Source organism: Marinomonas sp. UCMA 3892, from assembly GCF_012726345.1.
In the GTDB taxonomy this organism is placed as follows: domain Bacteria; phylum Pseudomonadota; class Gammaproteobacteria; order Pseudomonadales; family Marinomonadaceae; genus Marinomonas.
This window is the reverse complement of the sequence record NZ_PTXN01000022.1, coordinates 1-57,671: the sequence shown is the minus strand read 5'-3', so window position 1 is coordinate 57,671 and position 57,671 is coordinate 1. Positions and strand designations below refer to the sequence as shown.

At 42.2% G+C, this 57,671-nt stretch carries 43 protein-coding genes, 8 tRNA genes and 1 pseudogene (1 of these 52 running past the window's edge); 26 read left to right on the top strand and 26 right to left on the bottom strand.

Features of this window, described 5'->3' with window-relative positions; genetic code table 11:
• From B6N13_RS21400 to nadC, 11 genes are all read right to left on the bottom strand, one after another.
• Positions 1–1,116: the 5' portion of a response regulator gene (locus B6N13_RS21400; protein WP_169460547.1), read on the bottom strand. Its footprint begins 96 nt before the window's first position; only the first 1,116 of its 1,212 coding nucleotides appear in the window; its start codon is at positions 1,114–1,116; the stop codon falls past the left edge of the window.
• A 26-nt stretch (positions 1,117–1,142) separates the two neighbouring features.
• Positions 1,143–1,367: a DNA gyrase inhibitor YacG gene (gene yacG / locus B6N13_RS21395; protein WP_012070018.1), complete on the bottom strand. Its 225-nt coding sequence runs from the start codon at positions 1,365–1,367 to the stop codon at positions 1,143–1,145.
• On the bottom strand, positions 1,361–1,972 hold the full coding sequence (gene coaE, locus B6N13_RS21390) for a dephospho-CoA kinase (protein WP_169460546.1): 612 nt from the start codon (positions 1,970–1,972) through the stop codon (positions 1,361–1,363). Before coaE ends, yacG begins: the two co-directional genes overlap by 7 nt.
• A gap of 3 nt (positions 1,973–1,975) precedes the next feature.
• On the bottom strand, positions 1,976–2,761 hold the full coding sequence (locus B6N13_RS21385) for an A24 family peptidase (RefSeq protein ID WP_012070016.1): 786 nt from the start codon (positions 2,759–2,761) through the stop codon (positions 1,976–1,978).
• Positions 2,762–3,826 (bottom strand): type II secretion system F family protein, encoded by a 1,065-nt coding sequence (locus tag B6N13_RS21380; protein ID WP_169460545.1) that lies wholly within the window; start codon positions 3,824–3,826, stop codon positions 2,762–2,764.
• Entirely contained in the window at positions 3,813–4,763 is a 951-nt protein-coding gene (locus B6N13_RS21375) for an ATPase, T2SS/T4P/T4SS family (RefSeq protein WP_169460544.1), read from the bottom strand. The genes B6N13_RS21380 and B6N13_RS21375 overlap by 14 nt, the downstream gene beginning before the upstream one ends.
• On the bottom strand, positions 4,760–5,212 hold the full coding sequence (locus tag B6N13_RS21370; protein WP_012070013.1) for a pilin: 453 nt from the start codon (positions 5,210–5,212) through the stop codon (positions 4,760–4,762). Before B6N13_RS21370 ends, B6N13_RS21375 begins: the two co-directional genes overlap by 4 nt.
• A 71-nt stretch (positions 5,213–5,283) precedes the next feature.
• Positions 5,284–5,658, bottom strand: a complete 375-nt coding sequence (locus B6N13_RS21365; protein WP_169460543.1) for a hypothetical protein — start codon at positions 5,656–5,658, stop codon at positions 5,284–5,286.
• 162 nt (positions 5,659–5,820) lie between these two features.
• On the bottom strand, positions 5,821–7,920 hold the full coding sequence (gene pta / locus B6N13_RS21360; RefSeq protein WP_012070011.1) for a phosphate acetyltransferase: 2,100 nt from the start codon (positions 7,918–7,920) through the stop codon (positions 5,821–5,823).
• Between the two features lie 46 nt (positions 7,921–7,966).
• Positions 7,967–9,157: an acetate kinase gene (locus B6N13_RS21355; RefSeq protein ID WP_169460542.1), complete on the bottom strand. Its 1,191-nt coding sequence runs from the start codon at positions 9,155–9,157 to the stop codon at positions 7,967–7,969.
• A 2-nt stretch (positions 9,158–9,159) separates the two neighbouring features.
• Entirely contained in the window at positions 9,160–10,008 is an 849-nt protein-coding gene (nadC, locus tag B6N13_RS21350; protein ID WP_012070009.1) for a carboxylating nicotinate-nucleotide diphosphorylase, read from the bottom strand.
• Positions 10,009–10,989: 981 nt separating this feature from the next.
• On the opposite strand from nadC, the gene aceE reads away from it, so the two are divergent.
• Together aceE and aceF are read left to right on the top strand one after the other, a co-directional pair.
• Positions 10,990–13,656: a pyruvate dehydrogenase (acetyl-transferring), homodimeric type gene (gene aceE / locus B6N13_RS21345; protein WP_012070008.1), complete on the top strand. Its 2,667-nt coding sequence runs from the start codon at positions 10,990–10,992 to the stop codon at positions 13,654–13,656.
• Between the two features lie 96 nt (positions 13,657–13,752).
• Complete coding sequence (gene aceF, locus B6N13_RS21340; RefSeq protein WP_169460541.1) at positions 13,753–15,681, top strand: dihydrolipoyllysine-residue acetyltransferase; 1,929 nt, start codon at positions 13,753–13,755, stop codon at positions 15,679–15,681.
• 84 nt (positions 15,682–15,765) lie between these two features.
• On the opposite strand, the gene B6N13_RS21335 is transcribed toward aceF, so the two are convergent.
• Together B6N13_RS21335 and rne are read right to left on the bottom strand one after the other, a co-directional pair.
• The gene (locus B6N13_RS21335) at positions 15,766–17,415 is read right to left on the bottom strand and encodes a SulP family inorganic anion transporter (protein WP_169460540.1); all 1,650 of its coding nucleotides are present in this window, start codon (positions 17,413–17,415) and stop codon (positions 15,766–15,768) included.
• Between the two features lie 125 nt (positions 17,416–17,540).
• Positions 17,541–20,783, bottom strand: coding sequence for a ribonuclease E (gene rne, locus B6N13_RS21330; protein WP_169460539.1), 3,243 nt, complete (start codon positions 20,781–20,783; stop codon positions 17,541–17,543).
• A gap of 473 nt (positions 20,784–21,256) precedes the next feature.
• On the opposite strand from rne, the gene rluC reads away from it, so the two are divergent.
• Both rluC and B6N13_RS21320 read left to right on the top strand, forming a co-directional pair.
• Positions 21,257–22,228, top strand: a complete 972-nt coding sequence (rluC, locus tag B6N13_RS21325; protein WP_169460538.1) for a 23S rRNA pseudouridine(955/2504/2580) synthase RluC — start codon at positions 21,257–21,259, stop codon at positions 22,226–22,228.
• Between the two features lie 190 nt (positions 22,229–22,418).
• Complete coding sequence (locus B6N13_RS21320; RefSeq protein ID WP_169460537.1) at positions 22,419–23,885, top strand: anion permease; 1,467 nt, start codon at positions 22,419–22,421, stop codon at positions 23,883–23,885.
• Between the two features lie 90 nt (positions 23,886–23,975).
• On the opposite strand, the gene B6N13_RS21315 is transcribed toward B6N13_RS21320, so the two are convergent.
• Together B6N13_RS21315 and B6N13_RS21310 are read right to left on the bottom strand one after the other, a co-directional pair.
• Complete coding sequence (locus B6N13_RS21315) at positions 23,976–25,874, bottom strand: methyl-accepting chemotaxis protein (RefSeq protein WP_169460536.1); 1,899 nt, start codon at positions 25,872–25,874, stop codon at positions 23,976–23,978.
• 176 nt (positions 25,875–26,050) lie between these two features.
• On the bottom strand, positions 26,051–26,905 hold the full coding sequence (locus tag B6N13_RS21310; RefSeq protein WP_211172968.1) for an AraC family transcriptional regulator: 855 nt from the start codon (positions 26,903–26,905) through the stop codon (positions 26,051–26,053).
• 73 nt (positions 26,906–26,978) lie between these two features.
• On the opposite strand from B6N13_RS21310, the gene B6N13_RS21305 reads away from it, so the two are divergent.
• Together B6N13_RS21305 and B6N13_RS21300 are read left to right on the top strand one after the other, a co-directional pair.
• The gene (locus B6N13_RS21305; protein ID WP_169460534.1) at positions 26,979–27,599 is read left to right on the top strand and encodes a LysE family translocator; all 621 of its coding nucleotides are present in this window, start codon (positions 26,979–26,981) and stop codon (positions 27,597–27,599) included.
• A gap of 59 nt (positions 27,600–27,658) precedes the next feature.
• Complete coding sequence (locus tag B6N13_RS21300; RefSeq protein WP_169460533.1) at positions 27,659–28,297, top strand: alanyl-tRNA editing protein; 639 nt, start codon at positions 27,659–27,661, stop codon at positions 28,295–28,297.
• A 97-nt stretch (positions 28,298–28,394) separates the two neighbouring features.
• Here B6N13_RS21300 and B6N13_RS21295 read toward each other — a convergent pair whose 3' ends face one another.
• On the bottom strand, positions 28,395–30,290 hold the full coding sequence (locus B6N13_RS21295; protein WP_169460532.1) for an alkaline phosphatase PhoX: 1,896 nt from the start codon (positions 30,288–30,290) through the stop codon (positions 28,395–28,397).
• 350 nt (positions 30,291–30,640) lie between these two features.
• On the opposite strand from B6N13_RS21295, the gene B6N13_RS21290 reads away from it, so the two are divergent.
• The 3 genes and pseudogenes from B6N13_RS21290 to B6N13_RS23475 form a co-directional block, all read left to right on the top strand.
• Positions 30,641–31,147 (top strand): hypothetical protein, encoded by a 507-nt coding sequence (locus B6N13_RS21290; protein WP_211172967.1) that lies wholly within the window; start codon positions 30,641–30,643, stop codon positions 31,145–31,147.
• A 45-nt stretch (positions 31,148–31,192) separates the two neighbouring features.
• The gene (locus B6N13_RS21285; protein ID WP_169460530.1) at positions 31,193–31,942 is read left to right on the top strand and encodes a CLCA_X family protein; all 750 of its coding nucleotides are present in this window, start codon (positions 31,193–31,195) and stop codon (positions 31,940–31,942) included.
• Positions 31,943–31,966: 24 nt separating this feature from the next.
• Positions 31,967–32,140, top strand: a pseudogene (locus B6N13_RS23475) (aldehyde dehydrogenase (NADP(+))); the annotation flags it as partial.
• Between the two features lie 90 nt (positions 32,141–32,230).
• On the opposite strand, the gene B6N13_RS21275 reads toward B6N13_RS23475, so the two are convergent.
• Together B6N13_RS21275 and B6N13_RS21270 are read right to left on the bottom strand one after the other, a co-directional pair.
• A complete protein-coding gene (locus tag B6N13_RS21275) occupies positions 32,231–33,280 on the bottom strand; it encodes a GGDEF domain-containing protein (RefSeq protein WP_169460529.1) in 1,050 nt (349 codons plus the stop codon).
• A 166-nt stretch (positions 33,281–33,446) separates the two neighbouring features.
• A complete protein-coding gene (locus B6N13_RS21270) occupies positions 33,447–34,556 on the bottom strand; it encodes an MFS transporter (protein ID WP_282434094.1) in 1,110 nt (369 codons plus the stop codon).
• Between the two features lie 147 nt (positions 34,557–34,703).
• Between B6N13_RS21270 and B6N13_RS21265 the strand changes: the two genes are divergently transcribed.
• On the top strand, positions 34,704–35,603 hold the full coding sequence (locus B6N13_RS21265; protein ID WP_248280407.1) for a LysR family transcriptional regulator: 900 nt from the start codon (positions 34,704–34,706) through the stop codon (positions 35,601–35,603).
• Between the two features lie 167 nt (positions 35,604–35,770).
• On the opposite strand, the gene gcvP is transcribed toward B6N13_RS21265, so the two are convergent.
• The 3 genes from gcvP to glyA form a co-directional block, all read right to left on the bottom strand.
• Entirely contained in the window at positions 35,771–38,635 is a 2,865-nt protein-coding gene (gene gcvP / locus B6N13_RS21260) for an aminomethyl-transferring glycine dehydrogenase (RefSeq protein ID WP_169460526.1), read from the bottom strand.
• Between the two features lie 76 nt (positions 38,636–38,711).
• Complete coding sequence (gcvH, locus tag B6N13_RS21255) at positions 38,712–39,095, bottom strand: glycine cleavage system protein GcvH (RefSeq protein WP_012069985.1); 384 nt, start codon at positions 39,093–39,095, stop codon at positions 38,712–38,714.
• A 57-nt stretch (positions 39,096–39,152) separates the two neighbouring features.
• Entirely contained in the window at positions 39,153–40,430 is a 1,278-nt protein-coding gene (glyA, locus tag B6N13_RS21250) for a serine hydroxymethyltransferase (protein WP_012069984.1), read from the bottom strand.
• A gap of 369 nt (positions 40,431–40,799) precedes the next feature.
• On the opposite strand from glyA, the gene gcvT reads away from it, so the two are divergent.
• From gcvT to B6N13_RS21230, 4 genes are all read left to right on the top strand, one after another.
• Positions 40,800–41,900 carry a glycine cleavage system aminomethyltransferase GcvT gene (gene gcvT, locus B6N13_RS21245; RefSeq protein ID WP_169460525.1) on the top strand — a complete coding sequence of 367 codons (1,101 nt, stop codon included), beginning with the start codon at positions 40,800–40,802 and terminating at the stop codon, positions 41,898–41,900.
• A 150-nt stretch (positions 41,901–42,050) separates the two neighbouring features.
• Positions 42,051–42,590: an elongation factor P hydroxylase gene (locus tag B6N13_RS21240; protein ID WP_169460524.1), complete on the top strand. Its 540-nt coding sequence runs from the start codon at positions 42,051–42,053 to the stop codon at positions 42,588–42,590.
• Positions 42,571–43,713, top strand: a complete 1,143-nt coding sequence (locus B6N13_RS21235) for a 4-phosphoerythronate dehydrogenase (protein ID WP_169460523.1) — start codon at positions 42,571–42,573, stop codon at positions 43,711–43,713. Before B6N13_RS21240 ends, B6N13_RS21235 begins: the two co-directional genes overlap by 20 nt.
• A gap of 16 nt (positions 43,714–43,729) precedes the next feature.
• Complete coding sequence (locus B6N13_RS21230) at positions 43,730–44,452, top strand: flagellar brake protein (protein ID WP_012069980.1); 723 nt, start codon at positions 43,730–43,732, stop codon at positions 44,450–44,452.
• A 69-nt stretch (positions 44,453–44,521) separates the two neighbouring features.
• Here B6N13_RS21230 and B6N13_RS21225 read toward each other — a convergent pair whose 3' ends face one another.
• Both B6N13_RS21225 and B6N13_RS21220 read right to left on the bottom strand, forming a co-directional pair.
• On the bottom strand, positions 44,522–45,922 hold the full coding sequence (locus B6N13_RS21225) for an NAD(P)(+) transhydrogenase (Re/Si-specific) subunit beta (RefSeq protein ID WP_012069979.1): 1,401 nt from the start codon (positions 45,920–45,922) through the stop codon (positions 44,522–44,524).
• A 10-nt stretch (positions 45,923–45,932) separates the two neighbouring features.
• A complete protein-coding gene (locus tag B6N13_RS21220; RefSeq protein WP_048814002.1) occupies positions 45,933–47,501 on the bottom strand; it encodes a Re/Si-specific NAD(P)(+) transhydrogenase subunit alpha in 1,569 nt (522 codons plus the stop codon).
• A gap of 531 nt (positions 47,502–48,032) precedes the next feature.
• On the opposite strand from B6N13_RS21220, the gene B6N13_RS21215 reads away from it, so the two are divergent.
• From B6N13_RS21215 to B6N13_RS21200, 4 genes are all read left to right on the top strand, one after another.
• A complete protein-coding gene (locus tag B6N13_RS21215) occupies positions 48,033–48,530 on the top strand; it encodes a formate dehydrogenase subunit gamma (RefSeq protein WP_012069977.1) in 498 nt (165 codons plus the stop codon).
• Positions 48,530–50,098: an NADH-quinone oxidoreductase subunit NuoF gene (locus B6N13_RS21210; RefSeq protein WP_169460522.1), complete on the top strand. Its 1,569-nt coding sequence runs from the start codon at positions 48,530–48,532 to the stop codon at positions 50,096–50,098. The genes B6N13_RS21215 and B6N13_RS21210 overlap by 1 nt, the downstream gene beginning before the upstream one ends.
• Before the next feature lie 2 nt (positions 50,099–50,100).
• A complete protein-coding gene (gene fdhF / locus B6N13_RS21205) occupies positions 50,101–52,971 on the top strand; it encodes a formate dehydrogenase subunit alpha (protein WP_169460521.1) in 2,871 nt (956 codons plus the stop codon).
• An 82-nt stretch (positions 52,972–53,053) separates the two neighbouring features.
• Positions 53,054–53,284, top strand: a complete 231-nt coding sequence (locus B6N13_RS21200) for a formate dehydrogenase subunit delta (protein WP_012069974.1) — start codon at positions 53,054–53,056, stop codon at positions 53,282–53,284.
• A gap of 105 nt (positions 53,285–53,389) precedes the next feature.
• On the opposite strand, the gene htpX is transcribed toward B6N13_RS21200, so the two are convergent.
• The 3 genes from htpX to B6N13_RS21185 all read right to left on the bottom strand — a co-directional run bounded on the left by htpX (position 53,390) and on the right by B6N13_RS21185 (position 56,362).
• A complete protein-coding gene (htpX, locus tag B6N13_RS21195; protein ID WP_169460520.1) occupies positions 53,390–54,271 on the bottom strand; it encodes a protease HtpX in 882 nt (293 codons plus the stop codon).
• 63 nt (positions 54,272–54,334) lie between these two features.
• Positions 54,335–55,552, bottom strand: a complete 1,218-nt coding sequence (locus tag B6N13_RS21190) for an aminotransferase class I/II-fold pyridoxal phosphate-dependent enzyme (RefSeq protein ID WP_083766335.1) — start codon at positions 55,550–55,552, stop codon at positions 54,335–54,337.
• Positions 55,553–55,792: 240 nt separating this feature from the next.
• Positions 55,793–56,362: a YajG family lipoprotein gene (locus B6N13_RS21185; protein ID WP_012069971.1), complete on the bottom strand. Its 570-nt coding sequence runs from the start codon at positions 56,360–56,362 to the stop codon at positions 55,793–55,795.
• A gap of 131 nt (positions 56,363–56,493) precedes the next feature.
• On the opposite strand from B6N13_RS21185, the gene B6N13_RS21180 reads away from it, so the two are divergent.
• From B6N13_RS21180 to B6N13_RS21145, 8 genes are all read left to right on the top strand, one after another.
• A tRNA-Glu gene (locus B6N13_RS21180) sits at positions 56,494–56,569 on the top strand.
• 60 nt (positions 56,570–56,629) lie between these two features.
• Positions 56,630–56,704: transfer RNA gene (locus tag B6N13_RS21175), tRNA-Gly, on the top strand.
• A 60-nt stretch (positions 56,705–56,764) separates the two neighbouring features.
• A tRNA-Glu gene (locus B6N13_RS21170) sits at positions 56,765–56,840 on the top strand.
• Between the two features lie 83 nt (positions 56,841–56,923).
• Positions 56,924–56,998: transfer RNA gene (locus tag B6N13_RS21165), tRNA-Gly, on the top strand.
• Positions 56,999–57,058: 60 nt separating this feature from the next.
• Positions 57,059–57,134: transfer RNA gene (locus tag B6N13_RS21160), tRNA-Glu, on the top strand.
• Between the two features lie 83 nt (positions 57,135–57,217).
• Positions 57,218–57,292: transfer RNA gene (locus tag B6N13_RS21155), tRNA-Gly, on the top strand.
• 60 nt (positions 57,293–57,352) lie between these two features.
• Positions 57,353–57,428, top strand: a tRNA-Glu gene (locus B6N13_RS21150).
• Positions 57,429–57,511: 83 nt separating this feature from the next.
• Positions 57,512–57,586 (top strand) — tRNA-Gly (locus B6N13_RS21145).
• The last annotated feature ends 85 nt before the right edge of the window (positions 57,587–57,671 follow it).

Here is a 57,671-nt window from a genome sequence, read left to right as displayed (position 1 = left end):
TTGCTTGGCAGTTGATATATCGTTATCTGCTAGATAAATGTCTATTTCGTAGCTATAGGCTTTTGCTTTATTGTTTTGGTCATCAAAAAAAGATTCGTGTACTTTTTTAAGCGTGCTATTGAAGTTATCTTTTTGACGCGGTAACAGAGGACCACTGTCCGATATTCTAGCAAGAGATTCTAAATGTTTTAAATAAACATCAGCTGTGTTGTAACAGGAGTATTTGGCTAAAAATACAGCTCTTCTAAATGACATTTCTGCAGTCGTACTATCGTTGAGAGATAGGCTAATATTTCCTAACTCCATCTGACGTAAGATATTTTTAGGCGATCGACCGATAGCTTCAATTAATGTTGCTTGGGCTTCTTCACACTTTCCTTGAATGACTTGAATTTTAGCAAGCCAATCGTAAGCACTAACAAAAAAGCGATTATCAAGCATCAATTGTCTAAAGTTTTGTTCTGCTTTGTCTAGCTCACCCATCAAAAAATAGGACTTTGCTTTGCCAAATAATGCCCAAGGCATTTTCCTGCTTTTTAGGGTTTTCTTGAATAGTGATAGTGCTTTTTTGTATTCTTTAATTTCTAATAGGCTCTCGCCTATTATTCTTTCGCATTTGCCTATTAGAGACGGGTATTTCTCCATCACTTGTTTAGCTGCAATAATGGCTTCTTCAAAGTTGTTTGCATCAAGTGCGACGTTTACTTTGTAAAGCCTTTCTTTTGTTTCTAATAGTTTGCTGAGCCGTCTTTGCAAAACAGCCTGAGAAAAGGGCTTTGTAATGTAGCCATCTGGTTGATATTCAATAGCCCCCATTACCATTTCAATGGATGTTTCCGCTGTTACCATCAAATAAGTAGCGGTATTCGGAATGAGTTTAGAATGTCTTACTTCTTCTAATAATTGCTGTCCATCCTTGCCATTGCCGAGATTGTAATCGGACAAAATGACATCAAAGGATTTATTTCTTAGAAGTTCAATGGCAGTTTCAGCTTTCATAGCAATGTCGATAGACGTAAAGCCAAAATCTGTCAGCATTTTTCGCTGCATAATTCTGGCTTCGGCCATATCCTCTATGAGAAGCGCTTTTTTCTTTGAAAAGTCTTGTTGTGCCATAAATAATTACATTCCGTGTCTAGCAATTATAAAAAAGATTTATTTGGGTCAGTCACGAGATCTTCTGAAAAAATTTCATCCTCTTCTGAGGTTTGCTGTGGAATAGCGTAGGATTCACTTGCCCATGCTCCCAAGTCAATCAGCTTGCATCTAGGGCTGCAAAAAGGGCGGTCTGGATTTTCTTTGGACCAGGGCGATTTTTTTTGGCAGGTAGGGCAGGCAACCAAGGTTGCAGTATTATTATTCAACATGATTGTGACTCTAAAATTTTTTTGTGTAATTTTAAGACTTTAGCATTCATTTCAGCAATATTACCAGAATTTTCCAAGACTAGATCCGCTCTCTCAAGACGTTCGCTATTGCTTAATTGTGCTGCCATGATTTTTTCTGCGCTTTCTCTACTTATATTGTCTCTGCTCATGACCCGTTGAAGTTGTATATTTTCAGGTACATCGATTGCTATGACTAATTTACATATAGCATCTTGTTTTGTTTCAAATAGTAGCGGATGGACAAGCAAGGCGTACGATGAGGTAATTGCATGCAGCTTAGCTGATATCTCTTCTCGAATTGCTGGGTGTGTTAGTGCTTCAAGCCAGATTCTTTCTTCGGGGTTATCAAAAATAATATCACGTAGGGATTTACGGTTTAAAGTGCCGTCATTTAACAATATATTGTCACCGTAGCGCTGATGGATTTTATTTAAACAATCTGATCCCGGCGCAACAACAAGTCTTGCGACATCATCAGCATCAACACTTTGAATGCCCATATCATTGAAATATTTTGTTATTGTGCTTTTACCGGAGCCAATGCCGCCAGCAAGACCGATTATTGTAGGGGGATGGGTTGTCATAGGCTAAAAATAAAACACCAACATGGCTGAAAATATTAAAAATGGACCAAATGCCATGTACTTAGCTCCACTTCTATTGGTTAATACAGTGTATAGGATTCCGCTTAAACTTGCACAAAGTAACAAGGGGGGTAAGCCTAAAAGTCCTAACCATGCACCGAGCACTGCAATAATTTTTGCGTCACCTAATCCTATACCTTCTTGACCTTTGAATGTTAAATAAAACCAGCGCAGCGTATAAATAAGTCCATAACCAACTATCATACCTAAAACGCTGGTTTCTAAGGTATTGTTTGATAGATTAATTAGCAGCGCACAAGCTAATGCAATGATGCTGCATTCATCCGGTATTAATTGATATTCTAGGTCAATTACTGTTGCTGTTAACAAAGCGCTAATCAAAAGTGTGTGTAGTGCAAGTTGATATATATCGCTAAATATCCAAGGCAAGGGGAGGCAGAAAGCAAGATGAAGAAATTCGACTGAGGGATAGCGATATGAAATGGCGGCTTTGCAATAACGGCATTTCCCTTTAAGTAGTAAGTAACTTAATAGAGGAATAAGATCTTGCCATGTCAGAGGATGATGACATTGGAAACAGTGAGAGCGCTTAACACTTATTTTATTTGGCGGCTGTTTGTTAAAGGGAAGTAAAAGTAATGCGTGCGCTTCTTTTTCCCATAAATAAATGTTTTTAATCGGCCACCTAGCTGTAAATGCTGCAGCATAACTGCCCATGCTCAGGACAACTGATAGATATAAAACCCAGTTTATTGTTATCAGATTCATTTATGACATCTCAATAAGTGGTGCGTATAAGGCGATCAATGCTGAGGCGACAAACCCTCCAGCGATCAAGAGGCAAACTGCGGGGATCAATTTTTCAAGTAGGGATATACTTTTTTGCCAACGTTTTTCGTGCTCTTTTGTTGCAAGAATAAGTGCTCTCTCTATGTCACCATCTTGTTCTGCTGAATGAAGCGCAATAGACGATTCATTAGAAAACCAATGAGCAGGAAAGCAGGCAGCATAATTTTTACCGAGACGAAGAGTATAATAGACTTGGTAAATCTCTTCTTTTATGAGCGTATATTGGAAGTACTCGGGCATGCTCATCAAGGCCTGCTGCAAAGTTATGCCGGTTTTTCTTGTTGTGCTTAACAACGAAAAGAGTTTGGTTAGCCGAAAATTGCCACTGTATTTTTCAAGCCAGTAACAAGCGTGACCTTTATATAGGCTCCGTATGACGATGAATTGAATGGCACTACAGACGAGATAAATGCTCACATTACTGGCTAATTCCAAAAAATAGCTCTCTCCTATTTTTTGCTGTATTGCTCTGTTCGCGATAAGAATAATCAGAGCAATCTGAATAATACTAAAGGGATAAATAATGGATTTTAATAAGCGTTGAGACCAATCGAGTAAGGATTTAAGCTGGATAATCGACACGGCGATGCTTTTTTCACAGTCTTCTCTTGAGCCTTGTGAATTGAGGAGTTGGCAGTATGGTATAGCGGAGGCTTGTGTCAGTTTGCTTAATGCTTCGTTGAAAGTTGTACCATTTTCTAGCTCGCTTAATATCGCTTTACTTGTATTTGCGATTTGGGGGTGAGTTGATGAAAGAGCAAAATGTGAAATCGCTTGATTTAATTGAAGCCCAGAGTGTAGAGCGCTCTGTATCTCTTCATAAAAAATTTGCAGTGACTTGTAATCTAGCTTTTTGGGGTTCCACTCTGAGATTGATATTTGCCAATATCCGCGGCGTATATAATCAAAGACAACGTTGCTTTCGGATAATTCGTGTCGGTAATCCACCTCTCCATTTAGGTGCTGAATTTTATACCAAGGCATTTTGCACCTCACCACTCAGATAGGGAAAAGCCTCCCATAGGGACGGGGATGAAATAAGTGTGTCATAATCTTTCGGTAGCAATTCATTCCACAAGGGCCTTAAACCGTTGAACATTGGTTGTTGTGAAGACGCTTTGTAGAGCATGGATTGATGGATAATAAGTTTTAATGAACTCACTAAAGAGAAAAAATCAACTTGCCAACCATGGCAGCGGTGCATGGCGTCGAGTGCAGAGTTTGTATGCAATGTAGCTAGTACGAGGTGTCCGGTCAATGCCGCATTTACTGCTAGATTGGCAGTAACGGCATCACGCACTTCTCCGACCATAATCACATCCGGATCTTGTCTTAAGAAGGATTTCAAAAGAGCGGCAGAGTCTAAACCGATAGCTGGATTGGGCTCACATTGAAATAAGCCCGGAATTTCATATTCGACAGGGTCTTCTATCGTAAAAATAGTCTTCTTTCCTGTGTTTAAGGTATCAAGGCACGAATAGAGGGTTGTGCTTTTACCAGCACCTGTTGCGCCACAGACTAAAATTAAACCACTAGAGCTATTTAAGATAGTGCTTAGGCTGGTAAGTAAAGATGTCTGTATGCCGATATTTTCAAGCTCTAAACGGTTTTTTTCAGGGAGTAGGCGCAAAGCTACTTTTTCGCCTTTAACCGTGGCAATAATACTGACCCGAATAAAGGTGCTTCGACTTCTTTCCTCAAAGAGAAATTGACCTTCTTGTGTTCGCCTTGTTTCTGATAAGTCTAAATTAGCGCGCATTTTTATGCGGTTAATTAAGCTTGTTCCTTGAGCTAGATTGGCTACTTTATGAAGTGATCCATAGCAGCGTTGATAAATTTGAATGCCAATATTTGAATGTTCTATGTGAATATCGGTTGCATGATTACTCACGGCGTTAGATATTATTTCTTCTAAAGTCATTCGTCTGCTCCAGTCGCACTGTCACATTGAAGTGGAAGAATGTTGCTTTCTAAATCCGAGAGACATTTCCAATTTCTATCGGCTCCGCGAGAGTATTTTAGATATTGGTTTTCAGTTATGCCGGTACTGTCATTTAGTGTGATAACAATGTTCCCCATACCCTTGTTTTGGCTGTCTACGGAAATGGATTTGGTAATTGAACCTTCTGTTAAGGATTGTTTTATGAGATTGAACTCTGCTTCGCTAGGAAAGGCCCCATGTAAAAGAATAAATTCTTCAACCAGAGATTGATGTTGAGTAGCAAGGTTTTGTACTTCTATTAGCTTTGCTTTAGCAATTTGACGAGTAAATGTGGGGGCTGAAAGGCTGGCTATTATAGAAATAATGGCAATAACAACCATTAACTCTAATAGTGTAAAACCACGTGTGGATAGACGAGAAAATAACATTCTTCACTCCTTGAAGATTCTGTAGTCATTGGCATCCTGCCGAAAAACTCAACTAATTGAGTTTTTATAGACTAAACAATTTGATCGAGAAAGTCTCCTGTTGGTGTTTTTTCTTGATAGCTATTGGTTTTGTTCTCCTTAGTTAATGCGGGAATGGTTGGTTCAAGATCATCTTCGATGAATTCTTCTTCTAGTTCTAACAAGACATCGTTGTTTTTTCTAGCTTCGATTTCTTCGAATTTTTTTCTATTTCGCTGGGATAATGCTTGGCCTTGTTCTGAAATAGTGACAACAAGATCACTCGATGCCTTGGCGTTGCGAGCGTTAAGCGCAGCCATGTTGGTATCTTCATCAGAGCGTAAGTCAAATGTCGTGTAGCCAGGTGTCGTCGTACTTGTGAAAGTATGATTTGAAAGCGCTATAGAATGAGGAAGGCTACCAGACATGTTGATCACCCACGTAATGTTTATCTACAAATACTAATTGGCAATATGGAATATGTCCACTTTCTAATCTAATTCAGTTGGGATAATTCTTAACTTAATTAATTAACTCGTCTTCGCTCATTTGAAAACAAAGACGAGTTAAGGAATAAGTTGGTTGGTGGACTATTCGCTTTTAAGCTTGCCAGCCTGAATAGCGGTAATAGCAATGGTGTAGACAATGTCGTCAACTAATGCCCCGCGAGACAAATCGTTAACAGGTTTGCGAATGCCTTGTAGCATAGGCCCAATGCTGACCACATCAGCACTTCGTTGAACGGCTTTGTAGGTCGTGTTACCAGTATTTAAATCAGGGAAAATAAATACGGTCGCTTTTCCTGCAACTTTGCTGTTTGGCGCTTTTTGCTTAGCTACTTTTTCCATGATGGCTGCGTCATATTGCAGAGGTCCATCAATCAACAGGTCAGGGCGAAGTTTTTGTGCTATAGCCGTTGCTTCTCGGACTTTATCAACATCATTACCTGTACCAGAACCACCAGTACTGTAACTAATCATGGCGACTTTTGGGGCAATGCCAAATGCTGCAGCAGAGTCAGCACTTTGAATGGCAATTTCTGCGAGTTGCTCAGCCGTTGGGTCTGGATTTATAGCGCAGTCACCATAGACCAGTACTTGATCCGGCAAACACATGAAGAAAATAGATGAGACAAGATTTGAGTTGGGAGATGTCTTTATTAGTTGCAGTGCAGGCCTAATAGTGTTGGCGGTAGTGTGTACAGCACCTGAAACCAAACCATCAACATCACCAGCTTGCAGCATCATGGTGCCTAATACCACATTATCTTCAAGTTGTTCGCGAGCGACAATATCGGTAAGTCCGCGACTTTTTCTCAATTCAACCATTGGTGCTACGTAACGTTCACGAATGCTGTTGGGGTCAAGTATTTCAACACCATGGCTTAATTCAATACCGTTGTTTTGAGCAATACGGAGAATTTCGGTTTCGTTACCTAATAATGTGCAACGAGCAATGCCACGTTCCGCACAAATAGACGCCGCCTGAATGGTGCGGATTTCTTCACCCTCTGGAAGAATAATGCGTTTATTTAATGACCGAGCGAGCTCAATTAAGCGGAATCGGAATGCAGGAGGGGATAATTTTCTTTCTTCTTGGTTTAAGGCAAAAGAGTTTATCCAATCGTGATCAATGCAACGAGCAATATGCTCTTTCACCATCAGGACGCGTTCTTTATCGTCAAGTGGAATCTCTTGGTTGAACGACTGCATATTAATCACTGTTTCCCAGCTGTTGGATTCAACTGAGAGGACTGGCAATCCTTTTGCCATGGCTTTACCGCAAAGCGCCATTAGGGCTTCACTTGGCTGGTAACCGCCAGTAACCACTAATGCTGCAATTTTAATATCATTAAGCGCTGCAATAGCAGTCGCCATGATTATGTCAGTACGATCTCCAGGCGTGAAAACCAATACGCCTGGTCGCAAAGCTTCGAGCATATTTTCCACACCGCGAGCACAGAGTGTATAAGATTGTACTCGGCGAGATTCGATTTCACCCGCATTAATAATACGAGCACCAAGGAAGTCAGCCACATCTTTAACACGAGGATAGGTTAGCTCGTCCGCTTTCGGTATTTGACCGAGCAGACTAAAGTTGCGTTTAAAAATTCCTCTTTGGGCAAACAAATCACCGTAGGATTTAACGCCTAATGACCCTGGTGTAGTTTTATTTAAAATACAACCAATAACATCGTTAGCCTTTATACCACCGTAAGAGCCTGCGGCAATTTCAACATGATGTTCAAGTTCGTTCACTCTCATGTTGTTCGGTGCAGTAACTAAAACTAAGCCTGCGTCTAGTGTTCTAGCAATGGCTTTATTTAGCCTTGTTGCATATGGGTGCCCGGCGATCTGCGCAAGACCTTCTACAATAACCGTTGAATCTGGCTCAACGCTGGCTTGAAAACGGCCAACAATCTCTTCCATGAGTTCGTCGATATTATCGTTGTACAAATAACGTTCAGCTTCATGGAGCGGAATTGGCTCAGCAGGTGTTAGTGTTGAACCTTGAGCAACCATTGCCGTTGATTTGTCCGGTCCTTTATCACCAGGCTGAGGCTGGGCGATAGGCTTGAAGAAACTGGCTTTTAATCCTTGTTGTTCAAGTGCGCGGACAAGACCTACAGAGACGGATGTTAGGCCGACGCCTGGGCCCGTAGGAACGGTCATTAGTACATTTATTGACATATCTGATGAATCCTAAATTAGTCCATTATAGTTAGCATAGCTTCGATCAATGCTGAATTAAGCTTATAGTATCAAGTGCAATCATTAGCTCTTCATTAGTTGGTATAATCCATACTTTCGTGTTGCTTTCATTAGAGCTGATATTTAGTGTTTCGCCACGAGGTGCATCTTTATTTAATGTAGAGTTTATACCGATATTCAGTGCTTTCAAATGATTGCAAATGACTTGGCGTAAATAGCTTGAATTCTCACCTATACCACCAGTAAAGACCAAATGATCAATACTTTCTAAAGTTGTAGCTACACTTGCTAAGTTCTTAGCCGCTCTTATAGCAAACATATCTAGAGCCAATTTTGCTCTTTCATCGCCAGATTCCATGGCTTCTTCGAGTGTTCGGCAATCATTTGATAATTCTGATACGCCCAAAAGGCCGCTTTTCTTATTGAGTACATCAAGCGCTTCATCAGCAGATAAATTTTTAGCTTTCATGATAAAGGTTAATAGGCTTGGGTCTAGGCTACCTGAGCGCGTTCCCATCATAAGCCCTTCAAGAGGAGTGATCCCCATGCTTGTATCTGATGACTTACCTTTATTAATGGCACAAGTGCTTGCGCCATTACCTAGGTGGGCAACAAGTACACCTTGCTGTTCACTGCCTTTCCAAATCTGCGCTAAACGCTGACTGATATATCGATAACTTGTGCCATGGAAGCCATACTTGCGAAAATGATGTTCGCGATAAAAGTCCATCGGAATAGGGTACAAAAACTGCTCTTCTGATAGGCTTTGATGAAATGACGTGTCAAATACTGCCGCTTGTGGAAGAGTTGGAAATAGTGTCAAAGATATATTTATACCTTTTAAGTGCGCAGGGCTATGAAGTGGCGCTAAACTTGCGCATTCTTGGATGCCGTTAATAACGTCTTGGTTGATCAGCGCAGATTGTTTAAAGGTTTCGCCACCATGAACGATTCGATGTCCTACACCCACTAAGAGATCATTTATTGCTGGGTGAAGGTCGAGCCACGCCTTGATTTCTTTCACTGCAGATTCATGACTACCCAAAGCAAGTGTTTTTTGAAGCTTTTCTCCTTGGTACTTGAAAGTAATCGTGCTGTTATTTGAACCAAGTTGGTCCGCAATACCTTCCATTAAGGTTTCCTGCCCAGCATTGGCAAGAATGGCAAATTTTAAAGAGGAGCTTCCGCAGTTGATGACTAAAATACTATCTTTCATAGTTATTCCTGAGATACGCGCAAAGACAGATCTATTGCTTGGATGTGTTTGGTTAAGGCTCCAATGGATACAAAATCAACGCCTGTTTCAGCTACCTTTAATAGACGATCTTTGTCCATGTTTCCTGATGCTTCAAATTTAACTTGACCTTTGTAGTCTGAAACCGCTTTGCTCATATCTTCATACGAAAAATTATCTAGCATAATGATATCTGCGCCAGCAGCGACTGCCATGGCAACTTCTTCTAAATTTTCTGTTTCTACTTCAATGGTTTTACCTGGCGCGATTTTTTGTGCCATGCTGACGGCGTTGGCAATTGATCCCGCGGCCATGATGTGATTTTCTTTTATCAAAAAGGCATCATATAAACCCATTCGGTGATTTTTTCCACCGCCAACTGTTACCGCATACTTCTGTGCTCGGCGCATGCCTGGTATTGTTTTTCGTGTATCCAAAATTGTTAATTGTGTGCTTGATACGATTTCACTGTATTGGCGAGTCACCGTAGCGGTATAAGAAAGTGTTTGTAAAAAATTTAGAGCGGTGCGTTCACCCGTTAGGATTGTTCTTGCATGGCCTTTAATAGTCAAAAAAGGTTTGTCGCTTTCCAGCGTATCGCCTTCATTATTATGCCAAGTGAGAGTGGTTCTGTTTCCTAATTGAGCAAATACTTCGTTTACCCAAGCTTGGCCGCATAGAACAGCAGGTTCTCGACTGATAACCGTTGCTGTAATTTCTTGATCGTCAGGGATAAGTTGAGCTGTTATGTCCCCAGAGCCTATGTCTTCTTTTAATGCAAATGTAACTTGCGATTGGATGTGCTCGGATAATAGAGCGTTCAGAAGGGTCATGTACTATCCTAATTTTGCCAAGTAAATAAAGAGCATTGTAGCGTTATATTGGTAATGCGTCAGTGTTGATTTTTTGATATTCATTGATTTGCATGGTCTTTTTAAATAGAAAAAAGCCATAATTTATAGTTTGTAAGTATAGACCTAGCTTTTCAAATGAATTTTCTTGCCTAACTAGTCACTATTTTGGTGTTTTTACCTGCGACTGACTCAAGTGCGGATTAGTCTCTATAAGAGCTAATAATGTGATACAGATTATCATTTTTTGAATGGTACATTAGCTTTGATGCTGTGTATTCTTCGCTGTCTGAAGCAAAACGCAGGATTCATACAGCTTATATATCTCATATTTTTGGTGAATTTTGGTGGGGTCTCTTTAAGGTTTAAATCATTTATTGTGGTGTTTTTACCTATTTTCACCTGTTTTTAGATGGATTTTTGAGGAATTAAAAGCTTCAAAAGTGCTTTGTGTACTTCAATCTTTATGCGGGTGGCTAGGCGATCTCTTGATTAGGTGTTAATCTAACGCCCGAATTAGATGCTTCTGATATGTAAAAAGACCTTGTTTAGTGTAAGGTTTTAGTAAAATATCTAGAGTGCAAAATCTTAGAAGTGCTCTATCTATGCACATTCTAGGCAAATGACTTTGATTTTTTACATGCATTTAGTAAGGCTATTTGCATGTGGAAATTTAATGTTGGGTTTGATGAACCAAACCCAAATTGGAAGCGAGCTGACTAGATTTTTAGTGGTCGATGCAATGGAAATAAAATTAAAACAATAATAATTACCATTGGAACGGATAAAAACGACGCGTTTTAAAACGTAATATACAGTGCGTCGTTTTATCCTAGGTCGGCTGGAACTTAATGGCTATTCATATGAGTTCCGACGGTTCGTTTAAGTAGCCTCCAAGGCTTAAATACACATAATGTCCTTGGTAGGTTAGTATCTGTTCTAATAGCGGGAGTTATTAACACGATGACTGAGCAGCATATTCTCGAAGACATCGATCCAATTGAAACTAAAGAGTGGGTCGATGCGCTTGAGTCTGTCCTTCGCGAAGAAGGTCCTGATCGCGCGCAATACATTTTAAATCGTTTGACGAATGAAGCTTCAAAAGCTGGTACGTCATTGCCGTCGTCTATTACGACTGCATACCGGAATACAATCGCTCCTGAAAATGAGAAGCCATTGCCGGGTGATGTATTTATGGAGCGTCGTATACGTTCTATAATTCGTTGGAATGCATTGGCTATGGTAATGAAGGCAAACCGTGTTGACTCAACACTTGGTGGCCACATTACAAGCTTCTCTTCTGCAGCAACGCTTTATGATATCGGTTTTAACCACTTTTTCCGTGGTAATGACGGTAAACAACAAGCGGATATGGTCTTTTTCCAAGGTCATATTTCTCCAGGAATTTACGCTCGTTCATACATTGAAGGGCGTTTGACAGACGAACAGCTTGATAACTTCCGTCGTGAAGTGGATGGCAAAGGTATCTCTTCTTACCCACATCCTTGGTTGATGCCGGATTACTGGCAATTTCCTACAGTGTCTATGGGTCTTGGGCCATTGCAAGCGATTTACCAAGCGCATGTAATGAAGTACCAGCATAGCCGTGGTCTTATTGATCAAGGCGATCGTAAAGTATGGGCGTTCCTTGGTGATGGCGAATGTGATGAGCCAGAATCTTTAGGTGCTATTGCTCTTGCGGGACGTGAGAAGCTAGACAACCTTATTTTCGTGATCAACTGTAATCTACAGCGTCTTGATGGCCCTGTGCGTGGTAACAGTAAAATTGTTCAGGAACTTGAAGGTGTATTCCGTGGCGCTGGCTGGAATGTTATTAAGTGTCTATGGGGGCGTCATTGGGATCCTCTTTTCGCGAAAGACCATAACGGTTTGCTTGTTAAACGTATGAACGAAGTTTGTGATGGTGAGCTTCAGAACTACAAAGCAAATGGTGGTGCTTATACTCGTGAACATTTCTTCGGCAAATATCCAGAATTGCTAGAAATGGTTAAAGACATGACTGACGATGAGATTATGAATCTTAATCGCGGCGGACATGATCCTTACAAAGTTTACGCAGCGTATTCCGAGGCGACTTCTCACAAAGGTCAACCGACTGTTATCTTGGCGCAAACCGTTAAAGGTTACGGCATGTTTAAGGCGGCTGAAGCGCAAAACACTGCGCACCAAACGAAGAAGTTGGACGAAGAATCCCTTGCTCAGTTCCGTGATAAATTCGGTATCCCTATTAGCGATGAAGAGCTAAAAGACTTACCGTATTACAAGCCGGCTGAAGACAGTCCTGAAATGCAATATATGCGCTCACGTCGTAAAGAGTTGCATGGGGCTTTCCCAATTCGTAACCATGATTGCGAAGCGCTTGAGGTGCCTTCTTTAGAAGCGTTCAAATCTCAAATCGCGGGAACAAATGGTCGTGAAATTTCTACTACTATGGCGTTTGTGCGTGCACTAAATGTTATGGTTAAAGATAAAAACATCGGTGAACGTGTTGTTCCAATCGTTGCTGATGAAGCTCGTACGTTTGGTATGGAAGGTATGTTCCGCCAGCTAGGTATTTACTCATCTGAAGGTCAGCGTTATACGCCTCATGACCATACTCAGATTATGTATTATAAAGAATCTGCTGACGGTCAAATTCTTCAAGAAGGTATCAATGAGCCAGGTGCATTTTCTGCATGGTTGGCATTGGCTACTTCTTATGCAAACAGCGCTCTTCCTATGATCCCTGTTTACATCTACTACTCGATGTTTGGTTTCCAGCGTATTGGTGACTTGGCTTGGGCGGCGGGTGACTCTCAGGCGCGTGGTTTCTTGATTGGCGCTACAGCTGGTCGTACTACGCTAAATGGTGAAGGTTTGCAGCATGAAGATGGTCATTCCCATATTCAGGCTGGTCTTATTCCAAACTGCGTGTCTTACGATCCAACATATTCATACGAAGTTGCTGTTATCATTCAAGATGGCTTGCGTCGTATGTATAAAGAAAAAGAGAGTGTTTTCTATTACCTAACAGTAATGAATGAAAACTATACGCACGAAGATATGCCTGAAGGTGTTGAAGAAGGCATTATCAAGGGGATGTATAAGCTTAAATCTCATGCTAAGAAAGCCAATAAGAAACAAGTTCAACTACTTGGCTCTGGTGTTATTCTTCGTGAAGTTGAAGCGGCTGCAGAGATCCTATTTAATGATTTCGGTGTTAACTCTGATATATGGAGTGTAACGTCTTTCAATGAGCTACGTCGCGAAGGTCTTGATGTAAGTCGTTGGAATATGCTTCACCCAGAGTCAGAAGCTCGTAAATCTTATGTTGAGTCTTGCTTGAATGGCAATGGCCCTGTGATTGCATCTACCGATCATATTAAATTGTTCGCAGATCAAATTCGCCCATTCGTAACTGGTACATACAACGTGCTTGGAACAGATGGTTTTGGTCGTAGTGATACTCGTGCTCAATTGCGTCACTTCTTCGAAGTTAACCGCTATTGGGTAGTGGTTTCTGCCTTGAATGCACTAGCAAAAGACGGTGTGATTGATGCATCTGTAGTTAGTGGTGCGATTGCTAAGTTTGGTTTAGATCCAGAGAAGCCAAACCCTGTAACTTGCTAATTACCTAACAAGCTAGGTATCTGGCTTAGTGTATATTTATGCCTAAGTCAGATAAGTTTTTAAGTTTGATGCGTCTATAAGACAAAGGAGATTTCTGTGAGTACTGAAATCATTCGAGTACCGGATATTGGTGGTGCGACTGATGTCGAAATTATCGAGATCAGTATTGCGGTTGGTGACACAATTGAAGTGGACCAATCTATTATTGTTTTAGAAACAGATAAAGCTTCCATGGATGTTCCATCCTCTATGGCTGGTAAAGTAAAAAGCATTTCTGTGAAAGAAGGTGATAAAGTTTCTGAAGGTGATGAGCTTCTTATTATTGAAATTGAAGGTGGCGAATCATCTGCACCTGAAGCAAAAGTAGAAGACTCTGCGCCAGAAGAAGATAAGCCTGTTGAGCAGTCTCCAGCTTCATCATCTTCGAGTGAAGAAAATGTTTCAGTGCCAGATATTGGTGGTGCGACTGACGTAGAAGTAATTGAGATTTGTGTTGCTGAAGGCGATATGGTTGAAGAGGGCGATTCTATTATCGTTCTTGAGACTGATAAAGCATCTATGGATATACCTTCGCCATTTACTGGCAAGATCGGTAAAATTTCGATTAAAGTGGGTGATACTGTTTCCGAAGGTACAGCTATTCTTGTGGTGAAAACTGAGTCATCTTCAACAGCTCCTGCTGCTTCGGAAGAAAAAGTGGACACACCAAAATCATCTGCTCCTGCGGCGGCTGCACAAGCTTCTAGTGGTGTCGAGTCTGTTAAGGTTCCTGACATTGGTGGCGCTGAAGGTGTAGAAGTTATCGAAGTTGCTGTAGCGGCTGGCGATAAGGTTAAAGAGGGCGATTCTATTATCGTTCTTGAAACTGATAAGGCTTCCATGGAGATCCCTGCGCCGAAATCAGGAACAGTTAAATCTGTTGCTATTAAAGTTGGTGATAAGGTTTCTGAAGGACATCTTGTTCTTGAGCTTGAAGTGGAAGGTGGTTCTGAAGCTGCGGCGCCTGCGCCTGTTGCTGAAAAAGCGGCTCCAGCTTCTGTTGAAGCGCCTAAAGCCAGTTCTGCGAAATCGACTCCTGTCACGGATCAATCTGCTGTATTGTCTGAACCTTCGAAGAAAGTTCACGCAGGCCCAGCAGTGCGAATGCTCGCTCGCGAGTTAGGTGTTGATCTATCTCTTGTTCGTCCTACAGGCCCTCGTGGTCGTATCACGAAAGAGGATTTACATGCCTACGTGAAAGCAGCTGTGCAAAAGGCAGTATCTGCTCCAGCGGGTGTAGCGACAGGTTCCGGTCTACCGACTGTACCTGATCAAGACTTTAGCAAGTTCGGCGATGTCGAAGTTGTTAAGATGAGTAAGATTCAGCGCCTAACTGCTCAAAACATGGTTCGCAACGCGCTCGTTGTGCCTCAAGTTACTCAGTTTGATAAGGCTGATATCACAGATCTTGAAGACTTCCGTAAAGGCTTGAAAGGCGAAATGGAGAAACAGGGTGTTAAATTGACGCCACTTCCATTCCTGATTAAAGCAGTTGCACAAGCTATGGTTGCAAATCCTAGCTTCAATGTGTCGCTAATGGCCGATGGCGAAAGCTACGTTCAGAAACAATATGTACACATTGGTATTGCTGTTGACTCTCCGGCTGGTTTAGTTGTTCCTGTTTTGCGTGATGCTGATAAGAAGTCAGTTATTCAAATTGCAAAAGAAGCGAGTGAGCTGATTAAGAAGGCACTTGATAAGCAACTTAAGCCTGCTGATATGCAGGGTGGTTGTTTTACTATTTCTAGTTTGGGGGCGATTGGTGGTACTGGATTTACTCCTATCGTCAACTGTCCTGAAGTAGGTATTCTTGGTGTTTCTAAAGCAGACATTGAGCCGCGTTGGAATGGTAAAGAATTTGAGCCTCGTACAATGTTGCCATTGTGCTTGTCTTATGACCACAGAGCGGTGAATGGTGGTGATGCTGGTCGATTCATGACCTTCTTGAACTCATTGTTAAGTGATGTGCGTCGCTTGTCTCTCTAATGAGTTAATGATTAATCGCTAAGTAAATAAAAAGCCGCTTACAAAGCGGCTTTTTTTTGGGTAATTATTAATGAAGATATTTTACTAAGATTGAAGACTGTTAACCGCTTGTCTTAATGCTGACTTTCTAGAGTCGCAAAATGCATTGTGTGGCAGTCTATTTAAGACGCCAAGTTTTTCAAGTCTTTCAGTTGTTTGTCCGTTGGGACTAAATATATAAACGGCACAGTCTGCTTCTATCGCGTCTTTGATGGCGTTTTCTAATGCAAGGCCAATAGTTAAATCCATCATAGGAACTGCGCTCAGATCTAATACTACAGCCTTATAATTATGTATTCGGTTGTGATGTTTTGCGATGGCCTTACTTGCGCCAAAAATCATTGGTCCGGATAAATAGAAAAGTAATACTTTTCCGTCTGCTTGATCTAGTAATGATTTTTCTTCATCCGATAGTGGGATGTCATCATCAGCATCACTGATTGCTTTCACATTTCCCGACTGTAGCCGGCTGAGTTTTTCTATGGTCATGATGTTGGCTATAAAAACACCAATTCCTACCGCGACCATCAGGTCAACAAAAACTGTAAGTGCCATAACGCCATACATAATGATGGTTGGAGACAGTGCTACTTTGTGGGCGCGTTTTAAAAAACTCCAATCAAGTATATTGATACCAACATACAAGGCAATGCCTGCAAGCACGGCCATGGGGATCGGGCTGATTAGTTCGGATGCTCCAAGTACAACCAGCAAAAGAATAAAGGCTCTTGTGATGCCGGCAAGTGGTGATTTGCCGCCGGACTGTATATTCACCACGGTTCCCATGGTGGCACCAGCGCCAGGGAGTCCGCCAAGCAGGCCAGAGAAAAAGTTGGCTGTACCTTGACCGATAAGCTCTCGATTCGAATCGTGCTCTTTGCGGGTTAGGCTATCAGCAATGACAGCTGTTAATAAAGTATCAATGCAGCCTAAAGTGCCAAGCACTAATCCATTAATGATCATCTCAATAAATACTGAGTGTTCAAAGTGAGGCCAGTGAATAGACGGTAAGCCAGATGGAATAACACCAATGCGACGAACATCTGAGTCGCTAAACAGTACAACAGAAACAAGTGTTATTGCGACCAAAGCGACAAGCTGTGGAGGTACATAGCGGCGCCAGTGTTTGGGAAGATAAAATAAGACGCCTAGTGTTAATAAGCCTAGAAATAATTCTGAAAACTTCAGATTAACAATAAGGGATGGTAATGCTGTTAATGTTCCCATTACGCCGCCAGATGGCGAAGCGTGTCCTAAAAAGGGCGCAATTTGTAAGATGATTAAGATAATGCCGATTCCAGACATAAATCCTGAGATTACGCTGTATGGCATGAGTGTTATGTATTTGCCTAACTTCAGATAGCCTAGTGTGATTTGGAATAAACCGGCGATCATGACTACGGTAAAGGCCATCGCTACACCGCCTTCTGGACTGCTAGCCATCATACTTGTTAGTACTGCAGTCATGATGACGGTCATTGGACCAGTTGGCTCCGAGATTAGGCTGGTAGACCCACCAAAAATCGCAGCAAATAGGCCGACGAGTATAGCGCCCCAAAGTCCTGCTTCTGCGCCAGCTCCTGAGGCAACGCCAAACGCTAATGCGAGAGGTAGTGATACAATGGCGGTGGTTGCGCCGCCAAATAAATCGCCTATAAGAGTCCAATCTTTAAAGCGAGAAAAATCAATGATCATTGTTTTTTTACCTGTCCGTTATTTATGTTCAAATCAATCCGTTGAAATAATCCATAGTGCGCTTTTTGCAAAAGAGCCCGCATTATGCGGGCTCTTTGTATTTTTCTAGATAGAAGCTGTAGTTTTTATTCTACATTAGCTTCTGAAATTGCTTCAGAGCCTTTTTCCTCTTCTCGAGCAATTCTAGGGTCGTTTTTCACACGACCTGTTGATGCACGTCGACGGGAAGTCGCAGCATTACGCTTCTCTTCTTGCTCTAAACGAATCTTCTCTTGCTGAGCCAAGATAGCGGCTGGTAATTCTACCGGTGCTTTGGCTTCTGTGTTTGCTTGTTTAGTGGCTGGTTTACCACGTCCGCGGCGAGGAGTTCGAGTTGAGCTACGGGCAGCGTTTTGCACTTTCTCTTCTTCAGCTTCTTTGGTTTCAGAGGAATCAACAGCTACTGTTTCTGAAGTGACTGGATCAGTCGTAGCTTCAGTAACTTCTGATGTAGGCTCTATTGCTGCAGGTTTAATTTCTACTGTTGTTGGTTTTTCTGGCGCTTCGGTTTTTATCTCTTCCGTTACGCTTGCTTCAACCGCAGGCTCTTCAGTAGGTGTTGCCGTTTGAACCTCTGCTGTAGAAGTTGTTGTTTTCAGCTCAACTTCAGCTTGTTCTACTTTGGTTTCCTCTGTTGTAATACTTGCAACTTCCGGTGTCTCTTGCTCAATTTTTCGCATTTGAGCTTTTACTGACATTTTGGGTTTTGCAGGTTTAGCTTCAGGAGATTTTTCTTTAGTTTCTTCTGTTGCTTGCTCTGCATTAGTAGATTCTACTTTCTCAGCTTCAACAGCTTCAACAGCTTCAACAGCTTCAACAGCTTCAACAGCTTCAACAGCTTCAACAGCTTCAACAGCTTCAACAGCTTCAACAGCTTCAACAGCTTCAACAGCTTCAGGCTCATCTTTTGTAGAAAACTCTGATGTCGTGTCTACTGATTTCGCTTCTGCTTCAGTTTGCTTAACTTCAGGAGTGGTTGATTTCACTTCTTCTGTTTGCGCGGCAGCCGTTACCGTAGATTGTGTTTCATCGCTTTCAGATTCAACATTTTCTTGCGGTGCGCTATTTTCTTCTTTTTGTGGTCGACGTGAACGGCGTGAACGGCGTGAACGACGTTGAGGCTCATCACCGTTTTCGTGATTTTCTACTTCGGCATTTTGGGCGGCTTCTACTAGAGCGGCATCCTCTTGCTCTTGTAGTTTAGTGGCTTCTAGTGCTTCGTCTTTTAGTTTGCCATTGCGACGACGGTTGTCATTGCGATCACGTTTGCGTTCTTTAACTTCTGGAACTTCTTTCTGTGGTTGGCGCGGAGCTGCTTTTACAGCGGCTTCTTGCTTCTCAACTCTTGGTTCTTGAGTTTCTTGTTTATTACCGCGATTGTTGCGGCGGTTATTGCTAGTGCCTTTCGTTCCAGATTCAGCTTGTTCTCTGCGTGATTGGCGAGTAGAGCGATTTTTTTCAGCTGTATTGTTGTCGTCACGATCTGCATTTTGATGCTTAACGTTACGTTTGTTTCTATTTACACGGTTGCCATTAGGCTTGCTTGATGTATCACGATCATTTTGTGAAGGTGCTACAGGAGGCGTTTTGCTAACGGTTTTTTGTTTTGGCTTGCTTTGAGTTTCGCCAAATAATGCCGTTATGATGCGTTTAAGTAGGCTTGGCTTGTCCTGTGCTTTAACCACTTTTGGTGTAGTTGCTGCTGGTGCAGTGTGCTCGGGAGCAGGTGCTTTAGGAGCTATACTGGTTACAGCGGCCTGTGGGCGAACGTTTTCATTTGCTTTTCGAGGCTCGTACGGCGGCTGCTCTGGTGTTTCTACCAATGTGTAGCTGTTTTCATTCTGTGAAACAACTGTACTGTCATCACGAATACGCTCTACTTCAAAGTGTGGCGTTTCCATATGAGGATTTGGTACAAGAATAATATGAACATTGTTACGTTTTTCAATTTTAGCAATGTTAGTGCGTTTCTCGTTTAATAAGAAAGTTGCAACTGATACTGGTAAAACGGCACGAATTTGAGCTGTGCGCTCTTTAGAGCATTCTTCTTCGATTAGGCGAAGTACAGAAAGCGCTAGAGATTCCACGTCACGGATGAATCCTTGGCCATTACAGCGAGGACAAACGATACCACTTGTTTCACCAAGGGAAGGGCGTAGGCGCTGACGTGACATTTCTAGCAAACCGAAGCGAGAAATGCGGCCAAGTTGAACGCGAGCACGATCCGCCTCTAGGGCGTTCTTCATGCGGGTTTCAACTTCTTTCTGGTTGCGTACTGGTGTCATATCGATGAAGTCGATAACAACCAAGCCGCCAATGTCACGAAGGCGTAATTGGCGAGCAATTTCGTCTGCTGCTTCTAAGTTGGTTTGTAATGCTGTCTCTTCTATGTCTCCGCCTTTTGTAGCGCGAGCCGAGTTAATATCGATAGAAACTAAGGCTTCTGTCGGATCGATAACAATAGAGCCACCAGAAGGTAGGCGGACTTCACGCTGGAAAGCCGTTTCGATCTGAGTTTCGATCTGGAAGCGGTTAAACAGAGGAGTTGAGTCGGTATACATTTTAATGCGCGACTTAAAGTGCGGCATTACTTGCATAACGAAGTTGATCGCGTCTTGGTAGGCGCTTTTCTCATCAATTAGTACTTCGCCAATATCTTCACGTAAATAATCGCGAATGGCGCGGATAACGATGTTGCTTTCTTGATAGATTAAGAAAGGAGCAGGTTTTTCAGATGCGGCTTTAGTAATGGAAGACCATAGAGTATCAAGGTAATCCAAATCCCACTGCAATTCTTCAGTTGAGCGACCAACGCCAGCAGTACGAACAATAAGGCCACCATTTTCTGGCGTGTTCAAACCTGACATAGCTTCTTTAAGGTGTGATCTGTCATCACCGTCGATACGACGAGATATGCCACCAGCTCGAGGATTATTTGGCATCAAAACCAAATAACGACCTGCTAAGCTAACGAAAGTGGTTAAAGCAGCACCTTTATTGCCGCGTTCTTCTTTATCCACTTGCACAATCACTTCTTGACCTTCGCTTAACACATCTTTGATGTTAATTCGGCCTTCATGGTTCGATTTTTTGGAAAAGTAGGTCTTGGAAATTTCTTTTAAAGGTAAGAAACCATGGCGATCTGCGCCGAAGTCAACAAAAGCAGCTTCTAGACTCGGCTCAATGCGAGTGATGCGGCCTTTATATATATTTGACTTCTTTTGTTCGCGTGAACCGGATTCGATGTCTAGATCATATAGACGTTGTCCGTCTACTAGGGCGACGCGCAACTCTTCTTGTTGAGTTGCATTAATAAGCATTCTAATCATTATATGTGTGAACTCTGTTAGCTGATTACGAAAGAGTCACAACAGTGATAGGGTAACCATTAATAAATCTGACTCAGAATTAGAGCAAGTCATTCAGTGTTCTCTGGCGAGAGGAGTACGCGATTCGTTTATTATATTTTAAACGCTTTTATGCGGTCGCTGCCGTGATCAATACTAAATAGTCTCTTTAACCGGTCTCGTTTCTTTGCTTTTACGAAACAACGCGAACGCGCGGCCTAGCAATTTTAATGAGAGTTCCTTCCACTGAAGCGGATTTTTCCGAATCATGCGGTTTATTATTTAAGATTAACTGTTACAGAGGTAAGATAGGGGGCCAAAGTGTCGCTTCGGCAATTGTCATTCAATTCTTGCATCTTATCTTCGAGGTGTTTTGTTGCCTCTTACCCTTTGCGAATGTGAATATAACAGTAAAAACTAAGTGCTTCAATTATAAAGGAAACCAATCTTAGCTTATGTCGGACTCAGAACTAAAATCAGCAGAGCGTCCCGCGGTTCGTTACGTCACGATTGACGACAATAATACGGGTCAGCGAATCGATAATTTTTTGGTTACCTTTTTAAAGGGTGTTCCGAAAGGCAAGATTTACAACTTACTTAGGAAAGGGGAAATTCGCGTCAATAAGAAGCGAACCAAGCCTGACTATCGCCTTCAAAATGAAGATGTTGTACGTATTGCGCCAATTGTTATTGCGCCAGAATCCGACAAGCCTGTCTTGTCAGATCGCCTTAAAAGCGAGATAGAATCACGCATTGTCTACGAGGACAAGGGGTTGATCGTCATTAATAAACCTTCCGGCTTAGCCGTTCATGGTGGCAGTGGTTTGAGTTTCGGTTTGGTTGAAGTTATTCGCCAAATGCGGCCGCTAGAGAAGTTTATTGAGCTTGTTCATCGACTTGACCGTGATACTTCTGGTCTGATCATGGTCGCTAAGAAGCGCGCTGTCCTCAAAGAATTGCATACCGCATTACGCGAAAAAGAAGGCGTGCAAAAAACTTACCTTGCATTGGTTTATGGCAGCTGGCCTAAAAGAAAATTACAAGTTAACGCACCTTTATTAAAAAATGAGCTGCAATCTGGTGAGCGTGTTGTCAGAGTGCATACTGATGGAAAAGAGAGTTTGACTCGGTTTAAACTTGTTCGACAGTTTGAAGGTTATAGTTTGGTTGAGTGTGAGCCAGTAACAGGGCGTACGCATCAAATTCGAGTTCATACCCAATATGCAGGTTATCCGATTGTTGGCGATGAAAAATATTCGCCTGCTGAGTCCTTAAAAGAGACAAGAGCTCTTGGCTTTAAACGTCTATGTTTGCACGCGACCCGATTAGACATTATGTTGAATGGAGAGCGCATGCTGTTTGAGGCTCCGATTGATGAAGAGTGGCAAGCTTTAATGAATGAAAATCTGACCGGGGTTTTTTCTTAATTTTCATTAGTACTTATGGTTATGTTTACAAAAAAGACTTGCTGAGGCAGGTCTTTTTTTTTGCCTTATTGTTAGCGAGTCTTGCTTCTATGATATGTATCACCTTTTTTTATTACTAAGTGTTTTAACATAGAACAATGATTCCCTTGTCTTTATTGGGGGAACTTTTTCAAAGATAAAAGGATATCTCATGAAAGCCCCTGATATCCGGATCATTCCGGGACTCATTTCTATTTTTATCACGGAATTAATTTGGTTTGTTGTGCCCGTACCTGATGGTGTATCCACTAATGCCTGGCATTTGTTGGCTTTATTTGTTGGTACAGTGGTTGCCATTATAGGGAAAGCGATGCCAATCGGTGCACTCGCAATCTTGGCGATTACTCTAGTGGCGTTAACTGGTGTTACTAGTGATACGCCTGCTGGGGCGATTAAAGATGCGTTGAGTGGCTTTTCGAATTCTCTGATTTGGTTGATCGGTATTGCGATTGTTATTTCACGAGGCTTAGCGAAAACAGGGCTTGGAAACCGTATTGGTTACTATTTTATTTCTTTGTTTGGTAAAAAGACCATTGGTATTGGCTACGCTTTGGCTGTTTCAGAATTGGTTATCGCACCGGTAACGCCGAGTAATACTGCACGGGGTGGCGGTATAATTCATCCGATTATGAAATCCATCGCTACTAGTTTTGGTTCTTCCCCAGAGGAGGGAACCTCTCGTAAGATTGGTCATTATCTTGCCTTGGTCAATTACCATATAAACCCCATTACGTCGGCTATGTTCATTACTGCAACCGCACCCAATCCCTTAATTGTTAAATTAATCTCTGACGCCACTGGCGCTAATATTAGCATTACTTGGGGAACATGGGCGCTAGCGGCACTTTTGCCTGGGTTGGTGTGTATTGCACTTGTGCCTTTGGTTGTTTATGCCATTTATCCTCCCGAGATTAAAAGTACACCAGATGCAAAAACTTACGCAAAATCTCGACTCGCCGAAATGGGGCCTATGTCTTATGGAGAAAAAGTCATGGTGGCGGTGTTTGCTCTTTTACTTATTCTTTGGGCTGGTATTCCTGCAATGTTGTTCGGTGCAGACTATGCGGTGAATACAACGGCGGTAGCATTTTTAGGCTTGTCTGTTTTATTAGTAACAGGTGTTTTGAGCTGGGATGACGTGCTCAAAGAAAAATCCGCTTGGGATACGGTTGTATGGTTCTCAGCCTTGGTGATGATGGCCACTTTTTTGAATAAGCTTGGTTTGGTGCAATGGTTTTCGACTGTTGTTGAAAGCAATATTGAACACTTAGGATTTGATTGGGCTATTTCTGTCGTCATCTTGGTCGCCATTTATTTCTATGTGCATTATTTCTTTGCCAGTACAACCGCACATATTACAGCTATGTTTGCGGCTTTTTATGCTGCGGGGTTGGCATTGGGTGCGCCACCTTTGTATCTTGGTCTGTTACTGGCTGGTGCGTCTTCTTTGATGATGTCATTAACTCATTATGCTACAGGCACATCGCCGATTATCTTTGGTTCGGGTTATGTTTCCATGGAAGACTGGTGGATTATGGGCTTTATTATGAGTGTGGTGAATTTAGCTGTATGGGGCATTATAGGCGGATTGTGGTGGAAGGTGTTGGGTTACTGGTGATTGAGAATTTAAATAAAAGAGCCACCCATTTCGGATGTAATTAGGTGGCTGCTGGTATTTATTTTTTAGTCATCATTAACGAGGTTTTAGCTAGATTTTAAAGCGATCTGTTAGTGATTTGAGTTGGTGGCTTAATGCTCTCAAGTTACTAACGGCAGCAACAGATTCGATAGAGCCTTCAGTGGTTCGATCTGCTAACTGGCGGACATTTTCAACACTGCGATTTATTTCATCAGATACTTGAGATTGTTCTTCCGCAGCTGTCGCTATTTGATTGTTCATATCTTGGACATAGCCAACTTGTTCACTAATGTTTGCGAAAAGAGCCAATACCTCTTTAGCTTGTTCGGCATTTTGAGTAGACAAATCACGGCTTCGTAGCATTTTATCCAGAGATTCTTGGGCGCCGTTTTGCAATTCGACAATTAAGTCCTCAATCTCTTTAGCTGAACTTTGAGTTCTGCTCGCTAGTCCACGCACTTCGTCTGCTACTACTGCAAAGCCTCGTCCTGCTTCACCAGCTCGTGCCGCTTCTATTGCCGCATTTAGCGCTAGTAAATTGGTCTGCTCCGCAACGGCTTTAATAACCTCTAGTACGTTTCCGACATTATCAGTACGTATTTTAAGTTGTTCCATTGCTGTGCTGGTTACAGTTAAGTCGCTAGCTAGCGACTCGATTGATCTCGCCGTGTCTGATACCTTCAAATTTCCCTGATTAACTATATTGTCTGTTTTGGTTGTCGCTTCTGCTGCTGTTTCTGCGTTACGAGCCACTTCAGAAACTGTCGAAGACATTTCATTTATCGCTGTGGCAACTTGATCTGTCTCGTCTTTTTGAGACTGCATCATGGTTTGTCCTTGCTTTGATATCTTTTCTAATTGCTCGCTGGTTGAACTTAAATTTAGAACGCCGGTAATCACTTCGGAAATGAGTGTGTTTAGAGTGCGGCTCATGGTTCCGATATTGTTATATAGTTGACCAAGTTCGTCTTTGCGATCAGTTTTTAATGTCTGGGTTAAGTCGCCATTAGATATTTTCTCAACGGCTACCTTAACGTCATTCATTGGTTTTACGATCATATGGCGAATTAGCAAAGCAAAGAAAATCCCCATTAAGATAGCAATGATAGTTACCGTAATTAGAACGGTTGAGACTCTATCACCATCACTTTTGCTCTTCTTTTCTTGGAGGAGTGTGATTGAATCGATTTTATCATTCATCATAGTGGACAGAGCAATTAGGTTTTTTTGTGCTTTTACAAGCTCTGCATTAACAGCAGGATTTCTTTTCCCAAGGTCTTCGTATTGGCTCAAAAGAGATAGAATGGTTTGTTGCCTACTTTGAAGGTCACCTGATAGCTGTAAGTTTTTTGTCTTGTTGATAATCGCTTGGAATCTCGTTGTAACAAGCTCTAAAGGTATATTTTCTTTTTTGATGACATGGTCATTTATCTCTGATGTCAAAGCATACCAGCTGTTTGCGACATCTAAAGCTGTATTCAAATTTTCTATGTCATTTTTCTGGCGTAGCGGTTTAATGATTTGGTCATATTCGTTAAATATATTAAGGCGTATTCTTGTGGCTTCATTGTCAATCGCTTCCCAGTTTTTTCGAGCATCAGTAAGAATGGTTAATGCCTTTTTATACTCGATAAGGCTTTGATCCGTTTGTTTTACCAGTTCTCTCACATCCGCGCCGTTATAGATTTTTTCCCCTTCTTTTAAAAAAGCTGCTAGAACATCTGTGCGACGAATTAAATCATCTTTATCTTTTGAAGAGCCTGATGCGACAAAAAGCTCTCTGGCTCTTTGCATTTCTACAACAGTATCGTCTAAATCGTTGGAAAGACGAACTTTGTCTGCTCTGTCAAGTAAAGTATTTACACCAAAAATACCGACCATTCCAACAATCAGGGCAAGTAATAATACAGATCCAAAGCCCAAACCAAGTTTAGTGCCTATTTGTCTGTCTTCGAGAAATTTTTTCATGAGAATACTTCCTAGCTATTCTTTAGGGTTAGAGGCGGGGCGGTTAAATATTATCCTTATTATTCAGGTAACCTTTTTCTGGTTCTATCATAACGGGTATTTAAATCTCAAAAAATAGCGTGAAATAAGATTTTTGAAGCTTTTGCTTATGATTACAATGCTTTGGCATGTGTCTTTTATACATTAATTCGTTTTTGATAGTGGTAGGGCGTTGTTCCTAGTGCTTTTTTAAAATGATTGTTCATATGACTTTGATCGAAGAAGCCGCATTCTGAGGCGACATTACTTGGTTGATCACCATTTTTGAGTAAAGTTTTTGCCTTTTGTAGCCGAGATTGAATCTGATATTGGTGAGGAGTTATGCCAAATGATGCTTGGAATTGGCGAATGAGATGATATTTACTCATACCCACTATTCTTGATAGGTTTTCTAGGCTAATTTCCTGGCAGGCATAAGCATGAATGTACTCTTTCGCAATTAGTAATGACTTATTTGCCTTTTTCGAAGGAATGACCGAGCTGTTGGTTTTACTATTGAGAGTTAATTGTACGAAAAAATTATAAACTGTTGTTTCTATGGTTAGCCTTGATGGCTTATCAGCAAGAGAGCGGAATATGAGGTTAAATAGTTTTATAAGCTTTTCGTCATCAATAATCGGACGATGGAAATAGGGTGCGTTTTTTGATTTGAATGTTAAGTCACTCAAAAGATCATCAAAAAGCTCTGGGGTTGGGTACATGGCTCGATACCCCCAACCATTTTCTGAGGCGGGGCTACCAGTATGGGCGGTATCTGCATTCACAATAACTAAACTACCCGCGCCGGAAGTGTGGTTCTCTCCTTGGCTGAAAAAACTTTGTGCCCCATGTTCAATGACGCCAATAGCGTAACCTTCGTGTATATGTTTTGAGAAGTGCTGATTCTTGAAGTTTGCTCGAACACATTCAATCCCATCGTAACAATCCAGATTAAAGAAATGTGAACCGATTTCCTCTTTCATAAAATGCCCTTTGAGTTGTTGAGTTGTCATAAAAACGCAATTTTATCCTATAAGCAAATATCTCTACATAGATAATAGCTTCTTGTTTTATATAGGAGGAATTATGTTTAATCTTGGTGACGATACTGTTTTGTATTACATAGCAATTTGTTTGGTTGCAGCCGGGACGCCAGGCCCAGGTACGCTTGCTGTATTGAATTCTGCTCTGTTCTTTGGTGTCAAACGGACATTGCCAGTAATGCTTGGGATTTTATTTGGTATGGCTGTCGTATCTGTCGCCACGGTAACCGGTTTAAGTGCTTTGATTTTGCACTCTACGTTTGCCTTTTCGGTGATCAAATACTTTGGCGGATTATATATTGGCTATCTAGGTATGCGCATTTTATGGTCTATCTTTAAAAGTATGCAAGGTGGGATAAGGGCTGAAAAGTCCGAGAAAGAAATGACATTCGTAACCGGTGTTATTCTGTCCATTTTTAATCCGAAAACCTTAGTGTTTTTTACTGCTCTGCTTCCTGCTTTTATCCATCAAGAGAGTAGCGTAATTTCACAGACTGTTACCCTTACACTGATTTTGTTGCTTTGTACTTTTCTGGTGCATTTAACCTACGGCATGTTATGTGGTTATGTGTCTGCTTTCTTTGTACGACATATGATATTGGTGGACGCCATTACAGGCTCGATGTTTGTCTGTTTTTCAATCGCTGTTTTGTTGTTGTCTTAACGTATGTTTATTATGATGAATGACTAAATGAATGTATCTATTAAGAAAGGAGTAATGCTGTGACGGTAAAGCAGTTTTGGATCGATCCTTATCAGACTGAGTTGACGACAACTATTACTCATATTGATGGCAATCAGATTCAGCTTTCAGAGACTATTTTTTATGCTGAGTCGGGTGGTCAAGAAAGTGATACAGGAAGCATTGATGGTTATGAGGTTGTGAAAGCGGAAAAAGCAGGTAAGTCCATCATCTATACCTTAGCTTGTGCTGCAGATTTTCATATTGGTCAATCCGTTTTGGTGAAAATTGATTGGCCTCGACGTTATAGTTTGATGCGTTTACATTTTGCCGCGGAAGTGGTTTTGGAATTATTTTATAAAGCACTGCCAAATTTGGAGAAAATGGGCGCGCATATTTCAGACACTAAAAGTCGGATCGATTTTGAATGGCCAGAAAGTATTTCTTCCATGTTGCCAGATATTCAAGCTCAAGCTCAGTTGTTAATTGATGCCGATTTGCCCATAGAAAAAGGGTTTTCGGATGAACAAGCAGAGCGTCGATATTGGAAGCTTGATGGTTTCGCACAAGTTCCTTGTGGTGGAACGCATGTTAAAAGCACGATAGAACTTGGAAGTATCAAATTAAAACGAAAGAACGTCGGTAAAGGTAAAGAACGAGTAGAAATTTATTTGGTTTGAGTGCAGGTAATAGATAAAGAAAAGGGCAGCCAGATGGTTGCCCTTTTCGTTTTTATAAATTTAAGGTTTTAGATTTTAGTCCTTAAAACTTGAACTTTTATACCTTTGGGATGCCTGTGATGTAACCAACAGCAGCACCGTAACGGTCTTTGTAGTTAGCTCGGATGTATGGATCTAAAGTGTCTTTTACTTTCGCGTGAAGTTTGTCATCCCAGTCACCAGCGTGTTGGATGTTACTCATGATGTAAGTCCAGCCGTTAATTTCATCTACAGCATGTAAACCAGTTGATTCTGCGCCAGCAGGACAAGACATGATGCGTGATAGTTCGCCGCTGTCTACGTTATAAGCCCAAAGGAAGTTGTTTACGTGGTTGCCGCTGTCTTCCCCAATGAACAAAGTACGAAGTTTTTCAGAGAACTTGATGTTATCTGGGTTCGCAATACGATCAGCGTGAGCTGTGTTGCCAAGTGCATCAGGCGTTGCTAAGTCTTCGCCAATTAGGTTTGCAGGAGCATGCATGTGAACAGATACCCATTCACTGTCGATTGCTTGGCCGTTATTGTCTTTTTGACCGCCGGTTAATTTATGTTCATAAACCGCACCCGCTTTAGGACCTTCAACATGAATGTCGTTGCTGCCATCTGTCATGGTTTTGTAGATATAAGACATAGCAGAGTAGGCTTTTTTGTCTTTAATGTTGACAGTGGTGCCTTCCATTTTTGTGAATCCCAATGATCCGCCAACTAATGCAGCGTAACGGTGAGTTTCTAGGAAAGCAGCTTCTTTTTCCATACCTGGTTTTAGTTTCACCCAGTTAGATTTTCCGCCGTAGCCAATTTTAGTAAAGCTTGAATCTTTCGGGTCTTTAGTATGAATTTCCATGATGTCAGTCGATTTAATACCAGCATCTACCAAACGCTGAATCTCATCACTATTGGCTTCGCCTAATTTGATCCAAGAAATATCACCTGCACCTGGGCCTTTACTAGAAACTTGAGTCCATTTAGCCACGTAAAGCTTACCAGAAGAAAGGTCGCGGGCTTTATCTGCAATGAACATAAACAAACCGCTGTTCGTGGCATCATCACCCATGATAACAGTACGCTCATCAGGCATAACTTGTACAAGCTCGTGAGAAATACGACCCATACAGTAATGTTTCTTGATAGACCCCGTTCCGTCTTTGTTAACTGTTACTTCTGGCAGATGGCCATAGTTGTAAGGCTTGCCTTTGTTTTCATCACCAAATAGGTTTTTAGAATAGGCTTTGAATTGTTTGTCATCTGCTTTAGAAGCATCTGGCTCGTATTCTTCACTGGAAAGGTGAGTGCCCCAAGGTGATAGACTCGCACCACAAGTAATCCATAAACCACCGACATTCGATGTATCAACGTTGTGGTATTTAACCAGTTTCAATTCACCGGTTTCTGGATTTTGGTCTAAGGTTAAAATAGCAATAGGAGAAGGTAGCTTGCCGTACATGTCTTCGCCAGCACCATCGCGAGTAGCATATTCAAATTGAACGACTGCAAAGACGTGATTACCGTAAACACCAGCTACTTTTGCATCTTTAGCGGTTAATAAGCTAGAGCCATCTGGACAGTCTGAGAAAAATTGGCGATTTCCGGCGCTAGGATCAAGAATTGGCTTGTTGTTGATGTCGTAATAACCACCAGCAATTACAGTATTGCCATTACCGTCTGCAACTTTGTCGCCCGTCATGAAGAATGGTTGGTAATCCAGTTTAACCATGCGGCTTGTGCCATCTTCGAACTTCAACTGCATCGCTGAGTTAATAAGGTTGGTTGACATGGCAGCAGGATTGCTTAGTGATGGCGCGGCCATAGGAACAAAGCTAACAGAAGAAAGAGGGGCATCAGTCATTCCAGCAAAAGCAGTAGAGCTAAATACACCACCTGCAAGTGGTAGTAATGGTGCTCCAGCCATAAAGCCGAGCATACGACGGCGATTTGAGTCGACAGAATTAGTCATGGTTTTTTTCCTTGATTCCTACAGGTCGCAACCTGAACTACGTGTGTAAAAAGAAAGTGAGAGAGCCATTGAGATATGGTTCTTGAAGAGGATTAAATCAGTTCTTGATGAAGTTTCTGTGACAGGTATACGTTATTTTTGTACAAAGTAGAAAAATAAATATTGAATGAGAATGCTTTTTATTTCATAGGCTTGGGTGGAATGTAACAGGACGATTCGCACCAAGTGTTAGGCAATATATCTAAGCACTAAGATAAGGTTAAAATGTGCATCTTTATTTTTGGTGTTGTTCTTAGCTTTGAGCCCCAATAGAATCAAAAGTAGCTTCATAATTAACCTCGTTGTTAATTATGAAGCAGGTTTTACCTGATAACCGATTGAGAATGACCATTATGAAGAAAGTTTTTCTAAAAAAGCTGCAGTCTCTTACCGCAATTCTCGTTTTAAATACGGTGCCGGTTAGTTTTGCACAAACTAGCATTGGTTATGATGCGGAAATCTCCTCTGCAAGAATCGTATCGGATGAAAGAAGAAGTGCCTCTAAGAATTCCGTTACGGCAAAAGATTCTTTGAAGCAGCTGTATTTTGATAATTCACTGGCATACATTCAAAAGCATACGGAAAAAGCGGCTAGCTATCAGCATCAAGTAGCTTTGGCGCTGGTGGAGGAAGCGTATCAAGATGACTATGATACTTTACTAGATCAGTATGAGCGCGAATTAGAAAATGCTGTTGCCACTGCTGATTCAGATACAATAGAGACTGTAAAAAGTAAGGTGGAGAGTCAGTTGCAGGATCTAAAAGATATGCGACGTATGAAAATTGCTGAGTTTAATCAGCAGTTTGGTATAGTTTAAAACCTAGTATTATTTTGAGTTTACATAGGTAATTAACGAATCGAAATGTCTTCTTATCAAGTCCCAATTAATTTTGTCATGATACGTCGGCAATTTGATTTTCGTGGCATTGAGATGGGACGTTGGGTCACGCCAGAAGAAAGGGACCGCGCGGCGGTTAATTTCTATCGAGCGCTAGAAGATCTAATGTCTGTATTACAAGGGCCAGAACTGCTGATATCTTTACGAGGCACTCTTGGTCTTCAATATGGGAAGGGTGGGCGTCCCGGCGTGGCGGCTCATTACGTTCCGGCAACTCGACAATTATCCCTAGCGAAAAACGCAGGCGCCGGCAGTCTCGCACACGAGTGGTTTCATGCTTTTGACCATTACATGGGCGAAAAGATGTTTCAACATGCTTCATCCTCACAATTCGCTTCCGAAAGATGGTTAAATAATTCTCCTATAAAGCTTTCTCATAATAAAATCCCTCATCCACTCAGCTTATTATTGGCTGAATGCTTCAAGACTATCATGCTAAATGAGCAAGGAGACGAGCCCAGCGACTTGTTTAAAGCGTCCTGTCTCGCAGATCAGAAACTAAAAATAGTCTATTACGCCAAACCAGAAGAGATGGCAGCGAGAGCCTTCGAAGCCTTTGTTGAAGACACAAAACCTACCAGTACCTTTTTAGTAAAAGGAAGCCGCTATTCTGAAGAAGCCAAAATGGGTCTTTATCCTCAAGGTGAACAGCGGCACCAAGTCAACAAAGCCTTTCATAATTATTTCAGTCTGCTTGGCCATGCCTTAAAGTAAGAATGTATTTCCGCTATTTTTTGTCCTTTTCCTTCGACTTCAGATAGTCGGGCAACGTCTGTTGGTAGTGCTGCTATCGCCCGTTTTTTGAGACCTGTATGCTATCAAGCCGTTCCAGATAGCCTGCTGCCAAAGGCATTAAAAGAGGATAATCCGCTAGAGCTTAAACGACTTTACGATGGTAAATGGGATTGTTAATCTGAATTTGACAGGGGTGGATATTCCACCCCTTGCTTTGTTTGGAGGTGAACAGGCGTCCTTTTTAACCTGGCACCTGTAAGCAACTATTTATTTGCAAATACAGTTACGACCTTTGCTCTTAGCCTGATACATTAAATTATCAGCACGTTTTAATAGCTCGCCTTGGTTGTCATTGGGTGTGCTTTGAGCTACGCCGGCACTAAATGTAACAGGTCCATGTATTAAGGGAGTTTTGCTGAATGTCTCTGCAGCTTGGCGGATTATTTGATAGGAGTCCTCAGCTGACAAGGGAAGCAGAAGAACAAACTCTTCCCCGCCCAGTCTTATAGCGAAACCTTTATTGTTTATAGCAACATCCTTCAATAGCGATGAAAACGTTCGCAAGATATCATCCCCATAGTTGTGTCCCCATTGATCATTTTGTTTTTTAAAATGATCTAAATCCAATAAAGCCAAGCTGAAAATTCGGTCTTGTGCTTTCCATAATGAATATTGCTTATCTAATATTCTGCGATTATATAGGTCAGTAAGTGAGTCTTTTTCTGATAAGTTGCGCAGTTTCTTAGATAGCTGTTCTGCTTTATTTCTTTCTAATTTGAATCTGGTGGATAAGCTTTCCATCATAACGATCAAAAAAATACCAATAATGATGAAGGTAATTGTTAGATCAATCTGCTTCTGTGTTTCTGTAGCATATTGAAAAATAATATCGGGGTGTTCTTTTTCAATTAAAATTAATGGTATAGGAATGATGATGCAAAAAAATTGCCCTATACGACGATAAATTCCAAGGTCTTTGAATGAAACAGAGATGTAAATAAGTAAACCAAGATTAACAAAATAGGTAGGACCATTTGATCCCGCATTGCCTATCCAGTTTGCTGGTATTGATACCAATATAATGATAGTGATAAAAGCAATTCTCATTTTTTTGAATTGATTTCGCCAGCGAGACAAATACCAAATGACAAAAATTAAAAGAGCTAAAACAAGCTGAAAGTAGATACTGTATATGGCAGCTAGTTCAAGGTAGAAGTTCGCTATCGCTGCGTAAATGTATAGAACCGTGCCTACTAGCAATATAGCGTGGTGTGTGTACTCAAATGGATTGTCTTTATCCCCAAGTAACCATTCCAATACTTTCTTCAAATAGCATTTGTACATTTTACTTGCTCACAACATAGTCTTTTTATTTTAAATAAAATATAGGTTGCGTTCGATAGAAGAATTGAAACGAAAGGTTTCTGTTCGTGATTTTTGTACTAAAACGGTTACATGAGGGTTAAATTGATTGTTGTTTTAACTATTTAGAAGGGGGATGTGTGTTTATCGGACTAAATTTTAAAATTATTAAACCGAAGAAAGCGATAGCAGCACCCAGCCAAATGGTCATTGTTAGTGGATAGCCGAACGATAATGCTGTTCCTGCTGTAAAGCTGCCAAACATGATGCCTAGAGTTATCATTGAGGCATGCAGTGTGTTGATAAATGCACAACCACCTTGAGGTAATTCCATTAATCGACTGACCATGGCAGGGTTTAGGCTTACGCCACATAATCCGAGTAGCAATGTGCAGGTTATTGCTAGCCAATGATAATCATTAAAAAGGGCAAATATACACAGATTGACAATTAGAAAACTGATACCTATTACGAGCGTTTTTTTTGTATTTTTAGCTGCCATTTTAGCAACCAAATTGTTTCCGATGAGCATAATTCCACCGTATACAAAGAGAATTAATGTGATGCTGTTTTGAGATATTCCAGATGTTTCATTGAGAATAGGGACGATATAGCTAAAAGGAGCGTATACGGCACCAATGATACAAAAACTGGTACAAAACACCCACCAAAGACGAGCATCAAAGACAGCACCTAATTCTTTTCTAAGGGGTTGTGGTGGTTCGGGCGAAAGATCGGGTAGGGTCAAGTATGTCAATAAAGCACTGATACTTGCCAGACCAACAACAAGGAAAAAACTGGTTTGCCAGTTGCTGTATTCAGACACTACTTTAGCCAGCGGCAAGCCTATGATGGTGCCAAGCATAATACCTGCTAATACCGTTGATATGGCTTTAAGTTTGCTATCTGAATTGACAAGTCGAGCTGATAAGCCAATAGAAACGCCAAAAAATGCACCTGAAACCATGCCTGTTATAGATCGAGCGATGACTAGTTGGCTAAAAGTATTCGAAAAACCGCCAAGTAGTTCACCTAAAATAAAGATGATGTAGAGTATCATCAAGGTTTTTTTAACGGCTAGTCTAGAAACTAATATCGCCAATATAGGGCCACCAATGGCCATACTAGCAGCAAAAATAGAAACTAAATATCCTGCCTGAGCGATGCTGATTGTCAACGCTGCTGCTAATTGCTCCATCATGCCTAATACTTGTAGTTCGCAACTGATCATAATGAAAATGCCAAAACTCAGCATATAAACACTAATGGGTAGTGGTGTTCGCATTTCTCTCTCCAACATAGTTTTAAGTTGTGAGATTATCTTTAATGATTTAAGTTTGATAAATGCAATTAAATCATTTGAGTAATGAATAAAATCATGGAATACGATCTTAATGCTGTAAGGCAATTTATTAAAGTGGCAGAAAATCTGAGTTTTACTGTTGCCGCTCAACAATTAGATGTGACTCAATCTGGTATCTCTAGAGCAGTCAATCGATTGGAATCCCAGTTAGGTCTTCGCCTATTGCACCGTAATACGCGTAATTTAAAGTTAACAGTAGATGGCGAGTTATTTTTAAAACGTGTTAAGCCGTTAGTTGGCGGCCTTGAAGAGGCGCATCAAGAGTTGCTGGAATATGGTCTTGAACCTAAAGGTTGCTTAAAAATTAGTGCACCATCAGCTTTTGGTCGGGCTGTTGTTATGCCTATTATTGCTAAATTATTGGATGAGTACCCACAGCTCACTATAGAGTTGGTATTAACTGATCGAATAGTTGATCTGGTAGGAGAAGGCTTTGATGCTGTCATTCGTAGCGGAAATATTCAGGATAGCCGCGTGATTGCGCGGCCCCTTAAAGCTGCTGGCTGGGTGACAGTTGCATCACCAAAATACCTTAATACTTATGGCTCTCCAAAGACGTTAGAGGAATTGCCTGCACATAATTGTATGCAAGTTAGAAATCCTGTTACTGGGCAATTGTTTCCTTGGACATTTCGGAATAATGAGAGGGATACAGACTTTCCCATTAGAGGGAGCTTAGTTGTTGATCATGGAGATCCTTTAGTAGAAGCCGCGTTATTGAGTATTGGTATGGCACAATTGATGACTTTTTTCGTAGAGGATTATTTGAAAGACGGGTTGTTGACGCCCGTTTTAAATGAATATGCTCGATCATCGACGCCTTTAACACTTCTCTATCCATCCGCTCGACATCGATCAGCCAAGTTAATGATGTTTCGTGATGCGTTGCTTGAGCACTGGGGTGGGCGTGAGTAAATAAAAATGAATTTATATGATAAATATGATCATAGATTTGTGATATTTATCTTTTAGTTTGAACTTCCCCTTATTTGTTTTTGATGCTGTTTTATGCGGAACTAAAAAAGGCGAATCATTGCTGATTCGCCTTTTTCGTTTCTAGTGTTTTTTAGGGGCTTCGAAGATTAGCCTTCGTAGCTGTCTATTGGTGGGCATTCGCAGAATAGGTTGCGATCGCCGTAGACGTTGTCGATACGGCCAACAGGTGGCCAGTATTTACGCGCTTTGATCCAATTAAGTGGATAAGCAGCTTCTTTGCGTGAGTACGCATGCGTCCACTCCATGTCTAGGAGGCTATCTGCTGTGTGTGGTGCATTCACCAGAGGGTTGTCTTCTAGAGGCCATTCACCAGCTTGTACCTTGCTGATCTCTTTGCGAATCTGAATCATGGAATCGCAGAAGCGGTCTAGTTCTTCTAAGTTTTCAGACTCCGTTGGTTCGATCATTAACGTACCAGCAACAGGGAAGGACATAGTTGGAGCATGGAAACCAAAGTCCATCAAGCGTTTAGCGATGTCTTCTTCACTGATGCCTGATTCTGCTTTTAGTGGGCGAATGTCGATAATACACTCGTGTGCCACAGTACCGTTTTTGCCAGTGTAAAGAACAGGGTAATGCTCGCCTAAGCGTTTAGCGATGTAGTTAGCGTTCAAAATGGCGTTGAAGGTTGCATCACGCAAGCCTTTGTCCCCCATCATTTTGATGTACATCCAAGTGATCACAAGGATGCTTGCACTGCCGTACGGTGCTGCAGATACTGCGCCGTGTTGCTCAAGCATACCCATAACTGGCGCAACAGCGTGACCTGGTAGGAAAGGTGCAAGGTGAGATTTAACACCAATTGGACCCATGCCAGGACCGCCACCACCGTGTGGGATGCAGAATGTTTTGTGTAGGTTAAGGTGAGAAACATCACCACCGAATGTACCCGGAGGCGCAACACCAACAAGTGCATTTAAGTTCGCGCCATCAATGTACACTTGTCCGCCGAATTTATGAACGATGTCACAGACTTCACGAATGTGTTCTTCGAATACACCGTGAGTAGATGGATAAGTCGCCATGATGCAGCTAAGTTGTGCTGCATGCTTCTCTGCTTTTTCAGCAAGATCTACCAAATCAATGTTGCCGTTTTCGTCACATTTAACAATCACAACTTTCATACCTGCTAGAGCGGCTGAAGCTGGGTTTGTGCCGTGAGCAGAGCTTGGGATCAAGCATATGTCACGATCATGATCACCACGAGATTTGTGATATTTATCGATAGCGATAAGGCCCGCATATTCGCCTTGTGCACCAGAGTTAGGTTGCAGAGAAACCGTATCGTAGCCAGTTGCTTTAGAAAGCATATCGACAAGTTCTTGCAGTAATGCGTGATAGCCAGCAACTTGATTACTTGGTGCAAACGGGTGGATACGACCGAATTCTGCCCAAGTAACTGGGATCATTTCAGAGGCGGCGTTTAGCTTCATAGTGCAAGAACCAAGCGGGATCATGCTTTGGTTTAGTGCGATATCTTTCACTTCCAATTGGTGCATGTAGCGCATCAATTCGGTTTCGCTGTGATGGCTGTTAAACACTGGGTGAGTCAGGATGGCATCTTGACGAAGCATCGAAGCATCAAAACCGTATGCAGTTTCGGTGTTAGCAATGTCTTCTAACGATAGTTCTGCGCCGAAACATTCAGCCAAATCAATAATGTCATTAGGTGTAATGGTTTCGTTTAGTGCAATAGACACTTGGCTTTCAGACACTTTGTAGAAGTTCATTAACTTCGCTGCACCTTTTGCCATGATGCTGTCAGTTTGTTCGCCTGTATTAACGATAACGGTATCAAAGTAGCTTGTGTTCGTTGTGAAGCCTTGGTTTTTAATAGCGTTAGCAAAGCAGCTTGTCAACGCAGCAATGCGATTAGCGATTTTCTTAAGGCCAACAGGGCCGTGATAAACTGCATAAAAGCCAGCCATCATGGCAAGCAATGCTTGAGCGGTACAAATGTTTGAAGTCGCTTTTTCACGGCGAATGTGTTGCTCGCGGGTCTGCATTGCCATGCGAAGTGCTGGTTTACCATGGCTATCTTTAGATACGCCGATAACGCGACCTGGCATAGAGCGTTTAAATGCGTCTTTTGTTGCTAGGAAAGCAGCGTGAGGTCCACCAAAGCCCATTGGTACACCAAAGCGTTGTGCGGAACCGAATACAATGTCAGCACCCATTTCGCCAGGAGATTTTAGTAGAACAAGAGAAAGTAGATCTACAGCGAGACTGACAAGAGTGTCTTGTTCATGAGCATGTGCAATAACAGCACTCAAATCAGTAATCGTTCCGTCAATTCCTGGGTATTGGAAGATGGCACCGAATACGTCATGTTGTGCAAAGTTAGCGATATCATCAACAATGACTTCTATGTCTAATAGTTCGGCACGAGTTTTAATAACATCAATTGTTTGTGGCAAGCAGTGGCTCGCAACAAACAGCTTGTCACTCTTCTTGCGGTTTGAGCGTTTCATTAGTGTCATGGCTTCGGCAGCAGCCGTTGCTTCATCTAACAAGGAAGCGTTAGATATTTCCATGCCAGTTAGGTCGATGATGACTTGTTGGAAGTTTAATAGTGCTTCCAAACGACCTTGAGAAATCTCTGGTTGGTATGGTGTGTATGCTGTGTACCAACCTGGGTTTTCTAGTAAGTTGCGTAAAATAGGGGATGGCACATGCGTGTCGTGATAGCCCATGCCGATAAAAGAACGCGCCACTTTGTTGTGGCTGGCAATCGCTTTTAACTGCACAAGAGCTTCGCTTTCACTAACCGGAGTGGCGGAAAGATCTAGATTTGCTTGACGAATGGCTTCCGGAACTGTTTTTTCGATCAGCTCAGGAAGAGTGTTTATGCCGATCGCGGCCAGCATTTTTGCTTGTTCTGATTCATCAGGGCCGATATGGCGAGCAATAAATTCATCATTGTTTAACAAATCGCGAATGCACGAGTTCATATTACAATCACCTATTAAGATAAAGATCTGGGGGAGTAGGCTCTCTTAGTTAGTGGGGGAGAGCCTATTGTCGGAGCTATGCGATAGTGGCGGAGTAGCCAGCAGCATCCAGTAGTTTATCAAGGTCAGCGGCGTTGCTAAGCTTGATTTTTGCAATCCATGCGCCTTCAAATGGCGCTTCGTTGATTAATTCTGGCGCGTCATTTAGTGCGTCATTTACTTCAATCACTTCACCATTAACAGGAGCATAAATATCAGAAGCCGCCTTTACAGATTCTACTAGAGAGAACTGCTCTGTAGCGGTTACTTCAGTGCCTACTTCTGGTAGCTCAACGTAAACAACGTCACCTAGTAGGTCTTGTGCATGATCGGTAATGCCAACAGTAACTGTACCATCACCGTTGTCCAACACCCATTCATGAGAGTCGGCGTACTTTAGGTTTTCTGGGATAGTGCTCATAGAATTTATGCCTCTTTAAAAAAATACCCAAGAACATTGGTTCTTGGGTATGTGATTTTAGCGGTAAAGTGGGAAGCGTTTACAAAGCTCTCTTACTTCTGCAAGTACACGAGCTTCTACTTCTGGATTGCCTTCTGGCATTTCAACTAAACCGTCAAGTACGTCACTGATAAGATGACCCACTTTTTGGAATTCTTCAATTCCAAATCCACGTGATGTTGCCGCTGGTGTTCCTAGACGGATGCCTGAAGTTACCATTGGTTTCTCTGTATCAAATGGAATGCCATTTTTGTTACAGGTAATGCCAGCACGTTCCAGAGCAGCATCTGCGGCGTTACCTTTTAGTCCTTTAGGACGAAGGTCAACTAGCATTAAGTGTGTATCTGTGCCACCAGTTACAATGTCGCAGCCACGTTCTACCATTACTTCAGCAAGTGCTTTAGCGTTAGCTACTACTTGCTTAATGTAGTCAGTAAACTCAGGTTTCAAGGCTTCACCGAATGCAACAGCTTTACCAGCAATAACGTGCATTAGAGGGCCGCCTTGGTAGCCTGGGAAAACGGCAGAGTTGATTTTCTTGCCTAGATCAAGATCATTGGACAAAATCATGCCGCCACGCGGGCCACGAAGAGTTTTGTGTGTTGTTGTTGTAACAACGTGAGCATGAGGTAGTGGAGATGGATGAACTCCAGTCGCAACAAGACCTGCAATGTGGGCCATGTCAACGAATAGATAAGCACCTACTTTATCTGCGATTTCACGAAAGCGTTTGAAGTCGATTTGACGAGGAATGGCAGAGCCACCTGCAATAATCATTTTTGGCTTGCATTCTAGTGCTTGCGCTTCAATAGCGTCGTAATCGATCAATAGTGTTTCTGGGCTTACTTCATATTGTACAGCGTTAAACCACTTACCAGATTGTGCTGGTGCAGCACCGTGAGTTAAGTGACCACCAGAAGACAATGACATGCCCATAATAGTGTCGCCAGGTTGAAGTAGTGCTAGCATAACTGCACCGTTAGCTTGAGCGCCAGAATGAGGCTGAACGTTTACAAACTCACAGTTGAAAAGTTTTTTGGCACGATCAATGGCAAGTTGTTCAGTTACGTCAACTGCTTCACAGCCACCGTAGTAACGACGATGCGGGTAGCCTTCGGCGTATTTGTTAGTTAGCACAGAACCTTGAGCTTCTAAAACAGCTTTTGAAGTGATGTTTTCAGAAGCGATCAATTCAATGCCAGTTTCTTGACGCTCTTGCTCTTCGGTGATTGTTGCAAAAAGTTCTGGATCTCGTTCAGCGAGAGTTTGGCTGAAAAAGGCTTCGGTGTTTGCCATGGTGAAATTCCTCTTAAATAAACATGTATGCCAAAAGACAATGAGTCTTGCGTATAATAACACTAAGGCAGTCTAAGATGATGAAAAAAGATCATCTTTCTAGGAGCGTCAGTCATTGTTCGGTTTACGTCAATTTTGCTTATCATAATCAAAAAGTTTCCAATTGGAAACAGCAAAAGAGAGTCAATTTTAAAGTTTGCTCGTTATTAGAGTTGACCGATCATTTAGTTTTTTGTTGATATTTACTGGTTTCGATTCTGGAGATTACCGAATAAATGTTGCTTAGTGCTTGTCAAAACAAGTTGCTTTTAGATACTCTGTTTCCAATTGGAAACAGACACTAACACTATTTTAATTAAGGTTTTCGTTATGAAACGTACTGCTTTATGTGATCTACATATCGCCTCTGGCGCTAGAATGGTTGAATTTGCTGGCTATGAGATGCCGGTTCAATATCCGTTAGGTGTGATGAAAGAACATTTGTGGACTCGTGAGAACGTGGGTTTATTTGATGTGTCACACATGGGGCAGGTAATACTGCGAGGCGAAAATCTAAAGGCTAAGCTTGAGGCTATTTTACCTGTCGATGTACTTGGGTTAGCGGAAGGTATGCAGCGCTACGGTATGTTCACTACCGAAAATGGCGGTATTACCGATGATTTGATGCTTGCTAATTGGGGTGAAGAAGTCTTCATGGTGGTAAATGCTGGCTGCAAAGAACAAGATTTTGCTTATTTAAAAGCGACTTTAGTAGATTGTGATGTTGATGTCATTGATGATCGAGCTTTGCTTGCGATTCAAGGGCCAAAGGCTCGTGCAGTGTTTGCTCGCATGGTGCCGGATGCTTCTACTATGAAATTTATGCAAAGTCTAAAGTTTGAATGGCTGGGTGTTGAATTGTGGGTAAGCTGTTCTGGTTATACTGGTGAAGATGGTTATGAAGTTTCTGTACCAAATGATCATGCTGAAGCCTTTGCGAATGCTTTGTTGGCGTTTGATGAAGTTGAGTGGATCGGTCTTGGTGCTCGAGACTCTTTACGACTTGAAGCTGGCTTGTGTTTATATGGTCATGATATTGATACAACAACAACACCAATTGAAGCATCTCTTAATTGGGCGATACAAAAAGTACGTCGTTTAGAAGGGGATCGTGCTGGTGGTTTCCCTGGTGCCGATGTCATATTGCCGCAATTTACGAATAAGCCAGTAAGAAAGCGTGCTGGTTTCTTGGTTGATGGACGTGCACCTGTTCGTGAAGGTGTAGAAATAGTTGATGCTTCTGGAGAGGTAAAAGGTGTGGTAACCAGCGGTGGATTCTCGCCAAGTCTTGCTCAACCTATCGTAATGGCTTATATATCGACTCAAGCCTTAGATTCTGGCGAACCGTTGTTCGCTAATGTGAGAGGAAAAAGTATTCCATTGAAACAAGCAGCAATGCCTTTTGTACCTTCTCGCTATTATCGTGGATAATTAATTTGGTTGTGTTGAGCTTTAGGTTTACGTTTGGATCAACAATAAGCCCAATATAACTTTGAATAAAATGCGTTACGTGAAGTTTGATTCTTTGCGTGGCGCATTTTTATTTCTTATGTGATAATTCTTTACTTTTGGAGTCTACGGTTGGCAAGTGCAAAGCAGCTTGTGGAAGCCTTCAGCGCCTGTTTCCTTTCAAGTTTTAATACCCATCTTATTGGTGGTGCAGATGAGCCTCTCTATTTGCCCGCTGGGCCAAATGGTTCGGCTGCGATATATTTTCGTTTTGATTATCCTTCAAGCGCGCTGCACGAAGTAAGTCATTGGTGTATCGCTGGGCAGGAAAGGCGATTGCAGGAAGATTATGGCTATTGGTATGAGTCTGATTCGCGCAACTTACAGACGCAAAAAGAGTTTGAAAAAGTTGAAGTTAAACCACAAGCGGTTGAGTGTATTTTGCATTGGGCTGCGGGATTACCCTTCCGCGTCAGTGTGGACAACCTATCGATGCCGGATTACGACGTACAACATTTTGAGCATTCGGTAATGTCTCAGGTAGGTGAGTATATCGTTTCTGGTCTGCCTGAAAGAGCAGAAATATTTTCTAAGTATTTATTGGCGCAGCGCCTTCCTGATCAAATATTTAATGAGTTTTTAAAGCGACAGTATGAAAATTATTGCAGATGAGAATATGCCAAACGCGAAAGTCTTGTTTTCGCATTTAGGTGATGTTGAGTTGGTAAATGGTCGGACTTTAACTCATGAACAAGTAAGAGAAGCGGATGTACTTTTGGTTCGCTCGGTAACAAAAGTTACTAAAGAATTGCTTGAAGGTAGTTCGGTTCGTTTTGTTGGCAGTGCCACGATAGGTGTAGATCATATTGATCTAGATTATTTGAGTAAAGCTAATATCGGATTTAGCAGTGCGCCGGGGTGTAATGCAGAAGCTGTCGCTGATTATGTTTTTAGTGCCTTGAGTCACCTTTATTTGACAAAGAAAATTAATTGGCTGAGTAAAAAAATTGGCGTTATTGGTTATGGCAATGTTGGTAAAACTGTTTATACCCGTTTTGCCAATATGGGGTGTCAGGTTCATGTATATGATCCTATTAGGGAAAAAGAAGGCGGATCGGCCAATTTTGTTTCCTTGGATGAGATCCTGTCTTGTGATGTTATTTCCTTGCATGCACCTTTAACGCATACCGGCTCTTACCCAACTAAGGGAATGATTGGAAGAAAAGAGCTGGCTAAGCTGTCTGCTGGCGTCACTATCATTTCTGCTGGACGTGGTGGGGTTATTGATGAAAGTGCTTTGCTTGATCGACATAAACAGTTAAATGGTAATCTTCACTTAGTGCTTGATGTTTGGGATGGCGAGCCTGCTATCAACCAGGAATTGATTGCTATTGTTGATATTGCCACTCCTCATATTGCTGGTTATAGCAAGCAAGGTCGTGAAAAAGGTACATGGATGGTGTATCAGGCTTTGTGTCAATATTTAGCACTGGATGCTAATGTGATTAGTAAGTATGACGCTATTAGTGCTGGATGGCTTTCCTTTGTTAATGTTAGCGCAGAGGAGCCACAAGAAGAAATGCTGGCTCGAAGTATGCATGCAATCTATGATGTGTCCAGAGATGATATTAGGTTGCGTTTTAAATATAGAGAAAATAAAGAAAAAAACGTTTTTGATTGGCTGCGTAAGCATTACGTCGAAAGAGACGAGTTTAATACTTGTATTATTGGTGTAAGCAGTAGCGATGCGAGCAATCTTATGAGTGCCGCTGGTTTTTCAGTAGACAATAAATGATGACTAAGGTAGTTGCATGGCTGGAGTAATGCAGGTCGATCTAGGAGATCTTGATGTACCAATAGGGACGAATGTGCAAATTGAGTTTATCTCTCCCCCGGGGCGTTACATGGTGAAGGTCCTTGGTAACATCTTAAAAAGCTCATTAATTGTGTCTTGCCCAAAATTAAATGGAAAAAACATACTAGTTAGGGATAGTCAGGTGGTAAATGTTCGCTTGATGTTGAGTACCCATGTTTGTGCATTTTCAAGCAAGATTGCCAAAAGTTATATGGAGCCCGCCGCTCATCTTCATATTGCTTATCCGAGTTATGTAGAAACGTCTGAAGTCAGGCAGGCTGCTCGTGTTGAGGCTCGTCTGATATCTAATATAGAGCCAAATACTTTGCCAACGTCAATTAGTGAATCTTCTTCGGCTATTATTATAGATTTAAGTCTTGGTGGGGCAAAGTTGATATCTAAAGAGGACTTTGGCTCGGTTAACCAAACCATGAGATTGGCTTGTAATGTTAAAATTGGGCCTTACAGTCATATTCTAAAATTGGATTGTGAGATTAGGTCGCAAGAAATACAGATGCTTGAACAAGTGCAGGCAAGTTTGGTGGATAACGATTTTCTAAATCGTATGGGTGTTGAATACTTCTATGTTTATGGGGTTCGTTTTATTGATGTAGTGAAAGAGGTAGGAATACCCTTGATGGCTTTCATACTGGAAACGCAGTTTAATAAAGCAAAATAAAATTGAAGTATTTAGTAATAAAAAAACGCCAGCGAATGCTGGCGTTTGTTTATAGCATTAGGCTTGATGTTACGACAGATGCTTGAGTAAAGCTTCTACGCTTTCTTTTGCATCGCCAAATAGCATGCGAGTATTTTCTTTAAAAAATAGCGGGTTCTCAACACCAGCATAACCTCGGCTCATGCCTCGTTTAAGCACTATAGTTTGTTTTCCGTGCCAAGGCTCCAGTACTGGCATGCCAGCAATAGGGCTGTCTGGTTCTTCATTTGCAGCAGGGTTTACTATGTCATTAGCCCCAATAACGATAGAAACATCAATGTTTTTAAAGTCATCATTGATCTCGTCCATTTCATACACAATATCGTAGGGAACATTGGCTTCTGCTAGTAGAACGTTCATATGTCCAGGCATGCGTCCTGCTACAGGGTGAATACCAAAGCGTACATTTACGCCCTTGTCACGAAGTTTTTTGGTAATTTCATACACAGTGTGTTGAGCTTGAGCGACGGCCATACCATAGCCAGGTAAAATCATTACTTCTTTGGCATCAGCTAATGCTTGTGCTGCTTCTTCGGCTTGAATTTCGATAATGGTTCCCTGTACCTCAGTACTTACCTTGGAGTTTCCTTTTGCCGCTTTACTGCCGCCAATACCACCGAGAATGACATTAAGGAATTTACGGTTCATGGCGCGGCACATGATGTAGCTTAGAATCGCGCCACTACTACCGACCAAGGCCCCAATAACTATTAGTAGATCGTTGCCTAACATAAAACCCATTGCCGCGGCAGCCCAACCGGAATAGCTGTTTAGCATAGAAACCACGACGGGCATATCAGCACCACCAATAGCGATCACTAAATGAGCGCCAAAAATAAAGGCTAATAGAGTGATAATAGCGAGATAGTTAATGCCCTCAGCCGCACCTACTTGAGCAAATAGAACAATCAAATACACTACAGCAATAAAGATAAGTAAATTGATTAAATGGCGAGCAGGTAGTCTAAGTGGCTTGCCAGATACCTTGCCGCTCAGTTTTAGATAAGCAACTAATGATCCGGTAAAAGTTACTGCCCCGATGAAAATACCTATCGCAGTCTCAACATCGTGTATCCGTTGAGCTATCAAAGACTCATATTGCTCATGACCTATTGCATTCGCGAAGCCAACAAACACTGCAGCTAAACCAACTAGACTATGAAGAATTGCTACCAGCTCTGGCATTTGTGTCATTTCAACACGTTTTGCAAGTAACCAACCAATAATACTGCCAGGTACAATGCCAAGTAGCAGTAATTGATAATTATCTGTTACTGCGCCTGCAATAGTGATAACGACCGCGAGTGCCATACCCAGCATGCCATAAATATTACCGCGTCTTGCGCTTTCTTGGTGACTTAGTCCGGCTAAGGCCATGATAAACAACGCGCTTGCTCCTATATATGAAGCTGTCATTATTCCGAAGTTCATTATTTATCTCCTATTTGCGGAACATTTTCAGCATGCGATGTGTTACAGCAAAGCCGCCCACAATATTGATACTGGTAATAAAAATTGCCATCGCTGCTAGTATAGATACGATTGGACTGTCACTTGATACTTGTGTAATAGCGCCAATTACAATAATGCTACTAATCGCGTTAGTTACGCTCATAAGAGGTGTATGAAGAGAATGACTTACGCCCCAAACCACCATGTAACCAACAAAGCATGACAATACAAAAACCGTCATGTGAGCCATGAATTCCGCTGGTGCTATAGAGCCCAAGCCAAGCAACAATGCGCCAGTTATAAGCACCGGAACAAGAAAACCAAAAGCACTCGGTTTTTTATCTTTCGGCTTCACTTCACTTTTTTCGGGTTTTAATTGTTCACTTACATCTGCCTTTGGTGCGGCGGAAAGTCGTGGTGCTGGTGGTGGCCAGGTAATGCTGCCATCTTTAACCACAGTTGCTCCACGAATCACTTCGTCTTCCATGTTTAATTCTATTTGACCATCTTTATTTGGACATAACTCGGTAAGAAGGTGGTAGATGTTTGTCGCAAACAATTGGCTGGATTGAGCGGCCATTCGGCTAGGTAGGTTGGTGTAGCCGATGATAGACACGCCGTGTACGTCAATAACTTTATTGGCCTGTGTTAAGCGACAGTTACCACCAGTCTCAGCAGCAAGGTCAACGATGACGCTACCTGGTTTCATTGAGCGAACCATGTCTTCTGTAATAAGTTCTGGCGCTGTTCTACCTGGAATTAATGCAGTAGTAATGATTATGTCGACGTCTTTTGCTTGTTCAGCAAATAGCGCCATTTCGGCAGCAATAAATTCGGCGCTCATGGTTTTCGCGTAACCACCTTCACCGCTACCATCTTCGTCTTTAAAATCTAATAATAGAAATTCGGCATTCATACTTTCAACCTGTTCTTTTACCTCAGGTCGAGTGTCGAATGCGCGAACAATGGCACCCATGCTTTTGGCTGCGCCGATCGCCGCTAAACCAGCTACCCCTGCGCCAATAACAAGAACTTTGGCTGGGGGGACTTTTCCTGCAGCGGTAATTTGACCAGTGAAAAAACGACCAAAGTGCTGGGCCGCTTCCACTACAGCCCGATATCCGGCAATGTTTGCCATCGAACTAAGGACGTCCATTTTTTGTGCTCGTGAAATGCGTGGTACAGCATCCAGTGCCACCACATTGGTGCCGCGCTCGGACAGTTGCTGAAGTTTGCTGGCATTTTGTGCTGGGTGTATAAGACTAATTAGAGTTTGATTTTTCCCTAATAGCTCAACGCCATAAAAGCCAAGTTCTGGGTGTTCAACAGGAGGACGTACTTTTATTAAGATATCAACGTCATGCCAAAGTTTCTTGGTATCTTGCGTTATTTCGACACCCACTTCTTTGTATGTGTCGTCTGAATAAGATGCAGCAACACCGGCACCGCTCTCCATTATAATATCAAACCCTAATTGCTTCACTTTGGAGGCAATAGAGGGGGTCATGGCGACTCTTAGTTCGCCTTCTTCTATCTCTTTTGGGATTCCAATTTTCATATTCATGCCGTTATTGTTGTTTGAGTATGCCTGTGTGTCCGCCAGTTATAATTGGAGGATACTGCCTATTGGTTTCTGCTTAAGGTGCTGCTATAGAAACGAAGGTAATTAAAAACCAGCTGCATGCTGTGATATTGCATAACAGCGTCAACAGCTGTTGTTATAACGACGTTTTATTGACTTAGCGGTATTTATAATTTGGGGTTACAATCCATTTCAACTTGGCTTGGCTTACTTATAGAGTAAGTAGGGTATCTAGCATTATAAAATGTCGTAATAAGATAAGTTGGATGAAGGTGGATGTGCGATCCTGCGGCATTAAACACTGTAAATGTCCTAGTATGACGTGTCTGGATCTCGACATTTCATGATGATAAGAAACCGATAGTATTGTCTAAAAATTATGACGTATGATTTTTAGATTTAAATGCTAACGTACGTTTTATATTAATAAGTACTACAATAAAGTAACACTCCCGCCTGAATTTGAGTTTTTCTATCAATAAGGCGGTGGTAGGAGGAATTATAATAATGACTACACCGAGATTCGTGACTTGGGAACCTTCCATCGGTCAGGCTATCATTGAAGAGTTTAAGGCAAAACCGGGGGCTTTATTGCCGCTTTTGCATGCTATTCAAGATCGCTTTTCATACATTCCAGAAGACGCAGTAGCGTTAATTGCTGGCGCCTTAAAGTTAAGTCGTGCAGAAGTTCATGGTGTCATCAGCTTTTACCATCATTTTCGTACCAAACAACCTGGGCGTCATGTGGTTGAGGTTTGTCGTGCTGAAGCTTGTCAAGCAGTAGGAGCTCGTCATTTAGAGGCTTATGCAAAAAGCATTTTGGATGTCCAGTACCATCAGACTACAGCTGATAATAATATTACCTTGGAGCCTGTTTATTGCTTGGGGAATTGTAGTTGTGGTCCTTCAGTGCGCGTGGGTGATGAAATTTATGCAGAAGTAGATACTCAACGTTTTGATGAATTGATAGAAAGCCTTAAAACCGAACGTTTGGAGGTTCAATAATGGTTCAGCGTATATATATACCTTCTGATACGACCGCAAAGGCATTAGGGGCAGATCGGATTGCTAAACTAATAGATATCATGGCAAATGATCAAAACATTGAGTTGGATATAAAGCGTAACGGAACACGTGCATTATATTGGCTAGAGCCTTTAATTGAGGTGGATACCGCGCAAGGTCGTTTTGGTTTTGGTCCGGTGAAAGAAGCTGATTTAGAGTCGCTGTTTGCTGCTAAATTTTGGCAAGGAGACGTCGAGCATCCTTTAGCACTGGGGTTGGTTGATGATATTGCTTACCTCAAGCATCAGCAGCGCCTGACATTCGCACGAATCGGCGAAATAGATCCTTTGTCTTTGAGTGACTATCAAAAGCTTAATGGCTTTAACGGTCTTAAAAAAGCCCTAACTATGGACTCGCAAGCATTGGTCGATCAGGTTAAAGAGTCCGGTTTGCGTGGTCGAGGTGGTGCCGCATTTCCAACGGGTATTAAGTGGCAGACAGTGTTAAATGCGCCATCAGAACAAAAGTACATTGTTTGTAATGCTGATGAAGGTGATTCAGGCACGTTTGCAGACCGTTTGGTCATGGAATGCGATCCCTTTATGTTGATTGAAGGGATGATTATTGCTGGCTTAGCCGTTGGGGCAACTCAGGGCTATATTTACTTACGTTCTGAATACCCGTTAGCTTATAAAACACTCAATCAAGCTATTGGGTTGGCTTATGGGAATAACTTGCTTGGTCGCGATATTCAGGGTAGTGGCAAGCATTTCGATTTAGAAGTTCGTCTTGGTGCTGGGGCTTACATTTGTGGTGAGGAAACCTCATTGCTTGAAAGTCTTGAGGGTAAGCGCGGATTGGTACGTGCTAAACCACCACTGCCAGCGATTGTTGGCTTGTTTGGTCAACCAACTGTCGTCAATAACGTATTATCTCTTGCTGCTGTTCCTTTCATATTAGATCAAGGAGCCAAGGCATATGCAGATTGCGGTATGGGGCGCTCTCGTGGCACCTTGCCTTTTCAGTTGGCAGGTAATGTGAAGCGAGGTGGGTTGGTTGAATTAGCATTCGGACCAAAGCTCAGTGAGCTAATGTTTGATTTTGGTGGCGGCACTCGCAATGGACGACCGCTACGCGCTGTTCAGGTTGGGGGGCCTTTAGGGGCTTATCTTCCTGAGTCCCAATGGGATACTCAACTTGATTATGAAGAGTTCGCTAAAGAAGGAGCTGTACTAGGTCATGGTGGTGTAGTGATGTTTGACGACACTGTTGATATGAGTGAACAGGCACGATTTTCAATGGAATTTTGTGTGGCGGAGTCTTGCGGTAAATGTACACCTTGCCGTATAGGTTCTACTCGCGGCGTTGAAGTTATTGATCGCATTCGTGCTGGTGTAAACGTGAATAGTAATATTGAGCTACTAGAGGATCTATGTGAAACCATGGTAGACGGTTCTTTATGTGCGATGGGCGGCATGACACCGTTCCCAGTGCAAAGTGCCATGAAACATTTTAGAGATGACTTTATGAAGAGCACGGTTTCAGCCACGAATACGGAGGAGGTCTAGTCATGTTGCAATATTTTGATCCAAATAAAGATTACGGGACGCCCGCCTCACTAAGTGAGAAGCTGGTAACGTTAGAAATTGATGGTGTTGAAACCTGTGTTCCTGAAGGGACGTCGGTGATGCGCGCAGCGGCTTTAGTGGATATTAATATTCCTAAATTGTGTGCGACCGATAATTTAGAAGCTTATGGTTCATGTCGACTTTGCGCAGTGCAAATAGAAGGGCGTCGTGGTACGCCTGCGTCATGTACTACGCCGGCTGAACAAGGCATGAAGGTTTGGACCCAAAACGAAAAGTTAGCCAAGCTTCGCCGTAATATCATGGAACTGTATATTTCTGATCACCCTCTTGATTGCTTGACATGCCCTGCGAATGGCGACTGCGAATTGCAAGATATGGCAGGTGCTGTCGGCCTAAGAGAAGTTCGCTACGGCTTTGATGGGGAGAACCACCTAGACGCACCGAAAGATACGTCAAACCCATATTTCACCTTTGATGCCAGCAAATGTATTGTCTGTTCACGCTGCGTACGCGCTTGCGAAGAAGTTCAAGGCACCTTCGCCTTGACGATTGATGGTCGTGGTTTTGACTCAAAAGTTTCTGCTGGGCAAAATGAATCTTTCCTTGATTCTGAATGTGTGTCTTGTGGTGCCTGTGTGCAGGCTTGCCCAACGGCAACATTGTCTGAGAATTCGATTATTGAATTGGGACAGCCAGAACATAGTGTTGTGACTACTTGTGCGTATTGTGGTGTTGGTTGTTCATTCCGAGCCGAAATGAAAGGTGATCAACTTGTACGCATGGTGCCTGATAAAGGTGGTGATGCAAACCATGGTCACTCTTGTGTGAAAGGACGTTTTGCTTTTGGCTATGCGACACATAAAGACCGTATTAAAGCACCAATGATTCGTGATTCTATCGACCAACCTTGGAAAGAAGTTGGCTGGGAGGAAGCAATTAGTTTTGCCGCTCGACGTTTGAAAGACATTCAAGCTGAACATGGTCGTGAAAGTATTGGTGGTATCACATCTTCACGTTGTACCAATGAAGAAACTTACCTTGTACAAAAACTAATTCGTGCGGCATTCGGTAATAACAACACGGATACATGTGCCCGTGTTTGTCATAGCCCAACAGGTTATGGGTTAAAACAAACCTTAGGTGAATCCGCCGGAACACAGACATTTGATTCAATTATGAAGTCTGATTGTGTGTTAGTTATAGGTGCAAACCCAACTGATGCCCACCCTGTGTTTGGCTCCATGATGCGTCGTCGTTTACGTGAAGGTGCAAGTTTGATTGTTGCAGATCCACGTGAAATTGATTTATTGAAAACGCCACATCTTGGAGATTCATTGCATCTACCATTACGCCCAGGCTCTAACGTCGCTATGGTTAATGCGTTGTCTCATGTTGTTATCACTGAAGGTTTAGAAGACGCCGATTTTATTGCGAAACGCTGTGAAACCGATGCTTATGCGAAATGGCGTGCTTTTATTTCTGAATCTCGTAATTCGCCAGAGGCGGTGGAAGAAATTACAGGCGTGTCAGCTGCTGCTGTACGTGAAGCTGCTCGTAAATTCGCTAAAGCGCCTAATTCTGCCATTTACTACGGTTTAGGTGTTACAGAGCATAGCCAAGGGTCTACCATGGTAATGGGGATTGCTAACCTTGCATTAGCAACAGGTAACATTGGTCGTGAAGGTGTTGGTGTTAACCCATTACGCGGTCAAAATAACGTACAAGGTTCTTGTGATATGGGCTCGTTCCCGCATGAGTTACCTGGTTATCAGCATGTGTCTGATCCAATCGCTCGTGGTCGCTTTGAAGCGGTATGGGGCGTGAAATTAGACGATGAGCCAGGCTTGCGCATTCCAAACATGTTTGATGCTGCTATTGCCGGCCAGTTCCGAGCTTTATACGTTCAGGGTGAGGATATTGCACAATCTGATCCTAATACCCAGCACGTTGAAGCAGCTTTAAAAGCATTGGATTGCCTGATTGTTCAGGATATCTTTTTGAATGAAACGGCGAAGTTTGCTCATGTGTTATTGCCTGGCTCTTCTTTCCTTGAAAAAAACGGTACCTTTACGAACGCAGAGCGTCGTATTAACCGTGTACGTAAAGTAATGCCAGCTGTTGCAGGAAAAGAAGACTGGGAAGTAACCGTAGATCTTGCAAATGCTTTAGGTTATTCAATGAGCTATAACCACCCATCTGAAATTATGGATGAAATTGCCTTGTTAACACCAAGTTTTGCAGGCGTAAGCTATGAAAAGCTCGATAAACATGGCAGTTTGCAATGGCCATGCAATGATGAGTTTCCTATTGGATCTCCAATTATGCATATGGAAAGCTTTCCAATGCCTGAAGGTAAGGGGCATTTTGCGATTACTGAGTTTGTGCCAACCACAGAACGAGCAAATCGAAAATATCCTTTACTGTTAACTACTGGGCGCATTTTGAGTCAGTACAACGTTGGAGCACAAACGCGTCGTACGGACAACCAGACATGGCACGATGAAGATATTTTGGAACTTCATCCTCATGATGCGGAAGAGCGTGGTATCAGTAGTGGTGATTGGTTGGGAATTAGTAGTCGAGCTGGGCATACAGTATTACGAGCGCGGGTTAGTGTGCGCATGCAACCAGGGGTGGTATATACCACGTTCCATCACCCTGGAAGTGGTGCCAACGTAATTACCACCAACAACTCTGACTGGGCGACAAACTGTCCAGAGTATAAAGTTACGGCAGTACAAGTTGAGAAGGTCTCTCAACCCTCAGAATGGCAAAAAGATTTTGTGGCGAATCATCATCGTCAACACAAGTTTTTAGCAGAAGCCTCGGTAGCTGCTAGCAGTGATGAGTAATAAATAAACTGATAGGGTTGGCCTTATATTAGGTCAGCCACTATTGGTCATTATAATTAGACAGCTGTAGTGAGAGTTGTATATGCATCAGACAGAACAAGAGCATTTAATTGATATGATTAATCAGATTGCTGTTAATAATATCAGTCTCGGTGATGATTCAGTTATTGCCGATATGATTGCAGGGCATGTTAAGAAATTTTGGCCGCGTCGTATGAAAGTCATTTTAAATGATTATATAGTCAATGATGGAGGAGAGCGTCTTCATCCTGCTGCGTTGTTGGCAGGTAAAAAGTTGGCCGAAGAAGGTTGATAATGGGAAGTAAATAAATCTTAGAAAGTTAAGGGTTTATATTTGCTATCACAAAAAACGCCAGCTTATGCTGGCGTTTTTTGTGATAGATGTGGCGATATTAAATTAAAGTGCTTGAAGGGCTTTTATACGGTCTTCAATCGGTGGGTGGCTTGAAAAAAGCTCGCCCATTGTTGGTGTTTTTCCACGACGAATGCCAAATGCAAGCATAGAGTCTGGCATACGGCTTTCTTCATGCTCTTGCTGTAGTCGAGCAAGAGCTGCAATCATAGCGCCTTTGCCTGCCAATCTAGCACCGGCTTCGTCCGCTCTGAATTCGCGAAAGCGCGAGAACCACATAACGATCATAGATGCCAAAATACCAAATACAATCTCAAATACGAATGTTGCTATGTAGTATCCCCAGCCGACTGAGCCTTCATTATCATCTTTTCGCAGGAACTGGTCGACAGCATAAGCGGCGATACGAGCAAAAAACATAACGAAGGTATTTACGACGCCTTGAATCAAAGAAAGCGTAATCATGTCACCGTTTGCAACATGGCCAATCTCATGACCCAGCACAGCTTTAATTTCATCTGGTGAGAAACGATCTAGCATGCCGCTAGATACAGCAACTAGAGCATCATTTTTGTTCCAGCCTGTCGCGAATGCATTGGCTTCGTGTGCAGGAAAAATCGCTACTTCTGGCATTTTAATGCCAGCTTTTTGCGAAAGTTCTTTCACTGTATCAAGTAGCCATACTTCTTTATGATTGCGTGGTTGTTCAATAACAACTGCGCCTGATCCACGTTTTGCCATCCATTTTGAAAGAAGAAGTGAGATCAAACTGCCCGTAAAACCGAATACACCACAGAAAATAAGCAGTGACGTGAAGTCTAGGCCATTGCTGGTCATGTAACCATTAACGCCTAAAAGGCTTAAGACAATACCTGCTACCACCATGACAGCTAAGTTTGTCAGTAAAAACAGAATAATACGCATCACTATGCTCCTTAAAAGACTGTTAAGGAGCATAGTAGGGCTTTATTGGATTATTTCAAGAGAGGATTAACGCTTTCTTAATCGACTAAGAAATGCAGCAAACCTATCCATGGCGGGTGTTAGCTCCTCAATATGAGGAAGAAAGACAAAGCGGACATGGTCTGGTGTTGGCCAGTTGAACCCTGTGCCTTGAACTATAAGTACTTTCTCTTCTCGCAAAAATTGCAGAACAAGATCCATGTCATTTTTAATTTTATACATTTTCGGATCGAGTTTAGGGAATAAGTACAGGGCGCCCTCAGGCTTATGGCAGTGAACGCCCGGGATCGAGTCCAGTGCTTCCCATGCAACCTTGCGTTGCTCATAGAAGCGACCTCCAGGGACTATTAACTCATTAATGCTTTGGTAACCCCCTAATGCTGTCTGAACGGCATGCTGAGCTGGTACGTTGGCACACAAGCGCATAGAGCTAAGTATGTCTAAGCCTTCTATATAATCACTGATTCCGCTTCTGTCACCTGTAATCACCATCCAACCGGAACGAAAGCCTGCTGTGCGATACACTTTAGATAGGCCGCCAAAGGTAATGCAGGGAGCACGGCCTTCTGTCAAAGTGGCAGTAGGTATGTGCTGAGCTTCGTCATAGAGGATTTTGTCGTATATTTCATCTGAAAAGATCAGCAGATTATGTTCTTCTGCAAGATTAATAATGGATTCAAGAATACCTTTTTCATAAACCGCACCTGTTGGGTTGTTTGGGTTAATGATGACAATGGCTTTAGTTTTGTTAGAAATTTTCGAACGAATATCGTTAATATCAGGCTGCCAACCTGAACCCTCGTCACACAAATAGTGTTTAACGTAGCCGCCGGCTAATGTTGCTGCAGCAGTCCAAAGAGGATAGTCCGGTGCTGGAATTAGAATTTCATCTCCATCGTTTAATAGACCTTGCATGGCCATGACGATAAGTTCGCTGACGCCGTTCCCCATCCATACGTGATTAACGTCGGCAGATTTAATACCCATTGCCTGATATTTTTGCATGACTGCCTTACGGGCAGAAAAAAGACCTTTGGATTCGCAGTACCCTTGAGCGGTTGGCAGGTTGCGAATGACATCTACTAATATTTCGTCAGGTGCTTCAAAGCCAAACGGTGCAGGGTTGCCTATGTTTAGTTTGAGTATGCGTTGACCTTCTTCTTCCATGCGTACAGCTTCTTTTAGGACTGGACCACGGATTTCATAACATATATTGGCTAGTTTGTTTGATTTACGAATTTGCACCACTTTATCCTTACTGCAGCTGGACGGAGAAAATACTAACTTTACTCTTTACTTGAGCGCATTCAAGGTGAGTACTTGATATATAGGTAAAAAAATAGTCTTGATGTGTTTATGTTCTAGATGAGCTGAGTGAGTAGTGGGCATTGATAGTAATTAAAAGGCCAAACTGATGCGTCATCAGTTTGGCCCTTTGGTTTTATTTATTTTGCATTCAAATAACACTCCGTCCTTGAGTGAGTTTTATTTAAGTAGGGCGATAATATTTGGATCACTCAAGAGGCGATTAACTGTTTGGCTGGCAAGTGCGTTCATGTCATCTTGGATTGCTTGTTGATAAGGCATAGTGCCGTACTCTCTAACTTTTTGAGATCCATAGTTAGCTTTATAGGTTTGACCTTTGGCAGCTAGTGTTGCTTTTAACTCAAATTCTAAAGTGGCGACTGTCTTTAATGTTTCTACTTTAGTTGTGTAACTCATTTTAGTGATTTCGATTTGCAGATCAGCCGCCGGCATGAGCCCTTGGTCTGGAGTGAAGCCCATTTTACGTAAGCCACTTAGTACGCTGTCCTTAACACTTTGTTTTACATCATTTGTTGTGAAAATGTCAGCTCGTTCATTAATACCTGTTTTAATTGAACCAACGGCATTAGTCAGTTTTGTGCTGGTGGTCACGTCTATAACTCTCTCGTTAGAGAGGGTTGCAGTTTTAACGTTTTCTTGCGGAGTGATGCTTATATAGTGCGTTGTAGAGCAGCCTGCTAATAAAAGCGTTGAAAGGGATAGGGTTAGAAATAGTTGTTTGTTTAGCATAATAGCTCCGATCAGATTGATTTCTAAAGCGACTTTTTTTCTAAGTAGCTTAAATTAATGAAAAAAAATGTTGATTTTCAGATTGGTAACAGTAATATACGCACCCGCTCACACAGCAAGATTAAAACGTTGTCCCATTCGTCTAGAGGCCTAGGACACCGCCCTTTCACGGCGGTAACAGGGGTTCGAACCCCCTATGGGACGCCATCCTTTCACAGGGCTGGCTGTATAGTCTACATAAAATTAGTGCTGGTTGAGAAGTTTTTTGCGGGAATAGCTCAGTGGTAGAGCACAACCTTGCCAAGGTTGGGGTCGCGAGTTCGAGCCTCGTTTCCCGCTCCACTTTCTTTAAGTAGAAAGTTTGAAAAGAAGATAGTTATAGCTCTATAAAAGCTAAATTGTGTCCCATTCGTCTAGAGGCCTAGGACACCGCCCTTTCACGGCGGTAACAGGGGTTCGAACCCCCTATGGGACGCCACTTTTAAATCAGTCTTGCAATTAGGCAAGTTTGATAAAACAGTCCACTCGTTTATGCGAATAAAGAGTAGGGGTGTTAGAAATGCGGGAATAGCTCAGTGGTAGAGCACAACCTTGCCAAGGTTGGGGTCGCGAGTTCGAGCCTCGTTTCCCGCTCCACTTTCTTTAAGTAGAAAGTTTGAAAAGAARATAGTTRTAGCTCTATAAAAGCTAAATTGTGTCCCATTCGTCTAGAGGCCTAGGACACCGCCCTTTCACGGCGGTAACAGGGGTTCGAACCCCCTATGGGACGCCACTTTTAAATCAGTCTTGCAATTAGGCAAGTTTGATAAAACAGTCCACTCGTTTATGCGAATAAAGAGTAGGGGTGTTAGAAGTGCGGGAATAGCTCAGTGGTAGAGCACAACCTTGCCAAGGTTGGGGTCGCGAGTTCGAGCCTCGTTTCCCGCTCCACTTTCTTTAAGTAGAAAGTTTGAAAAGAAGATAGTTATAGCTCTATAAAAGCTAAATTGTGTCCCATTCGTCTAGAGGCCTAGGACACCGCCCTTTCACGGCGGTAACAGGGGTTCGAACCCCCTATGGGACGCCACTTTTAAATCAGTCTTGCAATTAGGCAAGTTTGATAAAACAGTCCACTCGTTTATGCGAATAAAGAGTAGGGGTGTTAGAAATGCGGGAATAGCTCAGTGGTAGAGCACAACCTTGCCAAGGTTGGGGTCGCGAGTTCGAGCCTCGTTTCCCGCTCCACTTTCTTTAAGTAGAAAGTTTGAAAAGAAAATAGTTGTAGCTCTATAAAAGCTAAATTGTGTCCCATTCGTCTAGAGGCCTAGGA

Coding starts and splice junctions, on each gene's coding strand:
- yacG (WP_012070018.1), bottom strand. CDS start 1,367: ATGTTGAATAATAATACTGCAACCTTGGTTGCCTGCCCTACCTGCCAA.
- coaE (WP_169460546.1), bottom strand. CDS start 1,972: ATGACAACCCATCCCCCTACAATAATCGGTCTTGCTGGCGGCATTGGC.
- B6N13_RS21385 (WP_012070016.1), bottom strand. CDS start 2,761: ATGAATCTGATAACAATAAACTGGGTTTTATATCTATCAGTTGTCCTG.
- B6N13_RS21380 (WP_169460545.1), bottom strand. CDS start 3,826: ATGCCTTGGTATAAAATTCAGCACCTAAATGGAGAGGTGGATTACCGA.
- B6N13_RS21375 (WP_169460544.1), bottom strand. CDS start 4,763: ATGACTTTAGAAGAAATAATATCTAACGCCGTGAGTAATCATGCAACC.
- B6N13_RS21370 (WP_012070013.1), bottom strand. CDS start 5,212: ATGTTATTTTCTCGTCTATCCACACGTGGTTTTACACTATTAGAGTTA.
- B6N13_RS21365 (WP_169460543.1), bottom strand. CDS start 5,658: ATGTCTGGTAGCCTTCCTCATTCTATAGCGCTTTCAAATCATACTTTC.
- pta (WP_012070011.1), bottom strand. CDS start 7,920: ATGTCAATAAATGTACTAATGACCGTTCCTACGGGCCCAGGCGTCGGC.
- B6N13_RS21355 (WP_169460542.1), bottom strand. CDS start 9,157: ATGAAAGATAGTATTTTAGTCATCAACTGCGGAAGCTCCTCTTTAAAA.
- nadC (WP_012070009.1), bottom strand. CDS start 10,008: ATGACCCTTCTGAACGCTCTATTATCCGAGCACATCCAATCGCAAGTT.
- aceE (WP_012070008.1), top strand. CDS start 10,990: ATGACTGAGCAGCATATTCTCGAAGACATCGATCCAATTGAAACTAAA.
- B6N13_RS21335 (WP_169460540.1), bottom strand. CDS start 17,415: ATGATCATTGATTTTTCTCGCTTTAAAGATTGGACTCTTATAGGCGAT.
- rne (WP_169460539.1), bottom strand. CDS start 20,783: ATGATTAGAATGCTTATTAATGCAACTCAACAAGAAGAGTTGCGCGTC.
- rluC (WP_169460538.1), top strand. CDS start 21,257: ATGTCGGACTCAGAACTAAAATCAGCAGAGCGTCCCGCGGTTCGTTAC.
- B6N13_RS21320 (WP_169460537.1), top strand. CDS start 22,419: ATGAAAGCCCCTGATATCCGGATCATTCCGGGACTCATTTCTATTTTT.
- B6N13_RS21315 (WP_169460536.1), bottom strand. CDS start 25,874: ATGAAAAAATTTCTCGAAGACAGACAAATAGGCACTAAACTTGGTTTG.
- B6N13_RS21310 (WP_211172968.1), bottom strand. CDS start 26,905: ATGACAACTCAACAACTCAAAGGGCATTTTATGAAAGAGGAAATCGGT.
- B6N13_RS21305 (WP_169460534.1), top strand. CDS start 26,979: ATGTTTAATCTTGGTGACGATACTGTTTTGTATTACATAGCAATTTGT.
- B6N13_RS21295 (WP_169460532.1), bottom strand. CDS start 30,290: ATGACTAATTCTGTCGACTCAAATCGCCGTCGTATGCTCGGCTTTATG.
- B6N13_RS21290 (WP_211172967.1), top strand. CDS start 30,641: ATGAAGCAGGTTTTACCTGATAACCGATTGAGAATGACCATTATGAAG.
- B6N13_RS21285 (WP_169460530.1), top strand. CDS start 31,193: ATGTCTTCTTATCAAGTCCCAATTAATTTTGTCATGATACGTCGGCAA.
- B6N13_RS21270 (WP_282434094.1), bottom strand. CDS start 34,556: ATGATCAGTTGCGAACTACAAGTATTAGGCATGATGGAGCAATTAGCA.
- B6N13_RS21265 (WP_248280407.1), top strand. CDS start 34,704: ATGGAATACGATCTTAATGCTGTAAGGCAATTTATTAAAGTGGCAGAA.
- gcvP (WP_169460526.1), bottom strand. CDS start 38,635: ATGAACTCGTGCATTCGCGATTTGTTAAACAATGATGAATTTATTGCT.
- gcvH (WP_012069985.1), bottom strand. CDS start 39,095: ATGAGCACTATCCCAGAAAACCTAAAGTACGCCGACTCTCATGAATGG.
- glyA (WP_012069984.1), bottom strand. CDS start 40,430: ATGGCAAACACCGAAGCCTTTTTCAGCCAAACTCTCGCTGAACGAGAT.
- gcvT (WP_169460525.1), top strand. CDS start 40,800: ATGAAACGTACTGCTTTATGTGATCTACATATCGCCTCTGGCGCTAGA.
- B6N13_RS21235 (WP_169460523.1), top strand. CDS start 42,571: ATGAAAATTATTGCAGATGAGAATATGCCAAACGCGAAAGTCTTGTTT.
- B6N13_RS21230 (WP_012069980.1), top strand. CDS start 43,730: ATGGCTGGAGTAATGCAGGTCGATCTAGGAGATCTTGATGTACCAATA.
- B6N13_RS21225 (WP_012069979.1), bottom strand. CDS start 45,922: ATGAACTTCGGAATAATGACAGCTTCATATATAGGAGCAAGCGCGTTG.
- B6N13_RS21220 (WP_048814002.1), bottom strand. CDS start 47,501: ATGAAAATTGGAATCCCAAAAGAGATAGAAGAAGGCGAACTAAGAGTC.
- B6N13_RS21215 (WP_012069977.1), top strand. CDS start 48,033: ATGACTACACCGAGATTCGTGACTTGGGAACCTTCCATCGGTCAGGCT.
- B6N13_RS21210 (WP_169460522.1), top strand. CDS start 48,530: ATGGTTCAGCGTATATATATACCTTCTGATACGACCGCAAAGGCATTA.
- fdhF (WP_169460521.1), top strand. CDS start 50,101: ATGTTGCAATATTTTGATCCAAATAAAGATTACGGGACGCCCGCCTCA.
- B6N13_RS21200 (WP_012069974.1), top strand. CDS start 53,054: ATGCATCAGACAGAACAAGAGCATTTAATTGATATGATTAATCAGATT.
- B6N13_RS21185 (WP_012069971.1), bottom strand. CDS start 56,362: ATGCTAAACAAACAACTATTTCTAACCCTATCCCTTTCAACGCTTTTA.